This is a genomic window from Thermofilum sp., from assembly GCA_038741495.1.
Taxonomy (GTDB): Archaea; Thermoproteota; Thermoprotei; order Thermofilales; family Thermofilaceae; genus Thermofilum.
In genome coordinates, this window is the sequence record JAVYKX010000001.1 from 614,455 (window position 1) to 671,303 (window position 56,849).

At 61.6% G+C, this 56,849-nt stretch carries 59 protein-coding genes and 1 CRISPR repeat array (2 of these 60 only partly in view); of the genes, 28 read left to right on the forward strand and 31 right to left on the reverse strand.

Features of this window, described 5'->3' with window-relative positions; translation table 11 throughout:
- Nucleotides 1-86, forward strand: the end of a protein-coding gene (locus tag QXU72_03540; protein ID MEM0494329.1) for a nitroreductase family protein. The gene continues 406 nt to the left of window position 1, outside the view; 86 of the gene's 492 nt are visible here — the last part of the coding sequence; its start codon lies off the left edge, out of view; its stop codon occupies nt 84-86.
- Nucleotides 87-211: 125 nt separating this feature from the next.
- Here QXU72_03540 and QXU72_03545 read toward each other — a convergent pair whose 3' ends face one another.
- Together QXU72_03545 and QXU72_03550 are read right to left on the reverse strand one after the other, a co-directional pair.
- Nucleotides 212-1,636, reverse strand: a complete 1,425-nt coding sequence (locus tag QXU72_03545; GenBank protein ID MEM0494330.1) for a trimethylamine methyltransferase family protein — start codon at nt 1,634-1,636, stop codon at nt 212-214.
- Complete coding sequence (locus tag QXU72_03550; protein MEM0494331.1) at nt 1,636-2,286, reverse strand: corrinoid protein; 651 nt, start codon at nt 2,284-2,286, stop codon at nt 1,636-1,638. The genes QXU72_03545 and QXU72_03550 overlap by 1 nt, the downstream gene beginning before the upstream one ends.
- Before the next feature lie 83 nt (nt 2,287-2,369).
- On the opposite strand from QXU72_03550, the gene QXU72_03555 reads away from it, so the two are divergent.
- From QXU72_03555 to QXU72_03565, 3 genes are all read left to right on the forward strand, one after another.
- Complete coding sequence (locus QXU72_03555; GenBank protein ID MEM0494332.1) at nt 2,370-3,149, forward strand: amidohydrolase family protein; 780 nt, start codon at nt 2,370-2,372, stop codon at nt 3,147-3,149.
- 76 nt (nt 3,150-3,225) lie between these two features.
- A complete protein-coding gene (locus QXU72_03560) occupies nt 3,226-4,206 on the forward strand; it encodes a hypothetical protein (protein ID MEM0494333.1) in 981 nt (326 codons plus the stop codon).
- A 36-nt stretch (nt 4,207-4,242) separates the two neighbouring features.
- Nucleotides 4,243-4,878 (forward strand): hypothetical protein, encoded by a 636-nt coding sequence (locus QXU72_03565; protein ID MEM0494334.1) that lies wholly within the window; start codon nt 4,243-4,245, stop codon nt 4,876-4,878.
- Between the two features lie 104 nt (nt 4,879-4,982).
- Here the strand turns inward: QXU72_03565 and QXU72_03570 are convergent, their stop codons facing one another.
- The 4 genes from QXU72_03570 to QXU72_03585 all read right to left on the reverse strand — a co-directional run bounded on the left by QXU72_03570 (nt 4,983) and on the right by QXU72_03585 (nt 8,336).
- Entirely contained in the window at nt 4,983-5,459 is a 477-nt protein-coding gene (locus QXU72_03570) for a hypothetical protein (protein ID MEM0494335.1), read from the reverse strand.
- On the reverse strand, nt 5,456-5,692 hold the full coding sequence (locus tag QXU72_03575; protein ID MEM0494336.1) for a hypothetical protein: 237 nt from the start codon (nt 5,690-5,692) through the stop codon (nt 5,456-5,458). The genes QXU72_03570 and QXU72_03575 overlap by 4 nt, the downstream gene beginning before the upstream one ends.
- A 273-nt stretch (nt 5,693-5,965) precedes the next feature.
- Entirely contained in the window at nt 5,966-7,306 is a 1,341-nt protein-coding gene (locus QXU72_03580; protein ID MEM0494337.1) for a hypothetical protein, read from the reverse strand.
- Nucleotides 7,307-7,475: 169 nt separating this feature from the next.
- Nucleotides 7,476-8,336, reverse strand: coding sequence for an ECF transporter S component (locus QXU72_03585; GenBank protein ID MEM0494338.1), 861 nt, complete (start codon nt 8,334-8,336; stop codon nt 7,476-7,478).
- A gap of 232 nt (nt 8,337-8,568) precedes the next feature.
- Here QXU72_03585 and QXU72_03590 point away from each other — a divergent pair, with 232 nt between their 5' ends.
- Nucleotides 8,569-9,648 carry an SPOUT family RNA methylase gene (locus tag QXU72_03590; protein ID MEM0494339.1) on the forward strand — a complete coding sequence of 360 codons (1,080 nt, stop codon included), beginning with the start codon at nt 8,569-8,571 and terminating at the stop codon, nt 9,646-9,648.
- A gap of 9 nt (nt 9,649-9,657) precedes the next feature.
- On the opposite strand, the gene QXU72_03595 is transcribed toward QXU72_03590, so the two are convergent.
- The 3 genes from QXU72_03595 to speD all read right to left on the reverse strand — a co-directional run bounded on the left by QXU72_03595 (nt 9,658) and on the right by speD (nt 12,193).
- Nucleotides 9,658-10,725 carry an ornithine cyclodeaminase gene (locus QXU72_03595; GenBank protein ID MEM0494340.1) on the reverse strand — a complete coding sequence of 356 codons (1,068 nt, stop codon included), beginning with the start codon at nt 10,723-10,725 and terminating at the stop codon, nt 9,658-9,660.
- Nucleotides 10,726-10,825: 100 nt separating this feature from the next.
- Nucleotides 10,826-11,614 (reverse strand): SagB/ThcOx family dehydrogenase, encoded by a 789-nt coding sequence (locus QXU72_03600; GenBank protein MEM0494341.1) that lies wholly within the window; start codon nt 11,612-11,614, stop codon nt 10,826-10,828.
- A 180-nt stretch (nt 11,615-11,794) separates the two neighbouring features.
- The gene (speD, locus tag QXU72_03605; protein ID MEM0494342.1) at nt 11,795-12,193 is read right to left on the reverse strand and encodes an adenosylmethionine decarboxylase; all 399 of its coding nucleotides are present in this window, start codon (nt 12,191-12,193) and stop codon (nt 11,795-11,797) included.
- Between the two features lie 147 nt (nt 12,194-12,340).
- On the opposite strand from speD, the gene QXU72_03610 reads away from it, so the two are divergent.
- Genes QXU72_03610 through feoB form a run of 6 tightly spaced genes read left to right on the forward strand, consistent with a single transcriptional unit; the run spans nt 12,341 to nt 17,715 of the window.
- On the forward strand, nt 12,341-13,072 hold the full coding sequence (locus QXU72_03610; GenBank protein MEM0494343.1) for an MBL fold metallo-hydrolase: 732 nt from the start codon (nt 12,341-12,343) through the stop codon (nt 13,070-13,072).
- A 46-nt stretch (nt 13,073-13,118) separates the two neighbouring features.
- Nucleotides 13,119-14,375: an MFS transporter gene (locus QXU72_03615; protein ID MEM0494344.1), complete on the forward strand. Its 1,257-nt coding sequence runs from the start codon at nt 13,119-13,121 to the stop codon at nt 14,373-14,375.
- A 59-nt stretch (nt 14,376-14,434) separates the two neighbouring features.
- On the forward strand, nt 14,435-14,710 hold the full coding sequence (locus QXU72_03620) for a hypothetical protein (GenBank protein ID MEM0494345.1): 276 nt from the start codon (nt 14,435-14,437) through the stop codon (nt 14,708-14,710).
- Between the two features lie 32 nt (nt 14,711-14,742).
- Nucleotides 14,743-15,360, forward strand: a complete 618-nt coding sequence (locus QXU72_03625) for a metal-dependent transcriptional regulator (GenBank protein ID MEM0494346.1) — start codon at nt 14,743-14,745, stop codon at nt 15,358-15,360.
- Nucleotides 15,361-15,365: 5 nt separating this feature from the next.
- On the forward strand, nt 15,366-15,611 hold the full coding sequence (locus QXU72_03630; GenBank protein ID MEM0494347.1) for a FeoA family protein: 246 nt from the start codon (nt 15,366-15,368) through the stop codon (nt 15,609-15,611).
- The gene (feoB, locus tag QXU72_03635) at nt 15,592-17,715 is read left to right on the forward strand and encodes a ferrous iron transport protein B (GenBank protein MEM0494348.1); all 2,124 of its coding nucleotides are present in this window, start codon (nt 15,592-15,594) and stop codon (nt 17,713-17,715) included. The genes QXU72_03630 and feoB overlap by 20 nt, the downstream gene beginning before the upstream one ends.
- 20 nt (nt 17,716-17,735) lie before the next feature.
- On the opposite strand, the gene QXU72_03640 is transcribed toward feoB, so the two are convergent.
- Entirely contained in the window at nt 17,736-18,836 is a 1,101-nt protein-coding gene (locus QXU72_03640; protein MEM0494349.1) for a hypothetical protein, read from the reverse strand.
- 407 nt (nt 18,837-19,243) lie between these two features.
- A CRISPR array of direct repeats spans nt 19,244-19,531; the repeat unit is 25 nt; unit sequence GTATCAGCGAAGAATGAGTTGAAAG.
- Nucleotides 19,532-19,652: 121 nt separating this feature from the next.
- Here QXU72_03640 and QXU72_03645 point away from each other — a divergent pair.
- The 7 genes from QXU72_03645 to QXU72_03675 all read left to right on the forward strand — a co-directional run bounded on the left by QXU72_03645 (nt 19,653) and on the right by QXU72_03675 (nt 29,403).
- Nucleotides 19,653-20,813, forward strand: coding sequence for a DUF763 domain-containing protein (locus QXU72_03645; protein MEM0494350.1), 1,161 nt, complete (start codon nt 19,653-19,655; stop codon nt 20,811-20,813).
- A gap of 85 nt (nt 20,814-20,898) precedes the next feature.
- Entirely contained in the window at nt 20,899-21,033 is a 135-nt protein-coding gene (locus QXU72_03650; GenBank protein ID MEM0494351.1) for a HEPN domain-containing protein, read from the forward strand.
- Between the two features lie 5 nt (nt 21,034-21,038).
- Nucleotides 21,039-21,284 (forward strand): HEPN domain-containing protein, encoded by a 246-nt coding sequence (locus tag QXU72_03655; GenBank protein ID MEM0494352.1) that lies wholly within the window; start codon nt 21,039-21,041, stop codon nt 21,282-21,284.
- A complete protein-coding gene (locus QXU72_03660) occupies nt 21,268-21,609 on the forward strand; it encodes a nucleotidyltransferase domain-containing protein (GenBank protein ID MEM0494353.1) in 342 nt (113 codons plus the stop codon). The genes QXU72_03655 and QXU72_03660 overlap by 17 nt, the downstream gene beginning before the upstream one ends.
- A gap of 71 nt (nt 21,610-21,680) precedes the next feature.
- Nucleotides 21,681-24,776, forward strand: coding sequence for a glycoside hydrolase family 38 C-terminal domain-containing protein (locus tag QXU72_03665; protein ID MEM0494354.1), 3,096 nt, complete (start codon nt 21,681-21,683; stop codon nt 24,774-24,776).
- A 91-nt stretch (nt 24,777-24,867) separates the two neighbouring features.
- Entirely contained in the window at nt 24,868-28,116 is a 3,249-nt protein-coding gene (locus QXU72_03670; GenBank protein ID MEM0494355.1) for a glycoside hydrolase family 2 TIM barrel-domain containing protein, read from the forward strand.
- A gap of 87 nt (nt 28,117-28,203) precedes the next feature.
- Nucleotides 28,204-29,403 (forward strand): ATP-binding protein, encoded by a 1,200-nt coding sequence (locus tag QXU72_03675; GenBank protein MEM0494356.1) that lies wholly within the window; start codon nt 28,204-28,206, stop codon nt 29,401-29,403.
- A 52-nt stretch (nt 29,404-29,455) separates the two neighbouring features.
- On the opposite strand, the gene QXU72_03680 is transcribed toward QXU72_03675, so the two are convergent.
- The 5 genes from QXU72_03680 to QXU72_03700 form a co-directional block, all read right to left on the reverse strand.
- Nucleotides 29,456-30,745, reverse strand: coding sequence for an MATE family efflux transporter (locus tag QXU72_03680; protein ID MEM0494357.1), 1,290 nt, complete (start codon nt 30,743-30,745; stop codon nt 29,456-29,458).
- A 24-nt stretch (nt 30,746-30,769) separates the two neighbouring features.
- The gene (locus QXU72_03685) at nt 30,770-31,183 is read right to left on the reverse strand and encodes a YkgJ family cysteine cluster protein (protein ID MEM0494358.1); all 414 of its coding nucleotides are present in this window, start codon (nt 31,181-31,183) and stop codon (nt 30,770-30,772) included.
- A 228-nt stretch (nt 31,184-31,411) separates the two neighbouring features.
- Nucleotides 31,412-31,906, reverse strand: a complete 495-nt coding sequence (locus QXU72_03690) for a hypothetical protein (GenBank protein ID MEM0494359.1) — start codon at nt 31,904-31,906, stop codon at nt 31,412-31,414.
- Between the two features lie 92 nt (nt 31,907-31,998).
- A complete protein-coding gene (locus QXU72_03695) occupies nt 31,999-33,252 on the reverse strand; it encodes a M28 family peptidase (protein ID MEM0494360.1) in 1,254 nt (417 codons plus the stop codon).
- A 23-nt stretch (nt 33,253-33,275) separates the two neighbouring features.
- Complete coding sequence (locus QXU72_03700) at nt 33,276-34,631, reverse strand: hypothetical protein (protein MEM0494361.1); 1,356 nt, start codon at nt 34,629-34,631, stop codon at nt 33,276-33,278.
- A gap of 92 nt (nt 34,632-34,723) precedes the next feature.
- Here QXU72_03700 and QXU72_03705 point away from each other — a divergent pair, with 92 nt between their 5' ends.
- The 3 genes from QXU72_03705 (at nt 34,724) to QXU72_03715 (ending at nt 36,486) form a co-directional block, all read left to right on the forward strand.
- Nucleotides 34,724-35,650 carry a hypothetical protein gene (locus QXU72_03705; GenBank protein MEM0494362.1) on the forward strand — a complete coding sequence of 309 codons (927 nt, stop codon included), beginning with the start codon at nt 34,724-34,726 and terminating at the stop codon, nt 35,648-35,650.
- A 177-nt stretch (nt 35,651-35,827) separates the two neighbouring features.
- Entirely contained in the window at nt 35,828-36,061 is a 234-nt protein-coding gene (locus QXU72_03710; protein MEM0494363.1) for a hypothetical protein, read from the forward strand.
- Nucleotides 36,031-36,486, forward strand: a complete 456-nt coding sequence (locus QXU72_03715) for a type II toxin-antitoxin system VapC family toxin (protein MEM0494364.1) — start codon at nt 36,031-36,033, stop codon at nt 36,484-36,486. The genes QXU72_03710 and QXU72_03715 overlap by 31 nt, the downstream gene beginning before the upstream one ends.
- A 39-nt stretch (nt 36,487-36,525) precedes the next feature.
- Here the strand turns inward: QXU72_03715 and acs are convergent, their stop codons facing one another.
- From acs to QXU72_03735, 4 genes are all read right to left on the reverse strand, one after another.
- Nucleotides 36,526-38,508: an acetate--CoA ligase gene (gene acs / locus QXU72_03720; GenBank protein MEM0494365.1), complete on the reverse strand. Its 1,983-nt coding sequence runs from the start codon at nt 38,506-38,508 to the stop codon at nt 36,526-36,528.
- Nucleotides 38,509-38,701: 193 nt separating this feature from the next.
- Entirely contained in the window at nt 38,702-39,388 is a 687-nt protein-coding gene (locus tag QXU72_03725; protein MEM0494366.1) for a carotenoid biosynthesis protein, read from the reverse strand.
- A gap of 524 nt (nt 39,389-39,912) precedes the next feature.
- Complete coding sequence (locus tag QXU72_03730) at nt 39,913-40,554, reverse strand: hypothetical protein (GenBank protein MEM0494367.1); 642 nt, start codon at nt 40,552-40,554, stop codon at nt 39,913-39,915.
- A gap of 1 nt (nt 40,555) precedes the next feature.
- Complete coding sequence (locus QXU72_03735) at nt 40,556-41,287, reverse strand: hypothetical protein (GenBank protein MEM0494368.1); 732 nt, start codon at nt 41,285-41,287, stop codon at nt 40,556-40,558.
- 297 nt (nt 41,288-41,584) lie between these two features.
- Between QXU72_03735 and QXU72_03740 the strand changes: the two genes are divergently transcribed.
- Nucleotides 41,585-41,851, forward strand: a complete 267-nt coding sequence (locus QXU72_03740) for an AbrB/MazE/SpoVT family DNA-binding domain-containing protein (GenBank protein ID MEM0494369.1) — start codon at nt 41,585-41,587, stop codon at nt 41,849-41,851.
- Nucleotides 41,832-42,281 (forward strand): PIN domain-containing protein, encoded by a 450-nt coding sequence (locus QXU72_03745; protein ID MEM0494370.1) that lies wholly within the window; start codon nt 41,832-41,834, stop codon nt 42,279-42,281. The genes QXU72_03740 and QXU72_03745 overlap by 20 nt, the downstream gene beginning before the upstream one ends.
- 247 nt (nt 42,282-42,528) lie before the next feature.
- Here QXU72_03745 and sucD read toward each other — a convergent pair whose 3' ends face one another.
- From sucD to QXU72_03760, 3 genes are all read right to left on the reverse strand, one after another.
- Nucleotides 42,529-43,404, reverse strand: a complete 876-nt coding sequence (gene sucD / locus QXU72_03750) for a succinate--CoA ligase subunit alpha (GenBank protein ID MEM0494371.1) — start codon at nt 43,402-43,404, stop codon at nt 42,529-42,531.
- Nucleotides 43,404-44,513: a succinate--CoA ligase subunit beta gene (locus tag QXU72_03755; protein ID MEM0494372.1), complete on the reverse strand. Its 1,110-nt coding sequence runs from the start codon at nt 44,511-44,513 to the stop codon at nt 43,404-43,406. The genes sucD and QXU72_03755 overlap by 1 nt, the downstream gene beginning before the upstream one ends.
- 162 nt (nt 44,514-44,675) lie before the next feature.
- Complete coding sequence (locus tag QXU72_03760) at nt 44,676-45,200, reverse strand: hypothetical protein (GenBank protein ID MEM0494373.1); 525 nt, start codon at nt 45,198-45,200, stop codon at nt 44,676-44,678.
- 80 nt (nt 45,201-45,280) lie between these two features.
- Here QXU72_03760 and QXU72_03765 point away from each other — a divergent pair, with 80 nt between their 5' ends.
- The 4 genes from QXU72_03765 (at nt 45,281) to pdxT (ending at nt 48,359) form a co-directional block, all read left to right on the forward strand.
- The gene (locus QXU72_03765) at nt 45,281-45,469 is read left to right on the forward strand and encodes a hypothetical protein (protein ID MEM0494374.1); all 189 of its coding nucleotides are present in this window, start codon (nt 45,281-45,283) and stop codon (nt 45,467-45,469) included.
- Nucleotides 45,470-45,566: 97 nt separating this feature from the next.
- Nucleotides 45,567-46,700 carry a hypothetical protein gene (locus QXU72_03770; GenBank protein MEM0494375.1) on the forward strand — a complete coding sequence of 378 codons (1,134 nt, stop codon included), beginning with the start codon at nt 45,567-45,569 and terminating at the stop codon, nt 46,698-46,700.
- 53 nt (nt 46,701-46,753) lie between these two features.
- Nucleotides 46,754-47,761, forward strand: a complete 1,008-nt coding sequence (pdxS, locus tag QXU72_03775; protein ID MEM0494376.1) for a pyridoxal 5'-phosphate synthase lyase subunit PdxS — start codon at nt 46,754-46,756, stop codon at nt 47,759-47,761.
- 1 nt (nt 47,762) lies between these two features.
- Entirely contained in the window at nt 47,763-48,359 is a 597-nt protein-coding gene (gene pdxT, locus QXU72_03780; GenBank protein ID MEM0494377.1) for a pyridoxal 5'-phosphate synthase glutaminase subunit PdxT, read from the forward strand.
- 374 nt (nt 48,360-48,733) lie between these two features.
- On the opposite strand, the gene QXU72_03785 is transcribed toward pdxT, so the two are convergent.
- The 7 genes from QXU72_03785 to QXU72_03815 form a co-directional block, all read right to left on the reverse strand.
- Nucleotides 48,734-49,141, reverse strand: coding sequence for a type II toxin-antitoxin system VapC family toxin (locus QXU72_03785; GenBank protein MEM0494378.1), 408 nt, complete (start codon nt 49,139-49,141; stop codon nt 48,734-48,736).
- Nucleotides 49,138-49,404: an AbrB/MazE/SpoVT family DNA-binding domain-containing protein gene (locus tag QXU72_03790; GenBank protein ID MEM0494379.1), complete on the reverse strand. Its 267-nt coding sequence runs from the start codon at nt 49,402-49,404 to the stop codon at nt 49,138-49,140. Before QXU72_03790 ends, QXU72_03785 begins: the two co-directional genes overlap by 4 nt.
- A 103-nt stretch (nt 49,405-49,507) precedes the next feature.
- Entirely contained in the window at nt 49,508-50,311 is an 804-nt protein-coding gene (locus tag QXU72_03795) for a ZIP family metal transporter (protein MEM0494380.1), read from the reverse strand.
- A gap of 65 nt (nt 50,312-50,376) precedes the next feature.
- Nucleotides 50,377-50,751: a desulfoferrodoxin family protein gene (locus QXU72_03800; protein ID MEM0494381.1), complete on the reverse strand. Its 375-nt coding sequence runs from the start codon at nt 50,749-50,751 to the stop codon at nt 50,377-50,379.
- A gap of 54 nt (nt 50,752-50,805) precedes the next feature.
- Entirely contained in the window at nt 50,806-51,750 is a 945-nt protein-coding gene (locus QXU72_03805) for an ABC transporter permease subunit (protein MEM0494382.1), read from the reverse strand.
- Nucleotides 51,747-52,691 (reverse strand): ABC transporter ATP-binding protein, encoded by a 945-nt coding sequence (locus tag QXU72_03810; protein MEM0494383.1) that lies wholly within the window; start codon nt 52,689-52,691, stop codon nt 51,747-51,749. Before QXU72_03810 ends, QXU72_03805 begins: the two co-directional genes overlap by 4 nt.
- Nucleotides 52,692-52,696: 5 nt before the next feature.
- Nucleotides 52,697-54,460, reverse strand: coding sequence for an NEW3 domain-containing protein (locus tag QXU72_03815; protein MEM0494384.1), 1,764 nt, complete (start codon nt 54,458-54,460; stop codon nt 52,697-52,699).
- A 215-nt stretch (nt 54,461-54,675) separates the two neighbouring features.
- On the opposite strand from QXU72_03815, the gene QXU72_03820 reads away from it, so the two are divergent.
- Complete coding sequence (locus QXU72_03820) at nt 54,676-55,383, forward strand: phenylalanine--tRNA ligase beta subunit-related protein (protein MEM0494385.1); 708 nt, start codon at nt 54,676-54,678, stop codon at nt 55,381-55,383.
- 15 nt (nt 55,384-55,398) lie between these two features.
- Here QXU72_03820 and nth read toward each other — a convergent pair whose 3' ends face one another.
- Both nth and QXU72_03830 read right to left on the reverse strand, forming a co-directional pair.
- A complete protein-coding gene (nth, locus tag QXU72_03825; GenBank protein MEM0494386.1) occupies nt 55,399-56,085 on the reverse strand; it encodes an endonuclease III in 687 nt (228 codons plus the stop codon).
- A gap of 207 nt (nt 56,086-56,292) precedes the next feature.
- Nucleotides 56,293-56,849 carry the 3' portion of a hypothetical protein gene (locus QXU72_03830; protein ID MEM0494387.1) on the reverse strand. Its footprint extends 40 nt past the window's final position, so only the last 557 of its 597 coding nucleotides appear in the window; its start codon lies beyond the right edge, outside the window; it ends in the stop codon at nt 56,293-56,295.

The window sequence follows — 56,849 nt, forward strand, 5'->3', positions numbered from 1 at the left end:
CTATTCTCGCAGCAGGCTTCCCGGCGGAGCAGCCGCCACCCAAGCCCAGGAAGAAGCTGGAGGAGATGGTCAGCTGGATTAGGTGAGAGTCCGAGAGCCGAGAAGCCCTACGGGACGAGCGAATGCCTGCCGGAGCGAGCACCTCTGCAGGTCGCAGAGGCTAAGCTTGAGGGAGGAGCCAGCGAGGAAGGCTACTCGCAGAGGCGAGCCTCTATATCTGGGGTGGTGGGCTGCCGGCCCGCTCGTAGAGCTTGGCGAAAACCCTGTCTAGAGCTGCCCGCGCATCACCCTCGAGAACGGGAGGCTCGTGCTCCCTCAGGATGCGCTCGGCTTCCGCGTGGGCCCAGTCCAGCAGGTTTCTCCTTTCTCGCGCAGCGCTAGCGACATCCCAGACGCCTGAGAGGTGGAGTTCAGCCCGGTAGTTGCTCCGCGTGTGCTTGTGTGCGAGGAAGTTGCCTCTCTTCGTCAGGACAACCTCTCTGACGACGTCCAGGGCTTCGGCGTCAGGCCGGAAGCCTCTTGAGAGCCTTCTCGCCATGAGGCACACTTCGTTGTCGAGTACGAGCTTCTCCATCGACTGGACGCTTTCGAACTCCAGCATCCCCGGCCCTGAAACCACGTCGAAGCCGGCAGCGGCGGCGAGCGCAGCGGTGAGCGCGGTTTCGGCACCGGCTTGGAAGTCGACGGCTTTGCTGTCGCTGAGCGCCATGTAAGTGTGGCACGGAAGCCCGATCTCCCGGGCGAGGTCGCGGTAAGCGAGGCTTAGGAGCGCGCTCTCCGGTGCCGTGATTAGCGCAGTACCGTAGTAGGGGTGGATGACGGTCGGTGAGCCCCCGTAGATGACGGGAGCCCCAGGCTGGGCGAGCTGAGCAATAACAATCCCGCTGAGGACTTCCGCGTGATGCTGGGTGAGCGCACCGTAGATGGTTACCGGCGCGGTTCCGCCCAGCCCGGGCATTGAGATTATCTCCGCGGGGACTCCGAGCCTAGCGAGGTCCACTACGTTCCTCGACGTGATAGAGCTCCAGGAGAGGGGTGGCGTGGGGCACACGTCGAAGATCGCGAAAGGCCTCTCGCGGTAATCCTCCCTGACGGCTCTCAGCATCTCCACCATCAGGGGGAGGTTTTCGACCGTGAAGGCACCAGTGACTACAGGCTTCCTGGAGTACTTCAGCACCACGTACAGCCTCGCAGCGTCCCGAATCTCTGCCGGCACGTCGCCCGGAACCACGGCAGTGCTCTGCGCTTGAAGCCCGCTCAGCGCGTCGGCGAGCACAGCGAACTTCTTCACGTCCTCCAGCGTCGGGGTCCTCGGCTCAGGAGAGCCGTAGTCGAGCACTCTTATAGCCGCGGAGCCGGGGTTGAAGACCAGCGCCTCCTCTCCCAGGGTCGCGACGTGCCGCCCTTCGCGGTCGTGCAGCGCGATCCTCTTGGGCGCCTTTCTCAGCGCCTCCTCTACGAGATCCTCCGGGATCAGCACCCTGCTGCCGGACAGCGCGCACCCGCCGCTCACCAGTAGCTTCTCCACCAGGCTGTCCTCCACCCTGACCCCGACCTTCGAGAGGAGCTCGAGAGCCGCGCTGTGCACATCCTCCACGTCGCTCTTCTCCAGAAGTAGCAAGCGCGGCCGCGGCATCACTCAACACCTAGCAGCTTCTTGACTTTCGCCACAGCCTCGAAGGCATCGCGCCCCCACACGTCGGCGCCTATCTCGCGCACGTACTCCTCGGTCACCGGAGCTCCGCCGGCTATCACGATGACCCTGTCCCTAAGGCCCCGCTTCTTCAGCTCTTCTACGACATTCCTCTGCTCAAGCATCGTTGTCGTCATGAGGGCGCTCATGCCTACGATCCTCGCACCGTACTGCTCCACAGCTTCAGCGAACTTTTCCGGCGGGACGTCCACCCCGAGGTCGACGACCTCGAAGCCCTCCGCTTCGAAGACCGCCGCCGCCAGGTTCTTTCCGAGCTCGTGGATATCCCCGCGAACAGTCCCGAAGACCGCTACAGCTTTCACAGGCAGGCCACCGCGCTTAAGCTTCGCTTTCACAACCTCCATCGCAGCTCTGAAAGCTTCAGCGGCCATCACCAGCTCGGGGATGAAGTACTCTCCCCTCTCGTACAGCTCGCCCACCCTCCTCATCGCGGGCACAAGAACCTCCGAGACGATCTCCCGGGGGTCTCTCCCAGCGCTCAGGAGCTCGGAGGCTGCGCGCCTGCTTCGCTCCTCGTCACCCTCCACGACAGCGTCGAAAAGCTCCCTCTCGGCACTCCCGGGCTCGCTCACACCACAGCAGCTCTACAACCTTCTTTTAAGGGCAGCGCCCGGTGCGCGCGAGGTATTTCTAGCCGGAGAGCGCTCGGCAACTGATGCTCGACTTCCACGTGCACCTCCCGCTACACACGGGCCCGGATGCAGTGAAGTTAGCCCAGGCAGCTCTCGCCTACATCGAGGGGGAGGGGCTCGAAGCCGTCGTGGTACACCCCACTGCGCCGTATCACTCCAACGACCTGGTGGCGAAGATTGTCGACACAGACCCGCGGAGGATTATCGGCTTCGCCTCTGTCGTGCCGTGCCCCTCCGACGCAGCGATCAGAGAGCTCTCGAGAGCTGTAGAGGAGCTGGGCTTGCAAGGCCTGTCGCTCCACCCCTCGCAGCAGGGCTTCTGCTTGAAGAGCCCTCACGTCTGGCAGGTGATCAGGTTCGCTGGGGAGGAGCTCGGCATACCTGTCGTGCTGCACGGCCCGCCCTCGAAGACTACTCTCCGCGGCAGGCTCCTGGAGACCCCGTGGCTGAACACCGCAGAAGACTACGCGCTGCTACCTTTCATCGCTCCGAGAGCTACGCTCATCCTCTCGGATCCCGGCAGCCCGGCAGACCTCCGGCTCTTCGCGTCTCTAGCCTCCAGCCACGTGAACGTCTACCTTGATACCTCGCACAGCTTCCTCCAGCTCGCCGGGAAGCACGGAGAAGCTCTAAGCCCCCTCAGGGAGGACAAGCTCATCTTCGGCACAGGGTACGAGCTGGGGGGAGCCGGCGCGCTACGAGAGGCAGTGGAGCTCCTCCGCGGCCTGTACGGGGAGTCGGCCAGCACCGTGCTCTCGAAGAATGCTCGCGACCTGCTAGGTCTCAGAAAACCTGCAGCGTAGCAGGCAGGCCGAGAGCGCTCTCGGGGCTTTCTTCCGGTAAAAAAGGCTAATAACAGTTGTAGTACGGATGTATCTCGTGTACTCCAGGTTGCTCCCAGCTCTGGCGGCTCTCGCGCTCACTACTCTCGCTCTCTCAGCTTTAGCGCAGCCGCCCACGCCCCTCGTGCTCCGCACCGCGGAGGTGAAGATAGTCGCTGTTCACCCGCTGGAAGTGAAGTACAGCAGCTGGACTAGAATCATCCTGGATTTCACAGCGCTAGCAAACATCTCGGTGAGCGAGCTCAGGGCTAGGGTCGTGCTCGTGACTGAGAGAGGCTCCTTCACGCTCCTCGACAGGAAGCTTCTCTCGAAGGCTAACCTCTCGCGAGGGCAGGAGCTGCAGTGGAGCCTCGAGTTCCAGGCTTCAGCACCCCAGCCCCCGCCCATGGAGCCCTTCCTCGAGCTCTACCTCTACGTCAACTACACGGTTAACGGTGAGCAGCGGGTGCTCGAGCACAAGTCGCCCGTGACGCTTGTGCCCCCGCAGACGTACGAGGAGCTGCAGAGGGCCCTCGCGGCAGCCCAGGAGAAAGCCGCGCAGGCAGACAAGCTCAGAGGGGAGCTCTCCTCCCTCCAGCAGAAGCTCTCCGCCGAGACGAACAGGAGCGCTCTCCTGGCGAGCATGCTGAGCAGCTTTCAAGCCGAGAACGCAGAGCTCCGGAAGCAGGTACAGCAGCTCGCCGCGGAGAACGGGGCTCTGAAAGCCAACTTGACGCTGCTCCTCTCAGAGCTCGAGAGGCTCAGGAGGGAGCAGGCGCGCCTAGTCTCCGAGAAGAGCGAGCTCGAGCGGCAGCTAGCCAGCTTGGCGGGCGAGCACTCGGGGCTCCGGAGCCAGTACGCTGCGCTTGCCGTAGAGCTTAACGCTCTGAGGGCAGCTTACGAGAAGCTCCTCTCCGAGACCGGCCTGCTCAGGGGGGTTCTCGCAATCCTTGCCGTAGCGGCCTTGCTTGCAGCCGGCTTCACCTTCGCGAAGCGCAGGAAGCCTCTCCCGCCCCCTCCTCCACCGCCGCCTGGGTAGCGAAAAAGAGAACTACCAGCCTGACTCTTCGCCTATGTGGCTGAGCCGAACGTAGTTGCAGAGCTCTACAGCTTCTTCAGGAGCGAGAGGCAGAAGCACAGCAGGGAGCCCGGGGTAGTCTGGGTCACCGACCTCGTGTCCTGCAGCCTGAAGAGCAGGTACTCTCTCGAGTACCCTGAGCTCGAGCTAGCGGAGCTGTTCAACCCGGTGCTGATCCACGGGACCCTGGTCCACAGGGGGCTCGAGGAGCTGCTCAAGCTGATCCTGGAGCAGAAGGGAGTCAAGGTGGAGGTCGAGCTCGAAGGCAGCATGGAGGTCGACCTCTCCGACCTTGCCCCCGGCTCCGGGAAAGTGCTCGTGAAGGGTAGAGCGGACGTGATCCTCACGCTCCCCAATGGCGAGAAGCACGGCGTGGAGATCAAGAGCATGCGCGGGGACGCGCCCCTCCCTCTCGAGCACCACGTAGACCAAGCCAGGGTCTACAACACGCTCTTCAACCTCTCCAGCACGATCCTCGTCTACATCACTCCCGAGCGGATCACCCAGTACGTGGAGCGGGAGAGGCTCCCGGCCGGGGAGATCGCGAAAAGGATCCTCGAGCAGAAAGCCCCACGCTACCCTTGGGAGTGCAAGTACTGCCCCTTCTCGGTTCTCTGCCCTAGCAAGCGCTAACCTCTCGAGCGCAGCCCGCGCTGAGCCAGCCTGAAGGCCTGAGTGGGAGCACCGGCCCCAGGCTGCCCAGCGGTCTCTCGCCGCGCTCCACCCCTCCAGCCGCTCTAAGCTTCGCTCCACCATCCTGTAGGGTTCACGAGCTTCACGCCGTGCTCTCGGCATATCCGCTCGAAGTGGGGGTCTGTCGAGTAGACGGCTTCGACGAAGCTCTTGACTGGGATGAAGCAGAGGTAGTCCCAGACGTGGATGCCGGTCCGCGAGCTCTCCCTCAGAGCCTCCCTGTAGTGCGCCAGCGTCACGGGAACCTTAACGATGGAGGGATCCTCCACGATCTCGCCGACTAGAGCTGCCGCCTCCCCAGCCGGCACCCTCACTCCCCTGAACGCGAGCACGTGGTAAAGCTCAGCTAGCTGGTGTAGCGACATGTAAACCTTTAGGCGCGCGAACTCTTCGGTGAAAAACCTTCTAGCCAGCTCGTGAGCTTTCAAAGCCTCCTCGTAGCTCTCAACGCTGGGGAAGCGCTGAGGGTGAGGCTTCTTCTTCGCGAGAACCCACAGCTGAGTATCAACCATAGCTCTCAAAAGCTACCCCCCAGGTCCTCGTAACCGTACTCGGCGTAGTCCTCGGGCCCGGCCCCCTCGACGGGCTTGAGCAGCAGCTGGAGAAGCCGCTCCCTGCCGCGAGCACCACCGCTAAGGTACAGGAGGATAGCGTCGACCAAAACCTCTCTCACGCTCCTACCCTCTTCCGCAGCCCTCTTCTTCAGCTCAGTGTAGAGATCCCTCGGTAGCACGAAGCTCGTCTTCACGCTCACACCTCAGCGACGCCCGCTACAGTAATAAGCTTTGCTTTCTAGCTTTAAAGCTGTAAATAAGGTTGAGCAGCCCCTAGCCGGCACTCTGCCCGCAGGGAGCTGCTGGGAGCGCCGCAGGGCCGCACTGCAGGCACGCAGCGTTGCTCGAAAGCCCGGGGGAAGGTGGTGAAGGCTCGGGCCCCCAGCGCTCGCCTGCCAAGAGCGCGGTGAAGTTTCCCTAGCACTAGCGTGCGCTAGCCCGCGACTGGGAGAGAGAAAAAGGAGTCCCCCCGGCTAGCGGCGCCTGAGGAATAAGATAACTGCGAGGAGCAGAGCCGCTGCTAGGGCTGCTGCGCCAGCGTAAGCCAGCAGGCTGTCTAGCTGAGGCGCTTCAACCTCTTCGGCGCGGTAGGGGATCCGCTCGAACGCCTCAAAGCTCATCAGCTGCGGTGGAGCTTTCACGCACCTCACGAGCAGAGCTCCCTCGACTGAGCTGTAAGGCTTCCAGCCGTCGCTCCACACGAGCCTAGAGTTCCAGCCCGCGAAGCCTACCTGCGCTGCCTCGGCGATAGCTTCAACGTCCCCGCTGCTCAGACCTGATATGACACCTGTGCTGCTCAACCACTCGAGCTCTGCTTTGAGAGCTGCTACCATCTCATCCCTACTGACATCGTAGGCTGGGACTACCTTCACCCCCTCAGTCCCAGAGGGCTCGAGAGCACAGGGGAGGCCGAGCGCTTTAACCAGCTTCTCGACTTCCTCTAGCGCGCGGCTCAGGCTCCCCTCCCCCTCCACTCTAGCTGTGAGCGACCTGCGCGTAAAAGAGACTTTCACCTCGAGCCCGTCCACGGCTTTAGATATCGTTGCGCCGAAGAACGCCCTCTCCTCCGTCTTCCAGCCGGCGGCAGCTTGGTCGAGGATCACGCCCTTCACGCGAACCAGAAACTTCCCGCTCACCTTCTCCGAGCTCACCCAGCTGACTACAGCCTTGACCCTGTAAGCGCCTGGCTCGGCTGACATGGGCTCGTCGAAGCCGGGGATAACCATAGCTACTCGAACGCAATCCCCACCGTGCGCGGCGAAGCAGGGCGTCGTGACGCGGTACGAGGCCCGGTCGCCCTGCAGCTCGAGCACACCGCTAGCTGAGAGCTTTAGCGGCTTCTGAGCGCTCACCTCAAGCGCGGGCTCGAATAGGAGCACAGCTGGCCCTTTAAGGTAGAGCTCGCCGAGGTCTAAACTCACCTCGCCTTCACCAGCATCCAGCTCCACCTCTAGAGGTCCGAGAACGGTTACGGTTGCGAGCTCTACGCCGCACGAGTAGGCTTGCTGCAAAACCGTGCGCAGAGGCACCTGGACCCGGACCCCCAGGAACTTCCCACTCCAAGGGGGAAGCTCCAGCTCCGAGAGGGCGACCAGGAGCCTGCTGTCTACAGGGCTCCTGTAGGCGTAGACGCCTGGCTCCACCTGCTCTACGCGGAGCTTCGAAAGATCGTAGGTAACGTTAGGCTTGTTGAGTACAACTTCAACAGCGTAGAGGTCGGCTTGCGAGAAGCACGCTAGCACAGAGACGGCCGAGAACAAGAGCGCTGCTAAGAGAGCGAGCGCCGCTTTCCCCAGCTTCTTGCTTTCCGCCATCAAACTATCTGGGCAGCCCCTCGCTAAACGTCTAAGCTGTGAACATCCCTGTCCAACAAGCCGAACACTTCGAGGCTGGCGTAAGCCCCCAGCAGGTGCCCGCTAGCCCGCTGGGCCTCGAAAGCGGAGAAAGACAAGCCACCGGATTCTCGCGCGGGTACCAGCTCCCCTAAGAACTCTGCTGCCCGCTCCTAGGCTTCAGGAAGGATCTCGCGCCCAGGAACGAGAAGCCGAGGATTAGGAGTGCGGCACCGCACAGGTAGAAGAGGAGCTGGAGGAGCTCTAGCACCTTCGGTGTGAAAACCTTCGGGTACTGTGACGCGAGGTAGCTTCCGAAAGGCGTTAACCCGATCGCTACCCCGGTCAGCAGCGCGGCTAGCCCTGGAGCTATGAAGGCTAGGGCGAACGTCGTCCTCGGCAGCTCCTCCCTGAGCGAGTGTGCTCTTATACTCTCGGGGACGATCCCGGGGAAGGCTGCGGCAGCCGCTCTCACGAGGATTGGTGTGATGGTGAGGACGAAGGGGAGCATTGTGACGAACCAGTACGCTGTCAAGCCTATGGAGACCGCTACCAGGGACTCGAAAGGCATCTGCAGCGATTGCGTGAAGAGCACTTTGTAGAGGAAGATGTAGAGGAAAGCTACGACAGCGTTCCCGACGGCGAGCGCCAGGTTCGAGGCGAGAATGAACCTTCCCCAGGTGAACCTCTTCCTCAGCATGTAGCCGAGCACGTAGAATCCGGCAAAGTTCCCCGGCACAGCTGCCAGGAGGCTTCCCATGTAGAGCGTCCCATGCTTAACAGAGTCGCAGATCAGAGTCCCGATGGCGGCTCCCATGCCACCGACCCAGGGGCCGAAGACCGTGGCAAAGAAAGCTGGGATGAGGACCGCTGGGCGGAACTGGCCGAAGCCCCAGGGCGAGGGGATGTACGCTGTAGCATAAGCGCCGATAGCGTAGAGGGCAGCGCAGAAAGACGTGAGAGAGACTTTCAGAGACATCGGTAGCCTACGCTCCCCAGAGTCTTCCACCACGGCAGCACCCCTGCGGGAACTCGGACCCCTATCCAAACGTAGAATTTGCGCTAAACATACTTAACACAGTTTAACCAGTTCCCCGCCCGGAGCTCGGTAGCGCTCGGCTTCCGCCCAGAGAGGGAATCGAACCCCGTCCCAGCAGCTCCTCGGGAAGCGCGCAGCTCTTAGAGCCTCCCTCAGCCTAGAGAAAGGTCTTATACCCGCCAACCCTTCTCTACTCTGCTGCGGGATGCCAGCGCACCTCTTCATAACCTGCAGGCTGGGCATGGAGAGAGTTGTCGCGTCGCAGATCCGCGAGCTAGATTCCTCCGCAGAGGTGACTCCGTCGCCGGGAGGCTTCCAGGGCTTAGTGCTCGTCTCGAGCAGCTCGAACCCGGAGCAGCTTCTCGGTAAGATCCTGGCCGAGGTGGTCGAGGTCGAGAGCGCCCACCTCGTGGAGGCTGCCTGCAGAGCCAGCCTAGACGAGATCGTGAGCACTGCACTGAAGCTCGCGGACCGCATCAAGCCTGGGGAGAGCTTCGCCGTCCGCACTGTGAGGAGGGGGAAGCACAGCTTTACTTCGCTCGACGTGAACGTTGCGGTGGGAGCTGCGCTTAAAGAGCGCACCGGCGCCCCCGTAGACCTCGAGAACCCTGACAAAGTGCTCTTCATCCAGATCCTTCAGGACGACGCGTACCTCTACGTTGCGAGCGGCGGGGAGCTGAGGAGGAAGATGGGGCCCGGCAAGTACCCCATGTACGAAGTCTTCAAGAGGCTTGTCGTCGCGCACGAACCCTACCTCGGGCCTCCCGAAGCAGCGTACACGATGGGCACCAGGGTCGGGAGAGAGGTACAGGTCTTCGAGGTCGGGAAGCTCTACGTCACCCCGATCGGCCCCGTCGAGGCGGAGCCGCTCTACCACTTCCTAAGGGGGCTGTTCGAAGGGGCGAGATCGAGGTACGAGGTGCAGAAGAGGAGCTACGGGAGGGGAGTGCACCTCACCCAGGTCTACGTCCAGGACATGTACCAGTTCGTCCGCTCCCGCCTCGGGAAGCCGCTCGTGATCTGCGAGCCGGAGGGCGAGCCTGTCTCCCGCGTTGCAGACGAGCTGGCCGACTTCCTGCTGAAAAGCTTGAAGAGCGGTAAGGAAGTCGCCCTGATGGTCGGGGCGCGGGAAGGCGTCCCCACGGGGCTCTTCCGGTACGCTGACTACGTGGTCGACTTTGCCCCTGGAATCGTCGTCTCGACGGAGTTTGCTCTCTCCTCGGCGCTGATCGCCATCGCCACCGTGATCCACGAGAAGCTGGCCTCCGAGCTCTCCGAAGCGTAGGAGCGGCTTTCAAGATTCACTCACAGCTCGCTGAAGCCCAGCCCGCGCAGCGGCTGTTCTGCACCACCTCACTAGCGAGAAGAGGTCCTTCGGGTTCTCCACGCTCGGGACGAGGGGGAGCTCCCTGCCCAGGCCGTGCTTGAGCGCGAGCTCGTACAGGTATGTGAGCGCGGTGTAGTCTTCTGGAGCCACCCCAACCGAGTCGAAGACCGTCACCTCGTTCTCGTCGACTCTACCGGGCTTGAGGCCGGACACCACCTCCCAGAGCTCCCCGTAAACGTATTCTCTCCCCACGTTCTGCACCTCCCCCTCCACCAGGGCCTGGTCGAGCAGCTCGACAACCACCTTAGCGCTTCTCAAGATCTCCGGGTCGAGCTCCGTCTTCCCGGGCGCGTCGCCGCCTACGGCGTTGATGTGCAAGCCAGGCTGAACCCAGTTTTTCTCGACGACCCTCTGCCTCCCCCTCCGGGCGGTCGCGGTGATGAGGACCTCTGCCTCCCTAGCGACCTCCCTGCCGCTCGAAGCTGGGAGCAGCTCGAAGCCGAAAACCCTCATGTTCTCTTCGAACTTCCTCATGGCTGCCCGGTCCACGTCGTAGAAGACCACCCTCTCGATAGGTAGGACACGGCTCGCGGACAAGCAGAGGAACTCTGACTGGGACCCTGTGCCGATGATGCCGAGAACCCTGCTGCTCCTCCTAGCCAGGTGCTTCGAGGCGACAGCGCTGACCGCCCCTGTCCTGAAGGCTGTGAGCAGCGTAGCGTCCGCGATCATCACGGGGTACCCGGTCTCCACGTCGGCCAGGACCCCGAGGGCAGCCACGGTGAGCAAGCCCCGGCTCGGGTTGCGGGGGTGGCCGTTCACGATCTTCACAGTGTACCAGCGGTGATCGCTCGCGGGCATGGCCTCCATAACCCCTGTCTCGTAGCTGAAACTGACGCGGGGGACTACGATGAGCTCCCTCCACCTCCTGAAAACTTCCTCTAAGCGGAGCACTAGACTGTCGATGAAGCGCTCCAACCCCTCCGCTCTAACTAGCTCCACCACATCGGGCGCCGCGAGGACTAGGACTGACACCGTCTCCGTGGCCCCCTAGGCTTTATATGCCGATCTGCCGGCGAGCTGACACCTTTTCAAGCACAGCCCGCGGCCGCGAGCCGGCGCTGATGCGCAGCACTCACCCGCGCCTCGCGCTCTCGAAGAGCTCGTGAAGCTTTTCGAAGCTGCCCTTGTACGGCTCGCGGGGGACACCTACCGGGTAGATGTAGAGCGGGGCCTCGCCGGGCTCAGCGGAGATCACTTCGGCGACGGCAGCGTCGTCGAAAGCGCCTACTGCTACTGTGCCTAGGTTGAGCGCAGCTGCCATCAAGTAGATGTTCTGGCCCGCGTGGCCAGCCTCCATATACACGTACCTCTCACCACGCTCACCGTACACTCTGGTCGTCCTCTCGAAAACGGCGCATATCACGAGCGATGCAGGCGCGCTGCGCACCCACTCCTGCCTCAGCGAAGCGCTCCAAAGGCCGCTCCTAGCATCGCCCAGCTTAACCAGGACCAGCGAGTGGCGCAGGGGGTTGTACTTGTAGACGCCGGCCGGAAGGAAGCTGGCCCCGTTCTTCACACCCCGCTCGCCAACCACCACGTAAACTTCCAGCGGGTACGTTGCGCCAGCGCTGGGGGCTGTTCTGCGGTACCACGCGGTGCGCTCGGTAACTCCCTGAGCAGCCCAGAGGATAGCCGCAAGGTCCTCGATGTCTAGGGGCTCCTCCCGCCACGCTCTCACGCTCTTCCGGCTCAGTAAAGCCTCCTCCACGCTGACCCCGCTCCTAGCTCTGGGGAGCGGAAGCAGGATCTCACTGCCTACCGCTGCTGCAGGCACAGCCACATCCCCGGCAGCCTCTCCGGCGGCTGGCCCCTCAGCCGGCTTAGTGAGCAGTGCAAGAGCTGCTAGCAGAACGGTAGCCACCGCTAAAACCGCTGCCGCGAGCTTCAGTCGCGTAGAAGGCGGAGCCGCGAGCATCCCCTCCTACACTTGCGCGAGCCAGGTTTATCTACTCATCACTCGCAGAAAGGTCACCGGATTCTAACGGGAATTCGGTGAAAAACGCGGCACGCCGAATCCCGGCTCCCAGCCTGACCGCCGGCTTCAGTGCTGAGCCATCTGGCGGATCTGAGGCTTACTGCTCCTGTCGGCGTAGTTGAAAGTGTAGAACTTGGGCTTGAGAGCCTTAACGATGTGCTCGAAAGCTCTGAAGGGGTCGCTCTTCTCCCCGCACGTGTAGACGTCGACGGTGGCGTAGCGGTACTCGACCCAGGTGTGTACTGCGATGTGGCTCTCCAGGATCAGCGCCACGACCGAGACGCCACCCTTCTCGCCCCCAAAGCTCCAAGACCTAAGGTCCCAGAGCGTCATGTTGCCCAGCGCAGCAGCTTCCTTGACAACTTCTTTGAGCTTCTCCTCGTCTGCAGCGATGGATAAGTCCACGTCGTACAGGTTCCCGTAGACGTGCTTACCCACCACTCCCGGCTTATCCTCTTCAGGCATCTCTCCTGTCGCGCGGCACGTTCAACGCTAAAGGATTTTTAAACGTTTCGCAGTCAGGTGCGGGAGCGCAGCCTGCTCCCGGCTGCGCCGCGAGCCGTACTACAATGCTTTTATAGGCGCTTTCGCCCGCTCTGCGGGCGAAGCCCTGTGCTCGAGTTCACCTCTGGAGGTCACAGAGTCGTCGTGTTCAGAGACCTCACACCCGAAGGCCAGGTTCAAGCGAACCAAGTCGTCTTCGTCGATGAGGGGGAGGGGCTCCTCGCCGACCCCGGCGGCAGGGCTGTCTTCAACAAGCTGATCGCCGAGATAGCGAAAGCCGTGCCAGCGCTCCGGGTGAAGTACCTCTTCTTCTCCCACCAGGACCCCGACATCCTGGGAGCTGCCGCGGCCTGGTACTCCGCTGCCCCCCAGGCGAAGATCCTGATCCCGTCGGTCTGGCAGCGCTTCCTGCCCCACGCTTTCCAGCAGGCAATCGAGGAAAATCGAGTGGTGCCCATCCCGGACGAGGGCGGTACGGTCAAGCTCGGTAGCTGCGAGCTCAAGCTGGTGCCGGCGCACTTCCTGCACTCTCCAGGCAACTTCCAGATCTACGACCCCGTCCTGAAGCTCCTCTACAGCGGGGACCTCTTCGCCTCCTTGCTCCCGGCAGGCTTGGACTACGACTTCGCGGACGACCTGGACTCCCACGTGAAGTACATGGAGGGTTTCCTTAAGCGGTACATCCCGACCCGCCTAGCGATCGAGAGGTGGCTGGAGACGGTGAAGGGGCTTGAGATAGAGGTGATAGTGCCCCAGCACGGCGCACTGATCCGGGGCAGGGAGAACGTGGCGAGAGCGCTGGAGTGGCTGAGCCGCGCGAAAGGCTTCTTCGATGTTTAGCTAGATAAGCGTAAAGCTTCTTTAAAGAGGGCTCCCAGAACACCGCGTGAAAGCCGGCCGGTTAAACCTCCTAGCCATCCTGATGCTCGGCTGGGCTGTAGGAGCGATGTACGCCGGGCTGGTGAGCGGCACGCTGCCCCTCATCCGCGCCGAGCTCGGCCTAACTCCGGAAGAAGCTGGCAGAGTTCTGAGCGCCTGGCTGCTGGGAATGCTCCTCGGAGCCTTCCTCTTCGGCTTCGCAGCCGATAGGGTGGGGAGAAAGGCCGCGCTCGCAGCTGCTGCAGCCTTGATGGGCGTCTTCACCCCTCTCAGCGCAGCCGCGAGGGGCTGGCTAGACCTCGCAGCCTACCGCGTCCTCGCGGGCGCCGGGAACGCCGGCTACATGGTTACCGCCAGCGTGCTTATGAGCGAGTACGCTCCCACGAGCGTGAGGGGGAGGAGCGTCGCCATCCTGGAGAGCGCTTGGGCTCTCGGCTGGCTCGCCGCGCTGCTGCTGTCGAGAGTGCTGGCCCCGCTCTACGGCTGGAGAGCAGTCTTCGCCGCATCCTCCGCTGCACTAGCGCTCGCGCCGGCTCTATACTTCCTCGCCCCCGAGTCTCTCAGGTACCTCGTCGCGCGGGGGAGGCTGGAGGAGGCCCGCTCCCTCGCCGGGAAGATGGGCGTCGAGGTTCCTCGGCCTGAGCCCGTGAGGAGGACGAGCCTCAGGGACCTCGTCAGCAAGCCTTACGCGAGGCGCACGGCAATGCTCTGGGTGCACTGGTTCTGCCTAGTCCTCGCGTACTGGGGGATCTTCCTGTGGCTTACCGACATCCTGCACGCGCGGGGCATCCCCTTCGTGAAGAGCCTCGACTACTCGATCGCGATCACGCTCGCCCAGATCCCAGGCTACCTCTCCGCAGCCTACCTCATCGAAACCCTCGGCCGGAGGTGGTTGCTCGCAGGATACATGCTCGGCGCCGGCACTGCTAGCGCTCTCATGTGGCTCTCCACCTCCGAGCCGGAAGTCCTCCTGTACGGCTCCCTCGTCTCCTTCTTCAACCTCGGAGCCTGGGGGATCACCTACGCGTACACGCCGGAGCTCTACCCTACAGCGCTCAGGGGCACTGGCAGCGGCTGGGCTAACTCGTTCGGCCGGGTAGGCGGCATCCTCGGCCCCTACATCGCGGGCGTGCTGATGCAGGCTTACGGAGACCCGCTCGCCCCCTTCCTGCTCTTCGCCGCAGTCCACGTCATCTCCGCGGCAGTCGTGGGAGCCCTGGGCGTAGAGACCAAGGGCAAGCCGCTGGAGGAGCTCGTAGAGTAGCTTCCTCCCCACCTCTGCTGGCCTCCTCTTTTTTATACTCGGCACGTCTTCTACGTAGCGTGGAGCCTAACCTGCTGAGGAAAGCGGTAGAAGCCATGTCCAGAGGCCCCTTCACAAGCGACTCACTAGCTCGGGAGCTGGGCATCCCAGCCCGAGAGGCGGAAGCCTTGATCGGGGCGCTCCTCGCCCACGGGTACCTGCGGGAGGTCGAGTGGTCTACGTGCGCGTCCTGCCCCCTGAGCGGGAGCTGCACGGCGAGAAACCTGAAAGGGGTCAAGGTGTACGAGCTGACGGGTAAGGCCGCCAAGCTCGGGAAGCCAGTTAGCCCAGGCTAAAATTTAATTAAGAGGCAAGATCCCAGAGAATTGTGCCCGTTAGAGGAGAGGACTACCTCGCGCTCCTGTACCGCTTGAAGGAGCTGGGAGTCGAGGCGCGGCTCAGCGTGATCTCTAGGGAGCTGGGGGTCCGCGCGCCCTCAGCGCTGCGCGAGCTCTCGAGGCTCGAGAGCCGGGGGCTCGTCTCCAAGAGCAAGCCGATCTACTTCCTCACAGAGGCAGGGCTCGAGGTGGCGGAGCAGGTAGTGCTGAGGCACAGGGTTCTCGAGCGCTTCCTGGCGGACGTTCTGAAAGCCGACCCCTACAGAGCGCACAGCATAGCGCACCAGCTGGAGCACGCGGTCGAGTTCGCGGAGTTGGTGGACGCGCACATCGGCAGCCCGAGCTTCTGCCCCCACGGGAACCCGGTGCCCGGGAGAGCCTCCACGAAGGTTGTCCCGCTCACCGAGGCAGGAGTCGGGATGCACAGGCTTGCAAGGATCGGGGAGCTCAAAGCTTCCCTCGAGTGGGTTAGGACACTTAAGCTGCAGCCAGGCCGGCCTATCGCGGTCAAAAAGGTTGAGCGCGGCGGAGTGGTCGTGGAGTGGTCCGGGGGCACCTACACGCTGCCGCTACCGGCCGCGAGGCTCCTCTTCGTGGAGAAGAGGTGAGGGCTTTGGCGACTCTCGACGAGGTTCCCGAAGGATCGAGGGCCGTGGTCGTGGACGTGGCGGAGCAGGGCTGGGGGTTGAGGAAGCGCTTGCTCGAGATGGGGCTCGTCCCCGGGACGACGGTGGAAGTCGTCAGGAACAGCAGGGGGCCGATCCTGGTCAGGGTGAGGGGGGCGACTCTAGCCCTTGGGAGGGGGCTCGCGAGGAAGATCGTCGTAGAGGTGGCGGAAGGTGCTAGCGTGCAGCCGTGACCCTGCTGAGCCACGCCTGGAAGGCGCTGCGCGCGTAGCGGTAGTGGGCAGCCCCAACGTGGGCAAGTCCACGCTCTTCACCAGGCTGACAGGCCGGGTAGCGCACATCGCTAACTGGCCTGGAACCACGGTCGAGCGCAAGGAAGGGTTGCTGAAGCTCGACGGGAAGACAGTCGTCCTGGTCGACACGCCCGGCGTGTACTCGCTCGCCGGCATCAGCGAGGAGGAGCGCATCACCCGCGACTACCTCTTGAGGGGGGACTGGGACGCTGTCCTCGTGCTTGTCGACGCGGTAGCCCCGGAGAAGACGCTCTACATGGCTCTCCACGTGCGAGAGCTGACGGGGCGGGTGGTCGTCGCGCTGACGAAGTGGGATGAAGCGCACGCGAGAGGGGTGCACGTGCACGTCGACCAGCTTGAGAGGGCTCTCAAGGCTCCCGTGATCCCGGTCTCGGGGGTCACGGGGGAAGGGCTCAGCGAGCTGCGCCGCGCTATAGCGGAGGTGGTGGAGGCTGGGGGTGCGGAGCCGCTGGTCATCGACTACGGTGTTCTCGAGCGGGCGATCTCGGAGCTCGCGCGAGACCTCAGCGGGCTGGAAGTGGAGTTGAGGGCCCCGCCCCGCTGGATCGCTGTAAAGCTTCTCGAAGGTGATGAGTACGCTCTGAGAGCCGTCCTGAGAGCTGGGGGGAGCCGCATCGTCGAGAAGGCTGAGAAGCTTAGGCAGGAGCTGCAGCGCTCAGGGGTGGACGTGGAGGAAGCTGCTATCGCGGCTAGGTTCAGGTTCGTCGACTCGGTGTGCAGGAAGGCGGTGGTCCGCCTACTCCTGCGGGAGCGGCGGGGGCTGCTGGAGAGGGTTCTCCTCCACCCTGCTGCCGGGCCCTTCGCCTCGCTCGCCCTCCTGCTCTCGCTGTTCACGGTAGTCTTCGCGGTTAACACCGGGTTCCCTCTCACGCTGATCCTGGAGCAGCTGGGCTTCTCGGAGCTGGCGGAGTCGGTGGAATCCTACACGCTATCCGGCCTCATCTCGAGCCTTTTCGACAGCCTTTCGCGAGCCCTGGATCGGGCTCTAGCCGAGGCGGGCGTCAGCGGGCCGCTAGCGGGCATCCTGGTGGAAGGCTTCCTGCCGGGTGCTGCGCTGGTGCTCACCTTCTTCCCGCTAATCTTCACAGCGCTGTTCATCCTAGCTTTCCTTGAGGATAGCGGCGTAGGCCCGCTCGCAGCAGTATCGCTCCATAACACGCTGAAGCGCGCCGGCCTATCCGGGCGCGCGATCTACCCTATGCTCATCAGCCTCGGCTGCAACGTCCCCGGAGTTCTCTCCACTAGAGCCAGCACCGACGCCACCGAGAGGCTCGAGCTGATCTTCAGCATCCCCTTCATCCCATGCCAGGCGAGGCTAGTAGTGCTCCTCGCTTTCGCAGCCGCGTACTTCGGGGGAGGCTTCCAGGCTCTAGCCCCCCTCGCGCTGGTCTACGCAGCTTCCTTCACCATGCTCTTACTCACGTCGCTGGCGATCCGCAAGCTCCGCGGCGCCCGGGAACCCCCCGAGCTGCTGCTAGAGCTCCCGCCCCTCCACAAGCCCTCGCTGAAAGTCCTCTGGTGGATCACGTGGGACTACGTGAAGCATTTCCTCAAGCGCGCCGGCTTCATAATCTTCGTCCTGGGCGTTGCTCTCTGGGGCTTAACCTCCTACGGGCCCCACGGCCCGGCGAGCACCCCCGCGGAGAGCTTCGCAGGGATCCTCGGCAAGCACCTCTCGCCCATCATGCTCCCCTTCGGCGTCCACGGAAGCGCCGCTGAAGCGCTCGCCTTCGCGATGCTAGCCGGCCTCCTGGCGAAGGAGGTTGTCCTGCTCTCCCTCGTCGGCTTCACCGGGGCAGCCGGCCCCCTCGAGGCTCTCTCATCCCTCGGCCTGACGGGAGCGCAGGCCCTCGCCCTCATGGTCTTCTACACGACCTACATGCCCTGCTTGGCGACGCTGTCAGCTGTGTACAGCGAGACAGCGAGCCTGAAGCTAACCCTAGCCGCCCTCGCCTGGTCCCTCGCGGCCGCCCTCGCGGCGAGCCTGCTAGCCTACGCTCTAGGGCTCGCTCTCCTCGGCTGAGCTGCGGCTTTCGCGAGCGGCTACCTGCCGCGCACCACCACCCGGAGCTTCACCTGCAAGTTCTCCACAACCAGGTAGAGCCTGCCCGTCCGGGCCGCCGGGTTCGGCTTAGGCCAGTAACCCTGCCCCCTCACCCAGCCCTCAGGGACCTCGAGCGCGCCCTCACCCCTCACCAAGAGCACGCGGAAGTAGCTGCCCGCCGCGAGAGCTTCCGCGGAGCTGCACCCCCTGATGAGCTGCGGGCTCTCGCTCACGACCACGAAGACGCCAGCGAAGGGAGCACTAGTGTAGTTGCGCTCAACCCACACCTCCACCGTTGCGTTAACCCAGCCCTCGGGAAGCTCGATGAACATCGAGCTGCGCCCCAGCGCGCTGACACGCCACGCTCCACCGCCAAGGTACTCGACCGCCGCCGACCACCCGCCGAGCTCGTCGGGGTAAAGGGTAGCGGGCACCTCTACACCACCAGCCAGCACAGCGCCGCGGAGGAGCAGCAGAGACCCCTCCTTCGTCCTGACCGCGACCACGGCCCTGAGGGTAGTGTTGGCGAGAACCTGGACAGTAGCGTTGGGAGGCAGCGTGCCGCTCGCCACGCCCGTGGAAGCATCAGAGAGGACTATCCAGCGCTCTACGCACGCAACCCCTCCACCGCTCTCCCTGCAGAGCGCCATGACGCTTACCCTCTCGCCCAGCCCGACATTCAGCGTAGCGGAGCCGTTCACCTCACGCTCCCAACCCTTCCCCGCGGCGAGCACGGTCAGCCCGCCAGCATCCACGTGAAGCGCAGCTAGCCTCGGCTTGAAAACGGCTTTCAGCGCAGTGCTGCCCCTCACCTTCATAAGCAACGGCTCCGAGCCAGCCGGGCGCCTCGACCCGTTCACGTACAGCTCTACCTCTACGTGCTCCGGCGCTTCTAGAAGGATAACCAGCGTAGAGCCCGGCTCCACCTCGAGCACACCACCACTAACCACGCTCCCGTTAACCAGGACACGCCCCTCCCCCACAACCTCAACCCGGACGCTGACCGTCGGAGCCCGCTCGGAAAGCCTCAAGGAGAGCGGGAGAAGCGTGAGAAGCACAGCAGCCACAAGCACCAGAGCCGCAAGCCGCCTTACGCGCACACCCAGCCACCCGCACCTCCACGAGCCAGAAAACCCGCTTATATCCCTGCCAGCAGCCCAGCGGATCAAGGCCGCAAAACCTCCGCGCGCCACAAGCTCCCAGCAGTCGCCGAGCCTAACCTCCCACCCAAACTAGCGTGATAGAGCAGAGGAGGAGTGGCCCTGGGAAGGTGTGCGGCCCCGCCCGGGCACCGTAGGGGAAAAGCGGGCTTTCCTCCTTCAGAGGTTTCGGCGGAGGGCCAGCAGTTTCCCTGAAGCCTCCTCCCGTTGCGTATCACTCAGCCAGCCCACCTAGGTCGCTAAAACTTGCAGAGATTGAGAGCGGGAAAACCCTAGCATTAAACCCAAGTAGAGAAGAGAAAAACATAAATAAAACCAAAACCAGCTAAAAACACCACCCAGCCCCGGTATCAGCGAAGAATGAGTTGAAAGTACCATTTTCACCACTCTTACCATTCTTGCCATTCTTACATGTATCGGCGAAGAATGAGTTGAAAGCCTCAACGTTGAGGAGAGCTCTCTCTATCTTTTCGTATCAGCGAAGAATGAGTTGAAAGGAGTGGCCAGGAAGTGCGAGGGGGCTGCGCGGAGCGGAGGTTCCTCATGTATCAGCGAAGAATGAGTTGAAAGTTTCTCCTTCAAGCCGCCTCCCCGCAGGCTCCGCCACCTCGTATCAGCGAAGAATGAGTTGAAAGTCGGTGTAGGTTGGGGGTTTTCCTGCTTACTCGCTATTGTCAGCGAAGGGTTGGGTTGTTGGCTGTTCTGGTGGGGTGTTGCTGCCTGGGTGGTAAGGGCTTTAAGTTTCTGGGTGTGTGGATGTTGGTGCGTAGGGGGGTAGCTGAGCTTCCGCTGCATGGGGGGCGTGTGCCTTCCTGGCTGGTTGCGAGGATGAGGGAGCTGGCTGGGGTAGTGGTTAGGCTGGTTGTGGACGAGTACGGGACGGGGGGTTTCCTCGAGAGGGTTGCCGACCCGGTGTGGTTTCAGGCGCTTAACAACCTTATCGGGATGGATTGGGATTCTTCAGGCTCGACGACTGTCACGACCGCGGTTCTCAAGGAGGTTCTTTCGAGGCTGGATCTCGGCGTGTACGCGGCGGGGGGTAAGGGTGGTGCGAGCCTTAGGACTCCCCAGGAGCTCGAGGGGCTGGCCCGCAGGCTGGGCCTCGACGCGGAGAGGCTGGTGAGGGCCTCGATTCTCGTCGCTAAGGTTGATAGCGCGGCGCTCCAGGCGGGCTACCAGCTTTACCACCACGCGTTCTTCCTGGATGGGGAGGGCCGGTGGGCTGTGGTGCAGCAGGGTATGAACCCGCAGGTGAAGGTGGCTAGGCGCTACCACTGGTTCTCCGAGAGTGTTTCGAGCTTCGTCGAGAACCCTCACAGGGGTGTTAGCGGTGTGGCGGGCACTGCTTTGAACACTGTTGACGCTGGCTTCGGCGAGCACCGGAGGCTTCTCGCCGATCTAGCGAAGGAGAGCCCTGCGAGGCTTGAGTCCGAGCTGCAGCAAGCTTTAGCCGCAGCCCGGGGGCTCGCGCCCCTGGTCAGGTACGAGCCTTACCCGCTCGAGAAGGTGCGGGAGACTGTTAAGCGCTACCTCCGGCTCGGCGGCGCCGCGCTGAACCTTCGGGCGCTCGAGGCTGCTCGCGAGCTTGATGTGCGCAGCTACGAGGAGCTGCTCGCTATCCGGGGTGTGGGCCCGAGCACGGTGAGGGCGCTGGCGCTGATCGCGGAGCTGGTTTACGAGACGCCTCCGAGCTGGAGGGATCCTGTCACCCACCCGGTGGACCCCTTCAAGTTCGCTTACGCTGTGGGCGGTAAGGACGGTGTGCCGTTCCCGGTGGACAGGAGGACTTACGACGAGGTTCTCTCGATCTTGAGGGAGCTGACCCAGCGGGTGAGGTCGCCCTGGGCTCTGAGAAGGCTCGCAGCGCTCACTAGGGATTGGCAGCCGCCGGAGGAGGAGAAGGTCCCGACGCTCTAGCTCCGCTTCCCAGAGTGCTCTCGGCCCTGCCCCCGGGGGTTGGGCGCGAGGAGGTATAAATAGGCGGTAGCTGTACTTTCCCGTAATGTCGCGCGCTCGCGAGGTAGAGCTCTTGAGGAGGAGGGCGAGATCCTTCCTTGCGAGAGCTTTAGAGAGCTTTAACGCGGGGGATTACGACTTAGCTGTCTTCCTCGCGGAGCAGGCGGTGCGCTGCACTTAAAGGCAATGCTGCTGGAGAAGGTGGGCGACTACCCCAGGGTGCACTCGACAATGGCTCTCGCCTCGATCCTCGGTAGGCTGCCTGAGTGCGGAGAGCTCGTGAGCTTCCTTGAGGAGAACAGAGTTGAGGTCGGTCTCCTGGAGGATGCTTACATAGCTTCGAGGTACCTAGCGAGGGAGTACAGCAGGGAGGAGGCTGAAATTCTCGTGAACTTTGCGAGAGAGGTTTTGGAGCATGGAGGTGTATGTTGACATCCTCTTGAAGAGGGCTGAGATGGTCAGGAACTGGAGGGTGTACGCTGCTAGGGTAGCGGAGGCGGCTAGAGCTGTTCTCCCTGGCGCGAGGGTTTACGTTTTCGGGAGCGTGGTGAGGGGTGAGTGCACTGGCGGCAGCGATGTCGACGTGTTGGTGATTTCGGGGAGCCTTCCGAGGAGCGGCTTGGAGAGGGCGAAGGTAAAGGTGAAGATAGAGGAGCTTGCGGGCCTCCCGCCCTACCACCCTTTCGAGATCCACCTAGCGGATGAGGAAGAAGGGGGGTGGTACCTCAGCAGGGTCGGAGAGCTTGTGGAGTTTTGAGCGGTGCGGCGCGCAGTTTTCCTCTGCAGCCCGGGGGAAAGGCTATTTACCCTCCGCGCCGAGAGGGGTGTGTGGCGAGGCTGACCTTCCGAGAGATTGAGCGAAGGTTCTTCGACTTTCTCGCCGCGACGGTTGTCGACCACAAGCCGGTCACCAGGTGGAGGGGGAGTGGTGGGGAGGTAGAGCTTCCCTTCTTCAGCGCGGCTAGGCCGGACGAGGTTCTCGCCTTCGAGGTGCACCTCTCACTGCCTAGGCTCGGTGGGGCGCGTTGGCTCCTCAGGCTGGATATCACGGGGAACGGGCTGCTCCGCGTCGATGGAGAGCTTTTCCAGGCTGTTGACGAGCAGCATAGGCTCGCTGTTCTCGAGCCGGGGGAGAGGCGTGTCGCCCTGGAGGCGACTCCGCGCAGGCTTTTCGGCGAGAACCCCTGGTCGTTCGCCTTCGTAGGGTCGAGCCTCTCCGCTGTGCTCTGGGACGAGTTCCACCTCGCTTTATCGCTGCTCGACCTGCTCCAGCTCGCGAAGGGTAGGAGCGACCTCCTGGAGGCTCTCTCCCGCGCGGCGGAGGAGGTTGAGCTCACGCCTAGCGTCACGCAGGTCTACGCTGCGCACACGATCCTGTACGGGCACTTCGCGCCGGAGAGCACGCCCGAGTACCGCGGCCCCCGCTGGGACTTCGCCTACACTGCGAGCGTGTATGGCCCCCGGGTGCTGGCGGGCTTCGCTGCCGACATACCTGGGCCTAGCGTGGAGGAGGTGGTCGAGACTGCTAGGAGGGTTCGGGAGAAGCTGCCCACCGGCGCAGCCGCGGGGAAGGTGTACCTCTTCGGGCACGCTCACATCGACACTGCCTGGCTGTGGCCGTTCAGCGAGACGAGGAGGAAGGTGGTCCGGACGTTCGCGACTGTGGTGCGGTTGGCGAAGATGGGGTACAGGTTCACGTACGTGCAGAGCGGGGCCCAGAACTACAAGTGGCTCGAGGAAGCGGAGCCCGAGCTCTTCGAGGAGGTTAAGAGGCTGGTGAGGGAGGGGCGGTGGCTGCCGGTAGGCGGGATGTGGGTTGAGGCGGACACCCAGCTGGTCACGGGGGAGTCTCTGGCGAGGCAGCTGCTCTACGGGCAGCGGTACTTCGCCGAGAAGCTCGGGGCGAGGAGCAGGGTCGGGTGGCTTCCCGACTCCTTCGGCTTCAGCGCCCAGCTCCCCCAGCTCTTCCGCAAAGCTGGCATCGAGGTCTTCGTGACGCACAAGGTGATGTGGAACGACACGAACGAGTTTCCCTACCACGCTTTCGTCTGGGAGGGCCTTGACGGCAGCGAGGTCGTAGCCCACATCATCGTAGCCACCTACAACGGCTCCCTGACGGCGAGCGAGCTGGCGGGCCTGTGGGAGAGGTACAAGCAGAGGGATCTGGCCCCGGCGGTGCACGCGTACGGGTTCGGCGACGGGGGCGGTGGGCCTACTTTCCTGATGCTCGAGCGGCTGAAGCTCCTCCGCTCTATCCCCGGCCTACCCGAGCCCGTCGAGGCTCCGAGCGAGAGCGAGTACGTGAGCGAGCTGCTGAAAGCTAAGGAGAAGCTGCCTCGCTGGAAGGGTGAGATCTACAACGAGTTCCACCGCGGCGTCTACACTACGAACCTGAAGGTTAAGGAGCTTGTCTCTAGGGCCGAGAGCGAGGCCCGCTGGGCCGAGCTGGCGGCGGCGTTAGCTCACCTTTTCGGCCTGGCAGGCTACCCCGCCCCCGAGATCAGGGAAGCTTGGGAGCGCTTGCTCCGCTGCCAGTTCCACGACGTGCTGCCCGGCTCCTCCAGCTACGAGGCTTACGCTGAAGCCTACGGGGACCTCGAGGCTGCGATCACCTCCTTCGAGGCGGTTTCGCGAAAGTCGCTCGAAGCGGTCGCTGAGCGCGTAGACGCGCCTAAGGGCAGCGTGGTCGTCTTCAACTCTCTACCTTGGCCGGTTAAGCTGCCCCTGAAGCTCCCGGGGCTTGGCTACACCTACCCTGACGGTAGGCCTGTGGAGGCGCAGAGTTCCGGTGAGGGGCTGGTGGCGGTGGTCGAGGTCCCCGCGACCGGCTACGTCGCGCTCCTGCCGGGTGCCAGCCAGGAGCCCTCGGGCGGTGCGAGCGCCCGGGCTGAGGAGGGCGGCGTGGTGCTCGAGAACGAGCTGCTCAGGGTGAGGTTGAGCGGCGGCGGGGAGCTTCTCTCGGTGTACGACAAGCAATCCGGCTTCGAGGTCCTGGCGGCTCCCAGCAACGTGCTGCGCGCGCACCCCGATAAGCCCGGCAGCTTCGACGCTTGGGATATCGACCGCTCTGCAGTCGAGTCGCCTGGCTACGCTTTCCAGCCTGCTGAGCCCCTGAGGGTGGTCTCGAGCGGGCCTGTCGCAGCTTCTGCTGAGTGCGCGCTCCGCTTCAAGAGCTCGACGGCCAGGGTGAGGGTCACGCTGTACAAGGGTTTGAAGCTCGTGGAGATCCGAGTCTCTTTCGACTGGCGCGAGAAGTGCTACCTCGTGAAGGCCTGGTTCGACTTCAATGTGAAGAGCGATACTGCGCACTTCGAGGTGCCGTTCGGGGTGGTCGAGAGGAGGACGGTGCCCAGGGACAGCTGGGATGAGGCGAGGTACGAGGTTCCCGCGCTCAGGTGGGTAGATGTCTCCGACGGAGCTCGCGGCGCCGCGATCATCGCTCCCACTAGGCACGGCTACAGCGTGCGAGGGTCGAGGGTAGGTCTGAGCCTCCTGAAGTCCCCCTTCATGCCGAACCCGTGGTCCGACCTCGGCCGCTTCGAGGTCGTTTACTACCTGTACCCGCACGAGGGCGACTATAGGGCTGGGAGGGTTTACGAGAAGGCTTACGAGGTCTGGGCTGGGCTCAAGCTGGCTGAGAAGAGGGCGGAGGGGGGAGGCATGCCGAGGGCGGCGAGCTTCCTCGAAGCAGAGCCCGGTGTTATCGTCGAGGCTGTGAAGCTGGGTGAGGAGAAGGGTGTAGTGGTCAGGCTGTACGAGGTGGAGGGGAGGAGCCGCGAGGTGGTGCTGAAGCTTCCGGGTAGCTTCACGGTCTTCGAGACGAACCTCCTCGAGGAGAACCCGAAGATGGTGGGCAGAGGTTCTAGCGTGAGGCTGAGCTTCAAGCCTTTCGAGGTTAAGACCCTGCTCCTCGAGAGAGCTTGAGGCTGGGGCGAGCGGAACTTTCTCTCGCTAGCCTTTGCGCTTCCGTTCGGCTTTACTGGGGGCCGTGCCCCCGGCTGGGGCTGCGAGCAGAGTGAAGAACTTATCTGCGCTCTGCCTGCTGCTAGCGAAGAAGATGGGGGCTGGTTTCGCGCCGCACTGCGGGGAGAGCTCCCCTAGGAGCTGCTTCGTGGACCGCAGGTATCTCCACGAGTACGAGAACCCTTCGATCGTGGGTGTGAACCGGGAGCCGCCGCGCGCTGCTTTCCTCCCCTGCCCCGACCGCGGCTCCGCTTTGAGCAGCGGATTCCTGGAGTCCCCTTGGAAGATTTCGCTGAACGGGAGGTGGAAGTTCAAGCTCGTCCAGAGCCCGGAGCAAGCGCCGCCGGGCTTCCACGAGCCCGGCTTCGACGACTCGGGCTGGGATGAGGTCGAGGTCCCGAGCTGCTGGCAGCTCCTCGGATACGATAAGCCGATATACCTCAACTTCAGGTACCCTTTCCCGCCCCACCCTCCCTACGTGCCGCAGGGCTGGAACCCTACGGGACTCTACAGGAAACGTTTCAAGCTGGACGCTGAGCTGGAGGGCAGGAGGCTCTTCCTCGTCTTCGAGGGTGCGGGCTCCGCTTTCTACGTGTGGGTTAACGGGCGCTACGTGGGCTTCAGCAAGGATTCAAGGACGCCTGCCGAGTTCGACATCACCCCTTACGTGAAGCCCGGCGAGAACCTGGTCGCGGTTGAAGTGCTTAGGTGGAGCGACGGCAGCTACCTCGAAGACCAGGATATGTGGAGGCTGAGCGGGATCTTCCGGGATGTTTACGCCTACTTGGCGCCCGAGGTGAGGATACGTGATTTCTTCGTGAAGACGCGGTTCGGCGAGGACTACGTGGACGCGGTGCTCGAGGTTCTCGTAAAGGTGCGGAGCTACTCCCGGGAGGAGAAGCAGGGCCTGGCGGTCGAGCTGGAGCTACTGGATGCTGACGGGAGGCCGGTGCTGGAGAGGCCTCTAGTCCGCTTTGTCGGCGGGGTGAAGCCCGGGGAGGAGGTGTACGTTACTTTTCAGTGCGAGGTTAAAGCGCCCAGGAAGTGGTGCGCGGAGGACCCCTACCTCTACAGCCTTCTTCTAACGCTTAAGGGGCACGATGGCTCGGTTCTGGAGGTTATCCGGGAGTTCGTCGGGTTCCGCCAGGTTGAGGTGAGGGATGGCAGGGTCCTCGTCAACGGGAAGCCTGTATACCTCAGGGGGGTGAACAGGCACGAGATCGACCCCGTGAGGGGGTACGCTGTGACGAGGGAGCTGATGGAGCTGGACGTGCGGCTCATGAAGCAGTTTAACTTCAACGCGGTTCGCACGTCGCACTACCCGAACCACCCCTACTGGTACTACCTGTGCGACAAGTACGGAGTGTACGTGGTGGACGAGGCGAACGTAGAGTGCCACGGTATCGCCAGCATCGGCAAGACTGGGCCTCTGCGCAACGAGCCGGCGAACAACCCCGAGTGGCTTCCAGCGTTCATGGACCGCGTTATCCGAATGGTGGAGCGCGACAAGAACAGGCCTTCCGTGATCATGTGGTCGCTCGGCAACGAGTCCGGGTACGGCTTCAACCACGAGGCTGCAGCCGCCTGGGTCAGAGGCTACGATCCGACCCGCCCAGTCCACTACGAGGGGGCGGTTCACGTCCTCGAGGTCGGGGGCTCTGTGCCCAGGAGCGTGGACGTTATCAGCGTCATGTACCCTTCGCTGGACTTCCTCGAGTGGCTCGCCACCGAGCTGCGGGACGACAGGCCGGTCATCATGTGCGAGTACGCTCACTCGATGGGGAACAGTACCGGAAACCTGAAGGAGTACTGGGACGTGATCCGAAAGCACCGCAGGCTGTGCGGTGGCTTCATCTGGGACTGGGTGGACCAGGGCCTCCTGAAGGAGGAGGGGGGTGTCAAGTACTTCGCTTACGGTGGGGACTTTGGCGAGGAGGATCACGACGGCAACTTCAACATTAACGGTATTGTTTTCCCCGACAGGACCCCTCAGCCCGCTCTCTGGGAGTGCAAGAAAGTGCAGCAGCCTGTGGAAGCGGAGCCCGTGGATCTGAGCAGGGGGCTGGTGAAGATCGAGAACCGCTTCGACCACTTGAAGCTGAGCGAAGCGGTGGAGATCTTGTGGGAGGTTCGCGCAGATGGCCGCACGCTCCAGGAGGGCCGCTTGGAGGCTCCTGACCTCGAGCCTGGAGAGTGGGAGGTAATCTACGTGCCCTACGAGCTGCCGAGCCCGGAGCCGGGCACCGAGTACTGGCTAGTGCTTAAGTACGTTCTATCCAGAAGCTTCCCGTGGGCTGAGAAGGGCTTTATCGTCGGCTGGAGCCAGTTCAAGCTGCCCGTGCGGGCTCCGGAGCCCCCGCCGCTCAGGATCCCCGAGATGCCGCCGCTCGAGGTCGGGGATAGCGACGGCTCTCTTAGGATCGCGGGCAGGGATTTCGAGCTGGTTTTCTGCAAGCGCACGGCTAGCTTCTCGTACGTGTTTAAGGGCAGGCAGGTTGTCAGGAGCTTTAACCCTCTCGAAGTGTGGAGAGCTCCTACAGACAACGACGAAGGGCTCGATGGGCGTGGGGCGGCTAGGAAGTGGAGAGAGGTAGGGCTCAACAGGGTAGTGCACAAGGTCCTGTGGGTACACGCTCACCGAGCTGCCCCTCAAGTAGCGGTGGTGAGTGCCGGGCTCCGGACGGAGGCGCCCGACACTGGGCTCGGCTTCACTTCAACGCTCGAGCTAACTGTTTACGGGAACGGTGACGTGAAAGTCGCGGTCGACGTGAAACCTGACGAGGGCCTGCCCGTGCTTCCGCGCGCCGGCTTCACGCTCGGCCTGCCCGGAAGCTTCTCGCGCGTAGCTTACTACGGTAGAGGGCCTCACGAGAACTATGTTGACAGGAGGTTCGGAGCGATGGTAGACGTCTACGAGACAACGGTCGACGAGATGTTCGTGCCGTACCTCAAGCCTCAGGAGAACGGCAACCGGTGCGATGTGAAGTGGGTTGCGCTGCGCGACGAGAGTGGGGTCGGCCTGCTAGCGGTAGCTACGAGCTCTATGGAGTTTAGCGCTCACCGCTGCACGCCACACGACCTTGAGTCCGCGAAGCACCCCCACGAAGTGAAGTGGCGCGACGAAGTGTACCTCCACCTCGACTACAGGCAGAGGGGGTTGGGGGGAGCCAGCTGCGGCCCCGATACTCTGCCTCAGTACGAGCTGCAGCCCGAGCCGTTCCGCTTCGAAGTTATCCTGAAGCCCCTGGAGCCGGGCTCCGACCACATCCGCTTGAGCAAGATCAAGCGGTACTCTTTCTAGGAACCGCTCTCACGCGAGTTTCACCGTAAGTAACTTGTCAATCCTCTGACAAGTAATATATAAGTCATTGTCTGACAACAGACATTCGTGGCGGCCGTGGAGAGCTTGGCTTACGCGCAGAACCCGTGGTGGGAGTGGAGTGACTGGTTTTCAAGGGATCGAGACTTGCGAAGCTACGAGAGAATGAGGGTTAAGTGGAGGCCCGGGTGGCTGAGCAGCATCTCGCTAGAGCCCTTCTCGCTCAACTTTATCGTGGGGCCTAGGCAGGTTGGGAAGACCACCGGGGTGAAGATCCTGGTTTCAGAGCTCTTAAGGGAGCGGGACCCATTCTCGGTTTTCTACTTTAACTGCGACCTAGCGGTCGACGCGAGAGAGCTGAGGAGGGTGCTCGACCTCTACCGCGGCTTGAAGCAAGCTCACGGAGTGAAGTCTTCGGTAGTGATCCTCGACGAGGTGACTGGGCTGGAAGACTGGTGGAGAGTGGTGAAAGGCTACATCGATCTCGGCTACTTCGACGAGGACGTCTTGATCCTGCTGGGCTCCGCCTCGTTCAGGATCAGGGCGTTCGCCGAGGCCTTCCCCGGAAGGAGAGGGAAGGGCGTGACAGTGGAGGTGCTCCCCCTCGCTTTCCATGAGTACGTGTCCGCGCACGGGGTGGAGCCGAGAGCCAGCGAAGCCAGCCGGGTTTCCAGCCTCTTTAAAAGGTACTTGGAGACGGGAGGCTTCCCCAGGAGCATCAACGGAGACGAGAAGTTTGCGGAAGACCTTGTGGCCAGCGTTGAGCGGGACGCCGTCAAGGCGGGGAGGAATCCGAAGCTCTTGAGGCTCGTGGCGCGGGAGCTGATCGCGAAAGCTCCCTCCGCGCTGAGCTTCAACGCGGTTGCGGGGGAGCTGGGAGTGTCCCACAACACTGTCCACGAGTACGTGAAGCTGCTAGAGGACATGTTCCTCGTCTCCACAGCCTACATGAAGCACGGGGACCGTGTGCTCTACCGGCGCGAGAAGAAGATCTTCTTCCGGGACCCTTTCGCGGCCCGAGCCTTCGCCTCCCTGCTGGGCGTCGAGGCCTCGCGGGCAGCGCTCCTCGAGTGGGTCGTGCAGGAGCACGTACTCCGGAAGTTTGGCGAAGTGTACTTCTGGCACAACGGCTACGAAGTGGACGTGATCGCCGGGAACCTGAAGCTCGAAGTCAAGACGGGGAAGCCGCACAGGAGGTACCCGAGAAGCGTCACCGTCCTCTCGGAGGAGAGCATACCCGCATTCCTCCTCGAGCTAGCGAGGAGCTAGTTCCCCGCCTTCGTCGCCCCCCGGCCTCGCCCCTCCGGGGGAGCTCTCCGAGTTAAACCAGCTTCTTCGCCAGCCTGCGGGCGCCGAGGATTCGCCACGCGGCGTAGGCCATCACCGCTCTACCGTACATGTCCGTGACCTGAGTGGCCCAGGCTCCGGGCGCACCGTAGAAGAGCGAGAGAAGCTGAGCGGGCACCGCTCTGAGCGCTATCACGGACACGCTGCTGATGAGTAGCGGGAGCCACACGCTGCCCATCCCCCTGATCGCCCCGAAGAGGGCTGAGCTCGCGCCGAGACCTACCTCGCTCGCAGCGGCGAAGAGCAAGTACACTGTGGTGAGCTCGGCGATCTTCGCGTCTTCTGTGAAGAAGTAGCCCACAAAGGGTGATGAAGCTGCGAGGAGGAGTGCTGCGAAGCTCATCCAGAGAGTGCCGATCCTAGCGCTCTCCAAAGTCACGCGGGCCGCTTCCCGCGGGTTGTCGGCCCCCGTCCTCCTCCCCGCCTCGACCAGCGCGGCCATGCTGATAGCGAAGCTAGGCTGAATCACTAGATTCTCGATAGTCAACCCGATGTTGTGGGCAGCAAGAGCCTGGGTTCCGCCGCGCGCGACAGCGTTAATGTACACGTTGTGCGCAGCGCTCGCCACTAACCGCTCAGCTGCGGTTGGCAAACCTACGAGGAGCGTCCTAGCAGCCAGCGAGGAGGGTAGGGCCAGCTTCACCGCTAGGGGCGGCGGCCACACGAGATAAACTGCAAGGCCAGAGTAGCTCGCAAGGCTGGAAGCGAGCCCAGTGCCCACCACGCCGAGGACCTCCGGCTTCGCGAGCACCGGGATCGCGGCAGCCCCCACAGCTGTGCTGATAGCAGAGCCTACTGCAGGCGGCCAGGGGCGCTCCGCGCTCCGGTACACCGACGACAGGACAGCGTTGACAGCCATCGCGGGAAGCGAGAGCATCCGCACCACGGCGTAGCGGTACCCTTCCAGCACGACCCCCGGGTTACCCTGAGAGAGGAGGGCGAGGTAGCTCCGCAGCCAGAGCGGCGCAGTTCCCGCTAGAGCTAGCGAGAAAAGCACCGCTGCCGCCAGCGTCTCCCCAGCCGCGCGAGAGGCGACGTCGTGCTTCCCCGCGCCGAGAGCCTGTGAAGCGACAACGCTGACACCGCCGACGAAAACTGAAAACGCTGCGTTGATGAGGAAGAAGAGGTAGCCCGAGAGCCCTACAGCGGCGGTCGCCTCTGTCGAGATCCGGGTGACAGCCCACAAGCTGATCAGACTGAGCAGAGAGTCCGCCAGCACCCCGAGAGTGATAGGCAGCGCGAGCTTCGCGACGCTGGAGCTCACAGAGCCGTTAAGCACACCGCAGGGTTAAATTTCTTGAAGCTTGTCTCCGCTAGCCCATGCTCGCTTCACCCTCTCGTAGAACTCGAGAACCTTCGCCGCCAGCCTGTCCGCAGAATCCCTGGAAACCTCGAAGGCCTTCGGGCACGCGGGGTCTACGCGCACCCAAAGCCCATCGTGGATTAGCGGGTAGAGCCTGCACGCCTCCGGCCTGGCGCGGTATATCCTGCACGCGCCCGTCGCGGGATCCAGGAAGAAGCAGCGCCCCTCCACGAGCTTCAGCACAGGGACACCGAACCTGCGCTCGACAACTTCCTCGAGCGCGAAACCCTCCCTGCTAAGCCTCTCCAAGTCTTCCGGGGTTAGCGGGACGATAGCCTTCACGCAGCACTTCCCACAGAAGCGGCTGCCGATCCAGCAGTCGACCGGCAGCTCAGCCATCCGAAGGGGATGGCGCGGCTAACGCCCCCTTAAAGCTTGTGCGCCTCACGCCAACTTTAAAGCGGGTTTCCCCAGGCAAGTCTCGGGGGATGACGACTTTGCCGAGTGTTGAGAGGTGAAAGACCATTCATGAACCGACCCCTGCCTGCTCGAAGAATCTATCAGCGCGTGGCGAGAGAAGCGGAAGAAAAAGAAGAGGTTTTAAGGATACTAGCCGCGCGCTTAAAGCTACTCTTTGGTGACTACGGTTTTCGAGAAAGTAACTATCTTCAAGACCTTACCCTGCTCCACGTCCACGAGAACTGTCGCGTAGCCGGAGGACCCCTTCAGGACGACCACGGCCTGCTTAGCCTTCAGGGTGATATCGCCCGTCCCCTGCACCCTAGCGGTGATCAAAGGCTTGATCGCGGTCACGTTGAACCCCTGCTGCAGCAGCTTCGAGGCATCGGGGTCGCTCTGCAGGATGGAGAGCACTCTGCTCTCGTACTCGCTGCTCACCTCCACCCAGCGCCAGTACCCTCTAGGCGCGAAGCCCTTGCCCACACCCCTCGGGAACCCGGCGGTGGCGTTGGGGCAGGGGCAGCACGGCGCCTGGTAGCCTCCCTGCTGAAGCGGCTGAGCGGTGAGCTTGTTCGCGGCAAGGGCGCCGGCGAGCACGGGGATGGTAACTGCGATGGCGATTGCAGCAGCGATAGCAGCTACCAAGATCCAGGTTGCCTTCATGGCTGGTCACAGGTAGTGCGGAGCCCCTTTTTCAAAAAGCATGTGGACTTTTGTTCTACGAAATAGCCTCTAGGCCCGCGAGCCTCCTAGAGCTACTCGAGTATGCCGAGTCTCTTCCTGAAGTACTCGTCCACCTTCCTCTTAACCTCCTCGGGGATTTCGCGCTCGAAGGGCAGCTCCTCCGCGTCGGCCACCTCCCTTACTAGCTCGAGAGCCAGGAAGCCGGGCAGCTCGAAGGCGAGGGGGTGGAGGAGGTCTGGGGAGTCGTCAACCGTGTGTATGCCGTAGCCGGCGCCGCTAGACCTGTAAATATTCACAGAGGGTACCTCGTGCCTCGCGAAGCTCGCGCTATCGCTGGACATGACGTCCTCGCTCACATCCACCTTTACTCCCAGCCTGCGCGCCAGGGACTCCGCGTAGTGCCTCAAGCTCTTCGACCCCGTCACGATGATGCTCGTCGAGCCGAAAGCGGCACCGTGAACATCCAGGTTCAATACCAGGACAGCGTTCCTCAACGCGTCTTTCACGCGCTCCACGTGCGCCTGCGAGCCGCGGAGACCCAGCTCCTCGCCGCTGAACAGCGCGAACCTCACAGTGCGCTTGCACTCAACCCCTCTCAGCGCCTTCGCGAGGGCTAGAACCAGCGCAGAGCCCGCAGCGTTGTCCAACGCTCCCTGCACCCCGTACACGCTGTCCAGGTGCGCAACCACGTACACTACCTCCTCCGGGTACTTCCACCCCCTCTTCTCCGCGATCAAGTTCTGCGCCTCCGCGTCCCGGTACTCCTGGAGGAGGGTTAACCTCACCCTCCTAGCTTCCAGCAAGCTCAGCGCATCCCTGTACTTCACGTACACCGCCGGCAAGCTACCGTACCTCTCCCTCCACTCGTAAGGCACATCCACCCTGCTCAGCCCGCGAACCGGGGAGCTCTCCGCAATCACCAGCCCAGCAGCCTTCCCGGCGAGCTTCCTCCACCTATCCTTCTCGGGCCTGGCCGAGGCCAGCCCGATCCAGCCACTCCCCGCCGGCACGACCGCCGCGTCCCCACGCTCGATGTAAGCGAGCTCACCCTCCACTCCATCCTCACCCGTCTCCCCGCTGAAGCCGACCGCCGAGCACGGCACAAAACCCGCCGGAGGATCCACGACCTCTAAGCTAGCTGCGAGAACCTCGAAGACCTTCACCGTGAACGGCTCGAAGCTCACCTCGTACCCCATGCTCCTGAGCTCCGCGGCTGCCAGCTCTCTAGCTGTGCGCTCCCCCTCGCTCCCCGTGAAGCGCGGGTGGGAAGCAAGCCTCCTCGCTACCTCGTACGCGTACGCTGCCTCGCTGAAAAGCCCGAGCATGCGGAGTGCTTTACGAGACTGCTTTAAGCGTTTTTCGCCCCAGCCCCGCTGCCGCTCAGTGATGCAAGCTCCCTTGCGAGCGCCGCGAGCTGGATAGCAGCGTAGTGTGCTTCGCTCTCCTCCGCCCCCCGGAAGTCCTCTTGGGACACGTACCTCACCTCCGCGTACTTCGCGAGCGCTAGCCTACTCCAGAGCTCGAAAGCGCGCTTATCCGCTGTAAGCAGCGTCGCACCCTTCACGAGCTCCGGGTCCACGGAGGGGATCGAGACATCGCACCAGGAGGGAGCGCTCGGGACCCTGCCCGCGTAGGCCTCGAGAACTTCGTATGCCATGAGCAGGATCTCAGCCTTGAGGGCCCCGCACGGCCCCTTGCTCTCAGCCACCTTGTTGAGAACTTCGGCGTGAACGCAGTAGGGCAGGAGGATCGAGGGCCCGCCCGGCCTCGCGTAGTTGTGCAAGCCGCGGTAAACCATGTTCGTGTCGACCACATACCTAGCTCCCGGGTCGAGATCCAGCACGCTGAAGCCTAGGAACTGGTGTGCTTCCTCAGGCGGATCGCAACTCTTCTTCGCGAGAGCTGTGAGGAGCTTTCCCAGGAACTCTCTCAAGTGCTTCGGGTTGGGAGGCGGGAAGGACGGGAGGCTGAACGACTCCACCCTAACCTCCCTCCCAGCCTTGAACTCGCGTAAGCGGCATACAGTCAGGGAGGCTGTAGGAGTCCTCAAGGCTAGCTCGGTTCGCAGCACTCCTTCCTCCACCTTATCACGAAGCTCCAGCGAGAGCGCTGGAACGCTATCGTCGTTCACCCAGCTCTGAGGCAGGGAGAGGTTCAGCTCCAGGCAGATTTCCGCGATCCGCTTCCTGAGGCGAGGCAGCCCTTTCAACTCCTCGAGGTACTGGCGGGCAGCATCTGCGTTAAGCTCAGGCCTCCTTGGCGTGGGCGGCGAGCCGAGAAGCTGAACCGGCTGAAGGTAGCGGGGAACATAGGGGTAGAAGAGGCCAGTCCACGGCCCGAAAGGGAAGAGAACATGAGCTACGTCCGCACCCTCCACGCTGGCGGCGATCGAAAGCGATACCGCTCCGAGGAGCGAGCCCGAGGTTGGGACCGCAACTGCCCTCCGGCCTCTGAGCAGCTGCCGCGCAGCTTCAAGCGAGCCCTTAAGGTCGCGGGGCTGCTCCTCGAGCTTCAGGTCCAAGCCAAGCACCCTCCCCGCGAAGCTCCTAACTTTCTCCGCATCCTGCTTCGCGAAGCGGCTGTAAAGGGCTACCGCCTCTGCGATAGCGAAGCTCTCCGCGAGTCGCGCCACTGAGGAGGCTGCCGACGCGAAAGTGTAGCTCGGAGAGCCGACGAGAAAAACTGCGAGGTCGTAACCTCTCACAGGGTTATGCGCACTCTCCGCGTGAAAAGCCTAACGCTCTTAGAGGTAGAAGCGCGGGAAGAGTTGAAAAGCTGGAGCGCTTTCAGCTCTGCGTGGAGCTGAAGCGAGAGCGCCTAGCCGCAGTCTTCCGGGCGGTGGTCTTCGAGCTGGAGGAGAGCGGTGCTGCGAGAGCGGAGTCGAACCCCAACCTGCTCGGCGAGGTGAAGGTTCGCGTCCACCTTAGAGCTCTCCGCGTCCGGAAGCTCGGTGTTCTCGTCCAGAGGCTACCAGGGAGCCTGGCGGAGCCCCTCTGGGAGCCAGTCTTCAAGCTCCGCAGAGCTGATGCTGGCGCGCTGTGCCGCTTCCACGAGGAGGCTGCGGGCGGCGAAGCTTACTGCGAGAAGCCCGCGTCCGGGCCGGGTGGCTACTGCCGGGAGCACGCCGCCAGCTGGAAGGCTCTCTACGAGAGGTGCGCGCAGGGCGATGACGAGGCGTGCGCTGAAGCCGGTGGCGCAGCTGAGGGGGAGTTCGCGGTGTATGCGCTCGACTACGGTGGGATGAGGCTGAAAGTAGGCCTCACGCAGCTGCATCGCTTCCTCTGGAGGGCTGCTGAGCAGCCGCACGTCTCAGCGGCGGCTCTGGCTTCAGGCGGGCTGCTCCGCATGAGAGAGCTCGAGAAGGAGCTGGGGAGGAGGCTGGGGGCCACAGAGGGGGCTGGGGCGAGGCTCGACGACAGGCTGCAAAGCTCTGCGAGGGCTTTAACGCTCAGCCCTCTGGAGGCTGCTAAGAGGCTCGCCAACATGCTGGCAGGCATCGGGCTCGAAGGCTCTTTCGAAGCGCTGCAGGTGAAGCCGAGGCTCCTTAACCCGCGGGAGTTCCTGGCGGAGCACTGCCCCCTCAGCAGCCTCGCTGGGCGGAGGCTCAGGCTCCTGGATTACTGGGCCGGTATTCTCGCTTTCGAGGACGTAGATAGCGGAGAGAGGCTTCTGCTGGAGAAGTGGCAGCTTCTCCACCGGCTGGTAACTGTGGATTTAGCTTAAGGCGCGGCGCTCTGCGCCTTCCTGGCTCGTCTTCCCGCTTTCAAAGGCGCTTTGAAGTGGTTAGAGCACGCTCAGCGGTAGTCCACTGCTGCGCTCGGGAAGGAGCAGGGGCGCCCGTCCGGGAGCTTCCGCGCTGCAATGTATATATGTCATTACATTGCATTACGGGTTGTGCCCTTGGTTACTGTCCGCGTGAGCGAGGAGCTTAAAAAGCGCATGAGCGAGGCTAGGCACATTAACTGGAGCGAAGTTGTGAGGCGGGCGATACTCGACGCTCTCGAGGGCGGGGGAGAAAGGAACCTTGCCAAGGCTGTCCTCCTCAACGAGCGGAACGTGGTAGTGCCTGACGAGGGGTTTGACAGCGTAGAGGTGATTCGGGCATGGAGGGAGAAGATCCAGCGGAGGTGGTAGTTGACGCCTCTGTCGTAGCGAAATGGTTTATTGCCGAGAAGGGTCGCGAGAAAGCGGTTAAGCTCAGAGACGACTATGTGGACGGCAAGGTTAGGCTGCACGCGCCGGCGCTCATGCCTTTCGAAGTGCTGAACGCTGTCAGGTTTAGCAGGCGCGACGTGAAAGCTGATGTGCTCAAAGCCGTGGCTGAAAGCCTAGCGCTCTACGGTATACGGCTTCACCAGCTCAGCGGTAGGTACGCTGAGCTCGTGGTGGAGGTAGCGCTAGAGAACGGTATAACTATCTACGACGCTAGCTACGTCGCGCTAGCTAAGTACCTCGGTGCTGTGCTCTACACTGCTGACCAAAAACTCATCGAGAGCTTGAACAGCGAGTACAGGGTACTAGTGAAGAGCATCGGAGAGTATGGGGAGACTCTCGGCTAGCTCTACAGGCGAGAAGGGAAAAAAGAAAGTTGCAGAGAGTTAGCCGTGGTTCTTCATCGCTTTTAAGAGGTCTTCAACAGCTTTCGCGACTTCCTGGATCGACGCTTCGTCTTCGAGCGTCGACACGTCGCCGAGCGGCTGCCCGCTGACAACTGCTTTGAGAAGCCTCCTCATGATTTTCCCGCTCCTCGTCTTCGGGAGGCTAGTTGTGAAGTACAGCTCGCTCGGCGTGGCCACGGGGCCCACTGTCTTCCGAACCCACTCGATGAGCTCTCTCCTCATCTCCTCGGAGGGGTTGTGCCCTGCTCTCAGCGTTACGAAAGCGACGATAGCTTCTCCTTTAACTGGGTCCGGCCTGCCGATTACAGCTGCTTCCGCGACTGCCGGGTGCATCGTGAGCGCGCTCTCTATCTCCATAGTGCCCAGCCTGTGGCCAGCCACCTTGAGGACGTCGTCAGCCCTGCCGAGGAGCCAGAAGTACCCGTCCTCATCCCTCATGGCGTAGTCACCTGTGTAGTAGATCGCCGGTGGGTGGAAGTAGAACTGCAGGTGCTCGCTAGGCTTGAACTTGCTCCAGTAGACTTCCCTGTACTTCTCCGGGTCGTTCCACAGCGTTGTCAGCATGCCGGGCCACGGCCCCAGGATCACCAGGTAACCCTTCTGGTAGGGTTTCGCCGGCCTACCTTCCTCGTCGATAACTTCTGCGTGAACGCCGGGGAGCGGGAGGGTGGCGGAGCCGGGCTTGAGCGGTACGAGCTCTATGCCGGGAGCTGGGCTTATCATTATGCCGCCGGTCTCGGTCTGCCACCATGTGTCAACGATCGGGCAGGCTCCGCCGCCAACAACCCTGTGGTACCACTTCCACACCTCGGGGTTTATCGGCTCTCCCACCGTTCCGAGCAGCCTGAGCGACGATAAGTCGTGCTTCCTCACCCACCTCTCTCCGAACCTCATGTGCATCCTGATCGCGGTAGGCGTCGTGTAGAACACCGTGACGCTGTACTCCTCAATGATCTCCCACCACCTGTCGGGCGCTGGGTAGTCCGGCGCACCTTCGTAGACTACGATGGTGGCGCCGTGCAGGAGGGGTCCGTAGACAACGTAAGAGTGCCCGGTGATCCACCCCGCGTCGGCCGTGCACCAGTAGATGTCCTCGGGCTTTATGTCGAAAACCCACTTCATGGTAGCCCACAGCCAGACCATGTAGCCGCCCGTGTCGTGAACGACACCCTTCGGCTTACCCGTCGTGCCCGACGTGTAGAGCACGAAGAGAGGGTGCTCGCTCTCCACAGGCTCAGCCCCGCTCTCCTTCTCTGCGCCCTTCACCAGGTCATCCCACCAGAAGTCCCTCCCCTCCTTCATGTCGACGTCCACGTTAGCCCTCCTGACTACCACGACGTTCCGGACACTCGGAGTCTTCGCGAGCGCCACGTCGACGTTCTGCTTCAGCGGCACCACCTTCCCCCTCCTATAGCCGCCGTCCGCGGTGACGACCACCTTCGCCTCCGCGTCCCTGATCCTCGTGACGAGAGCCTCCACGCTGAAGCCCGAGAACACAACGCTGTGTATCGCACCTATCCTAGCGCACGCAAGCATTGCGACTAGCAGCTCGGGGACCATAGGCATGTAGATCGTGACCCTGTCGCCTTTCTCAACGCCGAGGCTCTTGAGCGCGCTCGCGAACCTGCTCACCTCCCTCCAGAGGTCGAAGTACGTCAGCACCCTCCTGTCGCCGGGCTCCCCCTCCCAGAACACGGCAACCTTGTTCTTCACCGCGCTCTTCAGGTGGACGTCCAGAGCGTTGTACGAGGCATTCGTAAGCCCGCCTACGAACCACCTCGCGAAGGGCGGGTTCCACTCGAGGACCCTATCCCACGTTCTAAACCAGTACAGGTTCCTGGCGACCTCGCTCCAGAACTTCTCAGGGTCCCTGAGTGCGGCTTCCTGCAGCTGCCTCAGCTTGTGGCCGTACGTGATCTCTCTCGTCTTCTCTCTGTAGAGGCTTGTGACTTCTGTCGACATGTTGCTCGACGCCTGCAGTAACAAGAATTAAAACATTACTAAGTATTAATTGTATCAAATCCGAAGCGGAGAGGTGTTCTCCCGAATTTCTTCCAGAGCGATGCGCGGAGCGGAAGCTCAGGAGCTAGGCTGGCGGAGCTCTAGCGGAACTTGCGGTTGGGTTGGAGTACTGGAAACACGTTCCCGCTGAAGCTTACCGCGAGACAACACCGGAGGGCTGCGACATCCTTCTTGCCAGTTGCGGCGCTACCACGAGAAGCGTGCCGAGAGTCGCTGCCACTAGAACTGGAGTGATCGTTTCTGGCTTAGAGGCTACGGCGAATGGGATGTAAGCGGTAAGGTAGCAGAGGGCAGAGCACCTCCAGCTCAACGGGCAGGAGCCCCCAGCTTTCGCGATACGCTCAGCGAGGAGCAGGGAGGCTGCGGAGACTGTGAACCAGCCGGCAAAGTTCTCGAGCGGGATGCCGAACCACTCCCCGGCTCTCGCCCACCTCCAGAACCCGTAGCTCACCATCACTGGGTCGATCGCCATGTCGAGCGACGTGGTCAACAGCGAAGCGTAGAGGACTCTCTGTAGCATGCTCCCAAACCTCGAAGCCACCATGTAGGAGACCGTGACGTAGAGCCCCCAGCCGTAGACTACCGTTAAGGGCACGCCGAGCAGGCTCGGAGCCCTCCACTCGTAAGTGTACACGCCGAAAGGGATTCCCGTCCTTGTCCCCAATGCCTCGAACGCAAAGCCCACAAGCAAGCCCGCGAAGAATACGGTGACCGGTCGGCGACATCCAGCTCTAGCGAGCAGCGTCAGGGAAACTGCTGTCAGCGAAAACTGGAGTGCTTCTCCAAGCCTTAGGAGAATCGCTCTCTGGGAGGTTGCCACAAGTGAGAAAATTACTAATCCGCTAGCTAGAAACCCGGCGGCTAAGAGAAGCTGGGGCTTGCACTGCTCTCTCAAGATGCTCGTCTTAGACAGGTTTAGGCGCTCCTCTTAAGCTTTCCTGCGGGAAAACTTCTCGCAGGTAGAGCGAAGCGACGTGGGAATGCGGGCATCTCTAGCTTGACGGGGTGGCGGAATACCTGCTTCCAAACGAGTTAAGGATGAATCAGGCTTGTCGAGAAGAGTGAGCCGCGCTCAAGGAGCAGGGTTAGAGTTATCATAGCTCTCTGCTTCATCCACGCTAGACCAATGGGGTAGAGCTCTCAGTGCTGGAAGTTCTTACCTACTGCCTACAAAGTGTTACATAGCTTTCAAACTTGAAAGACATTCCTGCGTAGTAACCTGAGTAAAGCTGCCTGTTCACCGCGATCACTCTGGACTCTTCGAAAAAAATCATCGATAGATAATAAATGCTCTTTAGATAATATGCGGGGAAGAAAACACCCGATATTAGCTCCTTTACTCAGCTAGGGCGTGTACACGAATGTCGCATATCCGTTGCTGAGCCAAATGTGCCCTGGATCTCTCTTATCGTCAAAGGGCTCGTAGTTGTAGAAGTACGCATAGTCCAGCAGCGTGTAGTATCCCTTTGAGGAAGCGATCTCGGCAAAGTCCTTCTCGGCATACTCGCTGTAGCCGCTCCAGCCCTCCCAGGGCCATTCGTCATAATGCGTAGTCGCGAGGACATACCTCCCCCAATTCTGGTTGTACATGTAATCAGGCGGGTTCGGAGCATAGATCCTCATGTGGAGATACACGTACATGCGGAGATATTTGGAGTAGTGAGGAGTCAGGAATCCCGACTTGGTTCCACGATCCTCATCCCACACCCACCCATCTCCGTCGTCGAGGTACGCATACATAGGGTTGGCGAGAACTGTGGGCCCGAAGTAAATGCCCTTAATCTTGTTGACATCCGCGTTCCCGTAGAACACCATTGTTACTGGCCAGTCGACATTACTAGAGGAGACATTTCGGGAGGTGAAATCGTAGTTGTAGAACCTGTCTTCTAACACGGCGAGAGTCAAGAGGCTCCGCGCAGTCGGCCCGTAAGCGTGTACAGCTACGAGGAGCAGCGCCGCAATTAACAGCAGAGCGAGCTTCCTCAAGCTAGTCACCCCGGTAGCGGATGGGCCCTCCGCTCCTCTCCTGCAGAATCCTCATGCCCGCTAGGTCTACACCGACTAGGACTTCAAGCTCGTTATCAAACACTCTGAAGAATGCAGCCCCTTCCGGGTACTCGCCCGTGTAGTAGATCGCAAGCAGCACAATTCTCTTGCTCGGCTTAAGCTGCTTAACAGGCTCGTAGCCCAGCGCTATCTCCTTCGCTCTCTGAACCTTCTCTACCTCTCTATCATCCCTGAGGACAGGGTCCCTCTCAGCCCTCCCCACTCCCGGGTGGATGCGAGTGACTTCGCCTTTCTCCAGGTCAACTACTACTTGCATGCTCTCCGTCCACATCTTCGCCACGGCCCTTCCCCGAGGCTTCGCCGGGTACTCCTCAATCTCGACCCACACCGGCTCGCTAAGAAGTATCACAACAGTTACTTCGCTACCGTAGACTATCTGATTGTAGAGAACTTCTTCAAGAGGCTTCCAGCCAACGTTCCCAATTAACCCCCTAATCCTCTCGCTCCCACTGACTATCTCAAGAGCTCTCCGCGCCTCCTCCCCTGTTATCATCCTCCCTACTGCCCCACTCTCCACGCCTCCAGCTTCAAGGGGTTTCGGCTTTACCGGCAGGGGTATCGAAACCGCCGATGAGGGCGCTATTGAAAAGACGAGAAGAATCACAGCCGCCACCGAGAAAGCTAGGAGAGCTAGAACCAGCCCCCTTCCCATCTTCTCCTTTTCTACGGCTAAGTAGAACTATATTATGTTTTTCCCCTCGGGAGCCCTTCCTCCAGCTTCACACCAGGGTCGACAACGAGCCCCGGCCTCCCGCGGAGATCACGTAGGAGTTCGTCCTCAGAGGTCCGCCAACCACGCGGGCGTATCTGACTGCAGGCATCCCAGAACCGCCTGCGCAGCGCTTTATGTAGTTTCCTGAGCTGGCGCGGCCGGAGGCAGGGCTCAAGCCGCCCTCGCGCGGGAGGAAGAATAGTAAGACTTAAGTCTTACTCAAGTCTTACTAATTTTGTGCACAAAGTCAGGGTTTCGAGCAAGGGGCAGGTCGTCATACCGAAGAGCATTAGAGATGAGCTGGGCTTGGCGCCCGGCACTGTCCTCTGGGCTAAGGTTGAGGGAAACAGGGTTGTGCTGGAGCCTGCGAGAGAGCTTCCAGCCCACTTGTTCGTAGAGGCGGGGCCTAGGGTCACTGAGCCTCTGCTGCGCGAGGCTAAAGCGGCGAGCGACAAAGTTGAGAAGCTGCTGAGGGATCTGGGAGTTGGCGAGAGTAGCGCTTGACACCAGCGTTATAGTGGAGTACATTGACCTCAAGGGGAGGTACCACAGGCAAGCCAGAGCTATTTTTGAAAGCGTGCTGGTGGGGAAGCTGGAGGCAGTTATCCCTCACCCGGTCTTAGCGGAGACATACTACGTGGCAGCGAGGATTTACACTGTAATCGGCTTACCCGAGCCTCTGCGGAAAGCTGGGGAGCTTGTCAAGCAGCTGGCAGCGCTCCCGACAGTTGAGGTAGTTGAAGGCGCTGAGCTCGCTGTCGAAGCGGGGTCTGCGAAGCTGAAGCTGGGCCTTGCGCTCACTGACTGCTACGTCCTAGCAGCCGCTAAGCTGGCTGGGGGGAAGGCTGTGTTCAGGAGCAGGGAGGCGGAGATGGCTAGAGCGGCAGAGCGCCTGAAAGAGTACAGTGTAGTCTTCCTCGAAGACTACGCGTAAAAAGTTCGACTCACACCGTCTCCTCGCATCTGGGAGGGTTAAGCCTATTGGCGATCTCAGCGCGAAGAGGGCTGACTGCCCCACTGCTAGGAAAGGTGTGGAGAGGCTCGCGGAGATGCTTAAAGAAAACAATGCTCTGCGCAGCTGGGGGTGGGGCTATCCACGTCTGCACGGGCTCTTTCCAGCTTTCCTGCTTATTTTTGGAGGCGGAGTCCGGCAACGAAGTACTCTACCATCGGCCTCATGCTCACCTCTTCAGCCGTGAGGCGAGGAGTTCCGGCACCTCGCCAAGCCTCCTGGCAACGGGGATCCCAGCCCTCTCGAGTGCCTCCACCTTGCCCGCGTAGGTCCCGGTTGCCCCGAAAGCTATTGCGCCCGCATGCCCCATCCTCCTCCCAGGCGGAGCGGCCCTACCCGCGATGTAGGCGACTACAGGCTTCCCCGGGCTGGCTGCGTAGCGCTTAGCGAACTCCTCCTCTTTGGTGCCGCCAATCTCGCCCACGAGGACTACAGCGTCGGTCTCCGGGTCTTCCAGGAACCTCTCGTAAACATCCCAGAAGCTGAGCCCTGTGACCGGGTCTCCGCCGATACCTACCGCGGTGGAAACGCCGAAACCGGCTGCCGCTAGCCGAGCTGCCACCTCGTAGGTTAGCGTGCCGCTTCTCGAGATTAAGCCTATTCTCCCGGGCTTGAAGAGCTCGCCAGGCATGATTCCGACCTTACACTTCCCGGGCGTGATCACGCCGGGAGTGTTCGGCCCCACGACGACTGCGCTCTTGCTCTTCGCGTAGCTCACCATGAGTAGAGCCTCGTGGACGGGGATACCCTCTGTGATGACCACGATGAGCCGGATGCCAGCGTCCACCGCCTCGTAGACAGCGTCCGGAGCGAAGCGCGGGGGGACGAAGACTACCGAGGTGTTCACCTCAGGGTGAGCCTCCACCGCTTCAGCAACAGAGTCGTAGACAGGCACGCCTAGAACCTCGCTACCACCTTTACCCGGCGTAACTCCAGCTACCACCCTAGTCCCGTACTTGAGCATCAGCTCGGTGTGGAGGCTTCCCTGCCTTCCGGTGATCCCCTGCACCAGCACTCTCGTCTCTCCACCCACCAGGATCGCCATCAGCCGACCACCTCTCTCACAGCATCCTCCAGGGATGGGTACGCCACGATGCCCGCTTCCCTCAGGATCCTCCTACCCTCCTCCTCCATGAAGCCAGAGAGCCTCACCACGATCTTGACGTCACGTTCCTTCCTCTCGCGAACAGCCTCCACAAGCCCTCTCGCAACCTCATCGCACCTCGTAATCCCGCCGACGATATTCACCAGGATTTTCGACACTTGCGGCTGAGCGAGCACGAGCCCTAGAGCCGCTTTAACTCGCTCCGCGGCTGCCCCTCCTCCAAGGTCGAGGAAGAGGCCCGGCCTCCCGCCGGCATCCGCGACCGCGTCCAGCGTCGCCATTGTGAGGCCCGCGCCGTTACCTACTACAGCGATGTCGCCTTCAAGCTGCACTGCAGCAAACCCCCACCTCCTCGCCTCCCGCTGCAGGGGTCCCAGCTCCTCCTCGTACCTGGAGATGAAGCTCGCGAGCTTCGGGTTGCCGGAGTCCTCGTCTGCGATCGCCTTCCGGTCGATCGCGACGAGGCCGTGCTCCGTCTCCGCGAGCGGGTTAAGCTCGAGGAGCGTGAGGCTGTAGTCCCACAAGGCTCTGAACATTCCGCGGAGCACAGGCTCGAGCAGCGCTTCTGAGACGCCCAGGTGCTTCGCGACTCTCCTCACCGCGTAGCTCCTCAGCCCCACGCTGGGATCTAGGCGGAGTGACAGGAGGCTTCCCGCCGCCTTCTCCTCGACGGAGACCCCGCCAGCGGTGCTAGCGAGGAGCAGCACCCCGGGAGGGTCGCCACCCAGCATCATCGAGAGGTAGAGCTCCCTCCTTGGCTTAACGAACTCGGAAACCATCACGTAGCGCACACGCTCCGCGCCGAAGGGGGAGCCGAGCATGCTGCGCGCTAGCTTCTCAGCCTCCTCCAGCGTCTCCGCGAATTTCACCAGCCCTGCTTTCCCCCTACCCCACCCCCTCACCTGGGCTTTAACGACGAGCGGGCTTCTAAGGTGTGAGGCAAGCTCGTTAAGCTTACCCACGCTAGTGGAGTCGACGGTAACCGCCGCCTCGGTAGGGATCCCGTACTGCTCAAGGATCTCCTTAACTTCGAACTCGAGTAGTATCACACTAACCGGGCGGCCGCCAGAATAAAAATCCTTTACACCCCCGGCTCTAGATTCACATTGCCAGGCTGCGGGGCTGAGGATTCTCCTACACGCTAGCCGGTGTTAGCCACCCGGCTGAAGCTGGACTTTGAGGCTGCGACATGGAGGCCCGCTGCAGCCCCTTCAAACTTTCCTCAGCCTCGGCATGACGTACTTGGGGATCACGTAGCCCACTACAGCGTTGCTCGCCGCCGAAGCCAGGAAGATCGCTGCTGCTATGAGGGGGGTGAAGCTTGGTATCACGTTCAGGAACAGTGCGAGGAAAAAGTACACGTAGAGCCCTGCCGAAAGGCCGGAAGCCACCATGGCCGCCACTATCAAGGGGATGTTGTACTCTCCTTTAGCAGACCTCTCGTACACTCTGGTCGGTATGAAGATCAGGTCCAGCACTAGGCCTCTGATCAGGAACGTACCCAGCATCAGGGGGGAAGGGGACACAAGGCTGTAGAACAGCCCGGAGGCTGCAGCTATCGCTGTGGCTGAAAAGGGACGCGAGACCGTTAAGGCACCCGTCAGGAGAACGACCGCGTAAACTATGGCGCCGAACGATGCCGTCGCCGCAACGATCAGCGATGCAATAAACGCTAAAGCCGAGAATATCGCGAGCAAGGTGATTTGTGAGCTCCTTCTTGAGAGGGGGGCCGGCATGGCCGTACTAGCGACTCCTCTACACCTATTTAATCTCTCATAGCTGTTCCTTGATATATTGTATCCTTGATATATTGTACATGGCGAGGCCAAGCCGGGAGATCCTGCACCCGCAGGAGCTTTTCTCCACCGCAGGTGACACCTCGGTAGGACACGCTTTTTCGACAAGCTGCGAGCAAGGACTGCTGCCCGCAGGTAGGCGTAGGAACTCGACCGGCGTTCTCGAAAAACGTTTTCTCACTTTAAAGCTGCACAGGCACTTGGGGTAAGCTTTACGAGCGCTTAAGCTGGAGGGCAGCTAGCGTTAAATCAAAGAGCACTGCCACGGGTTGCGATACAAGGTAGGCTAGCGAGCCGGGGGTGCCGATGAGCCGCGCTAAAGGGTTCCTCTACGCTCTCGAGTGTGCTCGCTGCGGTTGGGTGGGGGTCTGCGCGTTGGAGGATCTTCCGCGCGCTTCCTGCCCGAGGTGCGGTGGGCTACCGCTTATCCGCTACCGGGGTGCTCGATTCGAGATCCGGCGCGGCGAGAGGGGGGTTTGGAGGTACTCTTCCCTGCTGCCCCCGCTCCCGGTGAAGGTCTCGCTGGGTGAGGGCTTAACACCCGTTACCGCGGTCGGCGAGGTGCTCGTGAAGAACGAGCGCTTGAACCCCACGGGCTCCTACGCGGATAGGGCTTCTGCCGTCATCGCGTCTCACGCTAAGAGCGTGGGCGCTTCACAGCTCTGCGTGGAGTACGTCCAGGATTTCACAAAGTCGCTTGCACACTACCTGCACTTCTCCGGGCTCAGGGTTCGCGTAGCAGCTGAGGATGTGCTCGTAATAGATGGTGAGGACGCGTTCCTCTTGGCTTCGCGGGAGGTCGAGGTGAGCGCCGCGTGCCCGGAGACACTCCGCTACCCTAACCCGCTCACTGTGGAGGGGTTGAAGACCATCATCTTCGAGATGTTCGAGCAGGGTGTGAAAGCGGAGAGGGTGGTGGTTCCAGCGAGCACGGGGGTACTCGCCTTGTCGCTCCTCAAGGGGCTAGCGGACCTCAGGGAGGTGGGGCTCGACGCGAGCTACGAGGTAGTTGCCGCCGCGCTCAAAGGCTCGAAGCCACCGTACCTCGAGGGTGTCGCTGGTGTCAGGGTGGTCGAGGTACCCGGGGTGGAGCTCTTCGAGACGTACAGGAGGCTCGTGGGCAAAGGTTTCAGGGTTAAGCCGATCGTCGCGCTCAGCTACCACGTGGCGGAGAACCTCGGCAGCTCTGCCGCTGTGGCCACCATGGGGTACAGGGCTCCTGGGAGGAGGAAGGATAGCGACGTGAGGAGGCTCGTCCTCGAAGCCTTGCGCAGGGGGGAGGCTCTCACAGCTTACGAGATCTGGAGGGAGAACCCTCTCTTCACTCTCCGAGCCGTGTACAAAGCTGTGAGAGCTATGGAGAGCCGCGGGGAGATCTGCGGGGAGGTTGTGGCGAGGGGGAGGAGGAAGGTCAAGGTCTACAGGCTGTGCTCGTATTGAACGTTCAACAAAGCTAATAGCAGGTGTCTTGAGCGGTTGTAGAGGTGACCCGGTTGAAGCTAGTAGAGTCGTACGAGTTTCTCGAAAAGCTCAGAGACCTTATATACTCGCTTCTAGAGCTCAGGGACAAGGCTAGGGAAGAGGGTCGCGAGACAGTTCCGCTGCGCGAAGCTACACCGCTCGTGAAGTACGGCTTCATCTCGATGTTTAAGGGCGGGGTCATAATGGATGTGACGAACGAGGAGCAGGCGGGGGTGGCTGAGGACGCGGGAGCTGTGGGTGTGATGATCCTGGATAAGCTGCCTTATGACGTTAGGATGGCGGGCGGTGTCGCGAGGACTGCAGACCTCAACGTGATCCTCAGGGTGATGGAGTCCGTCACCATACCGGTCTCCGCTAAGTGCAGGATAGGGCACGCGGAGGAGGCGAAGCTCCTCGAGGAGGTGGGGGTGGACCTCATAGACGAGAGCGAGGTGCTGACCCCCGCGGACGAGAAGAACCACATAGACAAGTGGGCTTTTAAAGCGCCTTTCGTCAACGGGGCGAGGAGCCTCCCGGAGGCGCTGCGGAGGATCTACGAGGGGGCTTCGATGATAAGGACGAAGGGCGAGCCCGGGACGGGGAACGTAGCTGAGGCTGTGAGGCACATAAAGCTCGTCAACAGGGATATCGCGGCCCTCAGGGGGTACTTCCTCTCGGGGGACTACGAGGCGATCTGGTACTACTCGAAGGAGAACAAGGTTCCCTACGAGCTCGCGCTCCTGACCGCGAAGCTCGGGCGGCTCCCGGTGGTGAACTTCGCAGCGGGCGGGATAGCGACTCCCGCCGACGCTGCGCTGATGATGTGGCTCGGCTCCGACGGGGTTTTCGTGGGCTCAGGGATCTTCAAGAGCCAGGATCCCGGGAGCAGAGCGAGGGCTATCGTGCTCGCGACATCCTTCTACGATGACCCTGAGACCGTGGTCGAAGCGCAGAGGATGGTTTCGGAGAAGGGCGCCATGATGGGCATAGACCTCAGGACGCTGAAGCCTGAGCAGCTAATGCAGGTGAGGGGTGAGTAGCGTGGTGCGAGTCGGGGTGCTTTCTCTCCAGGGGGACTTCCTCGAGCACCTAGAGATCCTCAAGGAGGCTGGGGCAGAGCCCGTAAAAGTCAAGAGCGCTGCAGACCTGAGAGGGCTCGACGCGCTAGTAATACCGGGCGGCGAGTCCACAACCATAGGGAGCTTGATAAGGGCTAGGGGGCTTGAAGGCCCTATAAGGGAGCTGGCGGACAGCGGCGTGCCCATCATGGGGACTTGCGCGGGCGCCATCCTGCTCGCAAAGAAGGTGGCGGACAGGGTTGTGGGCGAGACAGGCCAGCCCACCTTGGGGCTGATGGACGTGGCAGTTATCAGGAACGCGTTCGGCAGGCAGAAGGACTCTTTCGTTACTGAGCTCGATTTCGAAGGGGTGGGCAGGGTGAGAGCTGCTTTCATAAGGGCACCAGCGATAGCAGAAGCTTGGGGCTCCGCGAGGATAGTTTCCTACGTTGAGCACCCGCGGCTGGGAAGGCTTGGAGCCGCTGCACTTCAAGGCTCGATGATAGCGCTTGCCTTCCACCCGGAGATAACCAGCGAGAAGAAGATCTACGACTTCTTCCTTTCGAAAGTGAAGAAGTAGTTTTTCTTCCCGGTTCAGTCTTAGAGGGGCTAGGCCCGCCAGCCTTTTTCCAACTGAGGAAGAGTTACAGGCTTTCCAGGAGCAGGGCTCGCTCCGGGCCCGGGTACGGTTTACCTTTCTAGGGAACAGCTGTAGGCAGAGCCCTGCGAGGCTGAGGGGTTTGCAGGGCTGGGAGCCCGGGGGCGTGCCTTCGACCAGGAGGATACTGTTGTGGGAACACTTTACGGAGCGCAGGCAGGTGGTGCAGCAGATGAGCCGGCGGGGAGGCTGTTTCAAGCGGTGCTTTCGTCTCTGCAGGTGCGCACCGGTAGTTCTTCAGGGCTTCTCTGACCGGTGGCTACTCTCCTGGTGAGCGACATCCTAGTGGCGGCGGGCTACGTTAGCCAGAGCCTTTTCACCCAGCTCACTCTATCCAGCTCTCGATCCTCTGAGACGATCCAGCTGATACCGTTCACTTTCATAACGCCCAGGTGCAGGGCGTCTGAAGGCCGGATCTCGTACACTCGAATGATCTCCTCCGCTTCCCCGTACTCCTCTGCTCCGATCTGCAGCAGCTGGGTGAAAGGTTCAACAAAGCTCTTGATGAAGTCTAGCGTCACGGAATAAGGTACGCCGTACTTCTTCTTAGAGACGAATAGCAGCTCGTCCAAGACGAGAGCATCCGTATACAAGCGGTGCTCGGATACCAAGCGGAAGTAGAAATCCTCGTACTTAGCCCTGAGCGCCTCTTCAGCCATCGTGTTCAGGTAGATGAGGAGGTTCGCGTCGAGAAAAACCCTCACTCGAACTCCTCCTCCAGGTAGACTTCAGCGAGCTCGCCCGGCCTGGGTTCAACCCTCCCCCTCAAGCTCCGGAGCTTCTCGACATGCTCCCTGAAAGCTCTCCTAAGCTGTTCCTCGTCCACCTGCCTCCTAGCAGGCTTAAGCAGCAGAATACCATCACCAACCTGAGCTAGCAGCACGTCCCCCTCCTCTACGCCGAGAGCCTCCCGCAGAGCTTTCGGTAAAATCACGTAACCCTTCCTGCCGACCCGGAGCCTCAACACCAAACCAAGCCCACCTGATGTCAAACCAGGTTTGACAGCTATAAATCTTGACATCGAGTAGAGCGGGGAGGGGCTTCAGCTCCGATACCGTGGCTGAGCGCCGTCAGCCTGTGAGCATCGTGTCGAGAAGCAGCATGAGGTAGAAGCCGAGGAGGAAGCCTAGAGTCACCTTGAGCTCGGATGCGTCCTCCCGGTAGATTTCGGGGATTAGCTCTTTCAGCGTCACGTAGAGCATTGCACCTCCCGCAAGCCCCATTGCCAAGGGTAGCAGGTGGGGAGTGTAATGCAGCAGCGCTGCGGCCAGCACAGCTGCTACCGTCTCGCTGAGCCCGCTTAAGGCTCCCACAGCGACTCCGGCAGCCTTGCCTCTGAGCTTGGAGACTGGTAAGGCTATCGCAAAGCCTTCGGGGATGTCCTGAGTCCCTATAGCCACCGCGGTGACGACGCCGAGAGGAATCGAGTAGAAAGTTGCCACTCCTACGACGAGGCCTTCCGGAATGTTGTGAATCAGGATGGCGAGCGCCAGCAGAGCTGTCTTCCGGAGCAGCTTAGCTGCTTCGGGAGGCCCCTCGTAACCCTTGAAGAGGTGCTCGTGTGGTGTGAACCTGTCGACCAAGTGGATGAGGAGGACCCCGAGAGCGATCCCCAGCGAGATTGCGGGGAAGCCGAACTGCTCGATCCCCGGGAGGATCAGGCTGGTGAAGCTCGAGACTAGCATTACGCCAGCGGCGAACGCTAGCTCGAGCTCGAGCTTAAGAGAGCTTCTCCTGGTGAAGAGCACGCCGAGAGAGCCGAGCGTTGTGGTGGCCGCGACGAGTAAGCCGTTGATGAAGCTGGCAGCCAGGGGGTCGCCCCCGCTAACCTCCTCGATAATCTTTAACACTTTTACAGCGTAGTCGCTGCTCAAGCAGCAGCACCTCGAGCTCTCCAGCTAAGTGTTGAAGGCGGGAAAAATAATAATGGTTTAGTCGCCTAGAGCCGGGCTTCTCCCTTCCACAAGCCGTGAATGTTGCAGTACGAGAACGCGATGAGCTTACCGGGCTTGTCCGCTTTGAAAGTGAACAGCGCTACAGGCTCGGTGTACACGCCGCTCGTGTTCGGACCCTTAACGGACTCTCCGTGAGCTTCGAAGTCTGCCCGGCCGATCTTGAAGGGGTACGGCTCCCCTTCAGGCCAGAAGATCAGCTCGATGTACCGTATGTGGTGCTCGGTCGTGTTGGGGTGCGGGATTTCCTTGCCCACCGTGACCCTTACAGTGACCAAGTTGTCCTTCCGCTCGATAACCTCGATAACTGGAACGTGCTTCTCCTTCTTCCAGTCCTCCGTCCTGAAAAGCTCTGCTGCCATCGTGAACTACCCGCGCGGAGATCTAAAAAACTTACCGTTGGAAAAACCAACCGTCTACCTGACTTCCTGACGACGGAGGAAGACTACATATGAGAGGGCGATGAACACGGCAGTGTAGGCTGCAAGGATAGTAAGGTCTAGCCACCCTCTCGAGAGAGCGTCCGCTATGCTCACGTAAGCGAACGACCCGGCCAAGGTTCGCTGGCGGGCAAAAATTGCATTAGCCACGGAGGAAAACCTAGCGTTTGGTGAGAAGAATTGCACACTGCTCGTTATCTGGTTAAGCTGAGTCCTGTACTGGGCTACAGGGCTAGGCTCCTGGCCTGGTACGCCTGGCGTAGTAGCGTTAGGCCTGCCGGTGAAAGCTGGAGGCGGGCCCAGGACTTGAAAGGCGATGAGCGAAGCCACTATCGGGAGGATGAAGGTAAAGAAGATCCAGACGACGAGGCTGATGACGAGTGCTTGGCCCGACCTGCTCGAGAGTACGCTCACGAACAGTGCCATAGCGTAGTACACGAGAGCTAGGAGCGTGGCCGGCAGCAGGAGAAGCAGCAGCCTTACGAGGTCTTCACCGGTCAGGTTAATGCCCTGCACGATAACTGCGAGAGGCAGGGATACTGCAGTGGAGACGCCGAGAGCTAGAGTGATGAGGCAGACTGCCGCGATAACTTTCCCGTTGATGAAGTCGTCCCGGAAGATGGGCCGCGAGAGTACCAGCCTGATTGTGCCCTTCTCTCTTTCTGCCGCGATCGCGCTGAACCCGAGCGCTATGCCTAGGATCGGCGCAACGTACTGGAAGGTCGTGACGGCTTGGTTCCCAAGCTCGAACGCGGCTCTAGTGAACGTAGCCATGCCTGCGAAGCCTCTTACAGCGAAACCGGCGTAGGACGCTGCCGCTAAGTAGAAGAGAATGAAGATGGCGACGATGCCCCAGTACCTGGCGCTCTTCAAGTTCTCGAGAATCTCTTTCCTCGCAACTACGAGCGCTTTCTCGATCACTCCTCACCACCTCCGTAGTAGAAACGGTAAAGCTCATCCCAAGTGGGGGTTAGCGGTGCGAGGTACCTCACCCGGTACTTTCCGGTAACCGCCGTCAGCTCCTCCGAGATATCACGGCTCGCGCGCACTCTGATTTTATCATTCTCGAGAGCAACGTAGCTTACGCCAGCTATGCTTCGCAGCTCGCTGAGCAGCTCCTCCACCCCCTCCGCGACAGCAAGCTCGTAAGTGTAGCCTCTAGCCTCCCTGTACTTGATCGAGAGCTCCCCTAAACTGCCCTGTGCCACTACTCTCCCTCTCCAGATCAGCGCTGCATGCGTGCAGACGTGCCCTAGCTCGTGGAGGAGGTGCGTGGAAACTAGTATTGTCCTACCCTCCCTTACCAGCTGCTCCATAAGTTTCTTAAACTCTGCCGAGCCCTGGGGGTCGAGGCCCAGCGTCGGCTCATCGAGAAGCAGCAGCTCGGGATCCTTGAGGAGAGCCTGAGCTAGCGCCAGCCTCTGGGTCATTCCTCTGGAGAAGCTCTTCACCTTAGCGTCAGCCCACTCCCTAAGCCCGACAAGCTCGAGCACTTCGTTAATTCTCTCCTTCAGCTTGGAGGGAGGTATCCCGTCGAGTCTACCGAGGTACTCGAGGTTCTCGCGGGCTGACATATACTCGTAGAAGCCGTAGTTCTCGGGCAGCAGGCCCACGCGCTTCCTGATCTCTAACGACTCCCTCACGGAGTCGAAGCCTAGCACTCTGGCAGATCCGCTCGTGGGGAGCTGCAAGCCGACAAGAATGGATATCAGCGTGGTCTTCCCGCTCCCGTTGGGGCCGAATAGGCCGTGCAGTACTCCCTTAGGCACGCGGAAGCTCACCCCGTCGAGGGCACGCACCTCGCCGCTCCTATCTCTGTACACCTTCACGAGGTTCTCCACCTCGATTGCCAGCTCAACCATCCCGCTCACCTCCTGCCGAACTTCCTGAAGGCGAGCACGACTCCCGCGAGCAGGAGGGCAGCTGCCAGCACCGCGTAGTAGGCAGGAGTGGAGGGTGGCTTCACGAAGACGTGGAGGTCACGGCTCTGCGCGTCAACATGGTCCGCGGATAGAACCAACGATATGTAGTAGTCTCCAGCATCGACCGTAGGGTCTGCAGTGACAGAGACCGTGAACGTGGTCGTGTTGCCAGGTTTGAGGAGGAGTACATTCTGCGGGCTCACCGATGCTGTGAACCCGCTGGGCGCGCTCGCCACCGAAAGCTTCACATTCGTGAGGGAGCTGTACCCATCGTTCCTCACTGTAACCTGGAAGGTGCTTGTGGAGCCTGGGAGCATTTCCACGTAGAAGTTCTGCGTGACATACGAGAGCTTGTAGCTGCCCAAAATACCTAGGCTTAAGCCCAGAGAGTCGCCCGTGCTGCCGGCTGTTACCGATACCTGGAAGCTGACGGCGCCCGGCTCGGCGAGCGGAGGAACAGACACAGCGAGGTAGAGGTTCAAGCTTCCTCCGGCAGGCAGGTAGACCTGGCTGACAACGTTGCCCTGCGCGTCCTTAAGCGCCCACGTGTAGCCTTGCGGTAGGCCTGAGACAGCCACGCTGGCTACGCAGTCTGAGTCGCCGAGGTTTGAGAGAGACAGCTGGTACTGCGCGGTCTTCCCCGCGTACGTGTTGACGAAGGGGGTGGGCGTCGTCAGACGCAGGGCTGGAGTACTGCTCGCGACAGTAACGTTGATCGTTAGTTTTTCAATGAAGTATGGGTCTACCCCGCGGAGCGTGAGCGTGATAGGATACGTTCCAGGGCTCGCTTCTCTAGGCACGCTGAGCATGAGAGTGGCCTGAGTGAAGGCTCCGCTGTCGAGACGCAGCTGGGCGATAATCGTACCTGTAGCATCCTTCACTACAGCACCCCATCCCGGGGGCGTGGAAATCTCCAAGGCTGCGCGCACAGGGTCCGAGAGCGGGTTTGAGATTTTCAGCGGGATCTGGAGGACGCTGCCTGGAGCAGCTTTAAGCGCTTCAAGCTGAGAGCTGAGAAGCCCCAGCGGCTGCTGCACTACGCTGACTAGTAGGTTCCGCACCTGCGTGGTGGAGCCGGAGAACATGGCGAAGATGCTGCACACGGCAGGCTGCATGTACGGCGCCTTAACCTTGAGAGTTAGGCTCACTGTTTCTCCCGGCCCTAGGGACAGAGAGTTTACAGGCGCGCTGCCCGAGTAAAGCTTCACATCGAGGCTGCAGTTCCCCGATAACTCGATAGTCAAGTTCTCGGTCGCCGGGCCCTTATTCGATACCGTGACAGGCACTGTGGCTGTACCCAGGGCGGAAAGCTGCAGTGCGGTGATCGGCAAGGAAACTGAGAGAGCGTAGTCCAGCACGATAGTCCCCAGGTTGGCCGTGTAGTAGGTTGTCTTGCTTACTGTGAAGGCGATAGACTTCTCTACGTAACCCTGCTTCGATAGCTTCAGGGTGTAGGTTCCCGGCATCAGCGGGACTGTGAAAAAGCCGTCAGCGCTGGTGGAAGTGCTTGCCACCACCACGTTGTTTGAGTCGTAGACAATAACCTCAACTCCCGCGACCGGTTTCCCATCTCTGCTGACGACGTAACCCATCACTCCTACGCTGCCCTGAGCTTCGGCGGAGGTGCTCGGCTGGGATAGGCTCGTTAGCGCTGAAGCCAAGACCACTAGAAGCGCTACAATCACCGGGAGAGCTCTTGCCTTACTCATGCTTGTTGCGCATGGAAGCTGCGCCGTCATAATTGGCTTATGGACTAGAAGTCTACTACGCTCCTAGAGGTGATCTTCGCACCTCTAGAGGGTTCTCTGCAATACTCCCGCAGGCTTCAGCTGAAGCTGCAAGCACGCGACCGGCGGCTCTTCTCTTCAGCGGCTTACTGCGGTTTCGCGTCACCGATTTTACCTTGAGGGTGCTAGCTTCAGCTGTGCGCGCAGCCGGGTACTGTAGCTCTCTCAGCGAGCTGCTGAGGCTCGACGACGTGATTCGGCCTTTGAGGGTCTTCGTGGCCTACACGATCCTCTGGGCAGAGGAGCCGCGGCGACTAAACTTTGAGAGTAAAGTGAGAGAGCTGGTGGAGCACCTCAGCTCGCGCTACACGCTCGACTCCCTGAAGGAGGATTCGGTCTTCAGAGCTTACAGGGACTTCTTCTGGAGGATCAGGGTAGACCCCACGAAGACTAGGCCCTCGAGCGAGGCGCTCGTGAGGAGGGCTCTGAGGGGCTCCTTCCCGAGAGTGTTTACCGTGGTGGACGCGGGCAACATCGCCTCAGCGTACACGGGTGTCCCGATAGGCCTGTACGACCTGAGCAGGGCTGCGCCGCCCCTCACCCTGACGCTCAGCCGAGGAGGAGAGGCCTTCAACCCGATAGGCGGTGAGCCTGAAGCCCTGCCGGCTGGGCTACCTATCCTTGCTGACAGCAGAGGAGTAGTCATGCACGTTTACCCTTACAGGGACAGCGTTGAGACAGCGATCCGGGAAGACACGAGAGAAGTCCTCGCGCTGGGTGCCGGCGTCCCGGGAGTCGAGGAGAGCAGGGTCGCGGAAGCTGTTAAGAAGGTCTACGAGCTCCTCTCCCCGGCTGGGTGGAGCTGGTGCGGAGAGGTAGCTGTCAAGAAGCTAGCCGGTCGCTAGCCTGCACGACGCTGCCTAGCCGCCCCTCAACGCTCGGGAGCTCGGGCAGAGCTTCGAGAGGGGGCACTCCCCGCACTTAGGCTCCCTGGCGGTGCAGATCTCCCTGCCGAGCTTTATAAGCAGCAGGTGGGCTTCCAGCCTACTCCTCTCCCGGAAGACCTTGTGCAGGGACTCTCTCACTTCCCGGTAGCTCGAGCCCTTCGCGAGCCCTAGCCTCTTCGCGACGCGCCGAACGTGCGTGTCGACGGGTACTACCGGGAAGCCTGAAAAGGCGAGAAGCACGTCGATCGTCTTGTCCCCAACCCCCCTCACGGAGCCGAGCACTCTGCGGACTTCCCCCTCACCCCGCTCCAACAGCTTCCGCAGGTCGCCACCGTAGTCGCGAAGCACGAGCTCCGCAGCAGCGACGATAGCCTTGGCTTTCTGCTCCCACAAGCCCGCTACCCGGATCGCTTTCCCCACCTTCTCGGCGCCAGCCTCGAGGACCCTCGCAGGCTCAACCCCCACCTCTCTCTCCAGCCTCTCGAAAGCGAGGAAAGTGTTCCGCTCGTTGGTGTTCTGCGAGATAATCGTCGCCACAAGCACGCGGAAAGGGTCCCCGCTCTTCGCGGCCTCGAGCGCTGCAAACTCGCTGCTATCCAGCTCGAAGCGCTCCCTGAGCAGTCGGAGAATCACGTCACCCAGCTCGAAGCTACCCGACACGAGCCCACCGCGCAGGGAGCACGCACCCCCCGCTGATATCTTTTGCCGGGCTTCGCGCGAGCTAGCCGAGAGCCCAAAGCGCTTCACACCGCGCCGAGATAGACTGCGGAGGTGGAGCCAGCTCGGGAGCGGGCTGGAATCTAGAGTGAGCAGCGGCTGGGGAAAAATTCGCACCCTAGGGAGTGGCTCCCGGGCTTCTCCCTCGCTCTAGGGTGGCTGGTGCTTCTCCTCTTTCCTCCGCATGAGCGCGCCTGCTAGGCAGAGTGCTCCTGAAAGCAGTGCAAGCCAGTACCAGGCCGTGAACTGGGATGTCACGCTGGCTTTCACGAAGCTCTCCGTGTGGGTTAGCGGGTATAGGTTCAGCGTTATGTGCCGGCTCATGTAGGGAATTAAAGCTTCTCTAAAGTCCGGTGCTACTTGAGCTACCAGCGGGTAGAAGAGGGACGCTACTGCAGTGACGCCAAGCAGTACCAGCACTCCGAACCCTACGGCCATCGTGAAAGGCCTGAGGTTGAGGAGCCTCCGGGACCACGCTCTCCCGCGCAGCAGCGAGCCGGCGATAATCGTAGCCGAGCCGAAGATGGCGAGCAGCCTCGCCGACAGGAACAGCGCGTTCATGAAGGGCGAGGGTGTAACGAGCTGCGAACCTAGTAGCTCGACTCTCAGCTCGAAAGGCGAGAAACCCAGGTACATGACGGGGCTGGAAGCACTACCCACGATCAGCTCCCACCAAGCACCGCCAGCCGCGGCCACCGCTAGGAAAA

Bases quoted from the DNA above. Each gene is read 5' to 3' on its own strand.
- QXU72_03545 (MEM0494330.1), bottom strand. From the start codon at position 1,636: ATGCCGCGGCCGCGCTTGCTACTTCTGGAGAAGAGCGACGTGGAGGAT.
- QXU72_03555 (MEM0494332.1), top strand. From the start codon at position 2,370: ATGCTCGACTTCCACGTGCACCTCCCGCTACACACGGGCCCGGATGCA.
- QXU72_03580 (MEM0494337.1), bottom strand. From the start codon at position 7,306: ATGGCGGAAAGCAAGAAGCTGGGGAAAGCGGCGCTCGCTCTCTTAGCA.
- QXU72_03590 (MEM0494339.1), top strand. From the start codon at position 8,569: ATGCCAGCGCACCTCTTCATAACCTGCAGGCTGGGCATGGAGAGAGTT.
- speD (MEM0494342.1), bottom strand. From the start codon at position 12,193: ATGCCTGAAGAGGATAAGCCGGGAGTGGTGGGTAAGCACGTCTACGGG.
- QXU72_03645 (MEM0494350.1), top strand. From the start codon at position 19,653: ATGTTGGTGCGTAGGGGGGTAGCTGAGCTTCCGCTGCATGGGGGGCGT.
- QXU72_03650 (MEM0494351.1), top strand. From the start codon at position 20,899: ATGTCGCGCGCTCGCGAGGTAGAGCTCTTGAGGAGGAGGGCGAGATCC.
- QXU72_03655 (MEM0494352.1), top strand. From the start codon at position 21,039: ATGCTGCTGGAGAAGGTGGGCGACTACCCCAGGGTGCACTCGACAATG.
- QXU72_03660 (MEM0494353.1), top strand. From the start codon at position 21,268: ATGGAGGTGTATGTTGACATCCTCTTGAAGAGGGCTGAGATGGTCAGG.
- QXU72_03685 (MEM0494358.1), bottom strand. From the start codon at position 31,183: ATGGCTGAGCTGCCGGTCGACTGCTGGATCGGCAGCCGCTTCTGTGGG.
- QXU72_03690 (MEM0494359.1), bottom strand. From the start codon at position 31,906: ATGAAGGCAACCTGGATCTTGGTAGCTGCTATCGCTGCTGCAATCGCC.
- QXU72_03695 (MEM0494360.1), bottom strand. From the start codon at position 33,252: ATGCTCGGGCTTTTCAGCGAGGCAGCGTACGCGTACGAGGTAGCGAGG.
- QXU72_03715 (MEM0494364.1), top strand. From the start codon at position 36,031: ATGGAGGGAGAAGATCCAGCGGAGGTGGTAGTTGACGCCTCTGTCGTA.
- acs (MEM0494365.1), bottom strand. From the start codon at position 38,508: ATGTCGACAGAAGTCACAAGCCTCTACAGAGAGAAGACGAGAGAGATC.
- QXU72_03735 (MEM0494368.1), bottom strand. From the start codon at position 41,287: ATGGGAAGGGGGCTGGTTCTAGCTCTCCTAGCTTTCTCGGTGGCGGCT.
- sucD (MEM0494371.1), bottom strand. From the start codon at position 43,404: ATGGCGATCCTGGTGGGTGGAGAGACGAGAGTGCTGGTGCAGGGGATC.
- QXU72_03760 (MEM0494373.1), bottom strand. From the start codon at position 45,200: ATGCCGGCCCCCCTCTCAAGAAGGAGCTCACAAATCACCTTGCTCGCG.
- QXU72_03765 (MEM0494374.1), top strand. From the start codon at position 45,281: ATGGCGAGGCCAAGCCGGGAGATCCTGCACCCGCAGGAGCTTTTCTCC.
- QXU72_03770 (MEM0494375.1), top strand. From the start codon at position 45,567: ATGAGCCGCGCTAAAGGGTTCCTCTACGCTCTCGAGTGTGCTCGCTGC.
- QXU72_03800 (MEM0494381.1), bottom strand. From the start codon at position 50,751: ATGGCAGCAGAGCTTTTCAGGACGGAGGACTGGAAGAAGGAGAAGCAC.
- QXU72_03810 (MEM0494383.1), bottom strand. From the start codon at position 52,691: ATGGTTGAGCTGGCAATCGAGGTGGAGAACCTCGTGAAGGTGTACAGA.
- QXU72_03815 (MEM0494384.1), bottom strand. From the start codon at position 54,460: ATGAGTAAGGCAAGAGCTCTCCCGGTGATTGTAGCGCTTCTAGTGGTC.